Below are 56,751 nucleotides of genomic sequence, written 5' to 3' on the forward strand. Positions count from 1 at the left end.
GAGGTCCCTGCCGGAGCCGACGAGACGGGCTTCGCCTCGGCCTCGCCGGGGGAGGACGCCTGGGTCCAGGGTCCGGTCGAGGGCATCGATGAACCGCAGTCAGAAGTCCTCGGAGCCGCGGAGGACGTCGACGATCCGACCGAGCACGACCCGGCCGAGCCGATCGAGGATGATCTGGCCGAGGATGCGCCGATCGAGCACGACCCGGCCGAGCCCGAGCCGATCGAGGATGATCTGGCCGAGGATGCGCCGATCGAGCACGACCCGGCCGAGCCCGAGCCGATCGAGGATGAGCTGGCCGAGGACGCGCCGATCGAGCACGACCCGGCCGAGGCCTTCGACATAGATCCCGGCACCGGCAGGCGGTGGACCGTCGTCGACGAGAGCGCCGGATCGGAACCGTCCGCGGGCGCCGCAGACCAGGGGAGCACGCCGACCTCCGCCCCACCCCGGGCACGCCCCGCGGGCGGCGACGCCCGCGGCAAGGCGTATCCCGTGCCCGGCACGCTGGGGTCGCCCGGCGATGAGCCGGCCACGACACCGACTGCGGAGCCCACTGCCAAGGCGAGCGAGAAGAAGGGTCCGAGCCCGCTGCAGCGCACGCTCGACCTGCTCAGCCCGCACCTGCGGGCGCATCGCCCCGGCTACATCACGGGCTCGATCGCCCTCCTGCTCAGCGTGTGGCTGCTGGTCGCCCTGCCGTTCCCGCTGAAGTACGCGGTCGATGCCGCGATCGCCACGACCGGCGCGGAGATCCCCGCCATCCGCGTCGGGGGCGATCCCGCCGGCGCCCTGGCGACCAGTGTCATCGTCCTCGCGGCGCTGCTGACCCTGCAGGTCCTCACCCGCTTCGTCGGCATCGCGGCCCTGGGCCGCGTCGGCACCCGGATGGCCACTGACCTGCGCAGCCGTCTGCTCAGTCACCTCCACCGGCTCACGCCCGAGGCCGGCACCTCCGGGGAGAGGAAGTCCGGCGCCGCACCGGCCGCAACCGCCTCATCCAGCGGCTCGGAGGCCGACGGAGAATCCGCCGTCGCGCTCATCGAGGACGTCGCCCGTCTGCGCGACCTGTTCTCCCAGTCCGGGCCTCGTGTCGCCGCCGGCGTGCTGACCCTCGCGTCCCTCCTGATCGTCACGGTGATCATCGAGCCGCTCGCCGCACTCGTGCTCCTGGTCACCGGTTTGCTCTACGCGGTGCCCGCCGTGTTCGTTCTGCGCCGGGCCGGCGCCGCCGATCGCCGGGCCGCCACCGAGGAGCGCATGCTCGCCGACACGGCCGAGGAACTGGTCTCGGCCACCGGCACCATCCAGTCCTACGGGCTGGAGACCCGCTCCGAGCGTGGCCTGACCGAAGCCGGCAACCGCGCCGGTCGCGCCGTGACCGCGGCCCGTCGCTCCCAGTCGCTGCTGCAGCTGCTCGCCCAGATCGTCGCCGGGGTCGGCGTGCTGGGCACGCTGCTCCTGGCGGGGGCCCGGGTCGCCGCAGGCTCCATGTCTCCCGGAGATCTCGTCCTCGTCCTCGCCTACGTGGCGATCACGATCCTGGTGCTGCGCGAGCTGCTCCCGCACACCGGTGTTCTCCGCGACGCGACCAGCGCGGGCGAGAACCTCTCCGCACTCCTGGAGCGCCGCGCCGGCATCGCCGAGCCCCAGCGCACCCAGCCCGTCGGCCGTGTCCGGGGCGAGATCGTGTTCTCCGCGCTCGATGCGAAGGACGGGGAGGGCGGCCACCTCTTCGACACGGTCTCGCTGGTGGTGCCCGCCGGCCAGCACGTAGCCCTGCTCGACGAGGCCGGCCACGAGTCCTCGGCCCTGATCTCCTACCTCCAGCGCTTCGACCAGCCGGACACCGGGCGAGTCCTGCTGGACCGCTTCGACACCCGCACCGTCGCGCTCGCCGACCTGCGCCGGCAGATCGCCGTCGTCCAGCGCGAACCGGTGCTGTTCACCGACACCGTGCGCGAGAACATCCGCATCGGCCGGCCCGACGCCACCGACGCCGACGTGCTCGAGGCCGCGCGGAAGGCCGGCGTCGACGAGTTCGTCGCGCAGCTGCCCGACGGACTGGACACCGTGCTGTTCCGGCGCGGGGACGTCCTCACCGACGGTCAGCGCCGACGGGTCGCGATCGCCCGGGCGCTGGTGCGCGACGCCCCGGTGGTCGTGCTCGATGCCGCCGACGCGGACCTCTCCGGCCCCGAGCGCAGGCCCGTGCTGCGGGCCCTGGCCACACTCATCGAGGGCCGCACCGCGATCGTCCGCAGCCGCGACCCCGAGACCATCGCGGAGATGGACCGGGTGCTGTGGCTGGAGGCCGGAGACATCCGCGAGGACGGGGAGCCGTCGGCCCTGGCCGCCGATCCCGGCACCCGCCTGGCGACCTGGCTCAGCCGTCAGGACGACTCCGTGCGGTGAAGCGAGGGTGGGGTATCGCCGGGTATCGCCGGGCCGGCTCCTGCGGCGCCCGGGGTCGGTCTCTGTCGAGCCCGGCGCGGTGAGCGGCGACGAACCGTCGCAGGGCTCTCGACTGCGCTCAACCGGGACGCAACCTCCCGGTCACCTCGGCGCGCAACACTGAGCGGACTGTCCGAGCCCTGGCGGGTTCGTCGGCCGAACCGGTGACCTCCGGGGCAGCGCGAGAAAGCTGGTCCACGATGAAGATCTCCGTCATCGGTGTGGGGTACCTCGGGGCCGTCCACGCCGCCAGCATGGCCGAGCTCGGCCACGACGTGATCGGCCTGGACGTCGACGCCCGCCGCATCGACCTGCTCTCGGCCGGCGAGGCCCCGTTCCACGAACCGGGTTTCACCGAGATCCTCCGCCGCGGCCTCGATGCCGGGCGGCTGCGCTTCACCACCGACTACGCCGAACTGGCCGATGCGGAGGTCCACTTCCTGAGCCTGGGCACACCGCAGCGGGCCGACGGATTCGGCGCGGACCTCACCGCGCTGCACGCCGCCGCCGGCTCCCTCGCCGAGGTGCTCCCGGCCCGGGCCGGCCGGCCGACGCTGGTGGTCGGCAAATCCACCGTGCCGGCCGGCACCGCCCGCGGTCTCGCCGACCGTCTCGAACGGCTCGAGGGCGTACGGGTGATGTGGAACCCGGAGTTCCTCCGCGAGGGCTTCGCCGTCAAGGACACCCTGGATCCCGACCGACTCGTCTACGGCGTGCGTGACCCGGACGGTGCTGACACCGAGATCGCCATGCTCGACGAGGTCTACGCCGGCATCCTCGAGCGCGACGTGGAGCGCCTGGTCATGGGCTTCGAGACCGCCGAGCTGGTCAAGGTCTCCGCCAACGCGTTCCTGGCCACGAAGATCTCCTTCATCAACGCGATCGCCGAATTGTGCGAGGCCACCGGCGCCGACGTCACCGACATCTCCCGCGCCCTGGGCATGGACGACCGCATCGGCAGCAAGTTCCTGCGCGCCGGCGTCGGCTTCGGCGGCGGCTGCCTGCCCAAGGACATCCGCGCCTTCATCGCCAGCGCCGAGGACCTCGGAGCCGGCCAGGCGCTCGGCTTCCTGCGCGAGGTCGACGCCGTCAACCAGCGCCGGCGGGTGCGCGTGGTCGAGCTGGCCCGCGAAATGCTCGGCCCGGTGCGCGGCCGCCGCATCACCGTTCTCGGCGCCGCCTTCAAGCCCGACAGCGACGACGTGCGCGACTCCCCGGCGCTCGAGGTGGCCTCCCGCCTCACGTCCGCTGGTGCTCACGTCACCGTCACCGACCCCGAGGCGCTGGCCAACGCCGCGCGCCGCTTCGAGGGCATGACCACCGTGGCCGACACCACCGAGGCTCTCCGAGGTGCGGAACTGGTGCTGCTGCTGACCGAGTGGCGCGAGTACCGGGAGCTCGACCCCGTCGCCACCGCGCAGCTGGTCGCGGCCCCGCGGATCGTCGATGGCCGGGGCGTGCTGAGCCCGCGTGACTGGCGCGAGGCGGGCTGGGAGTTCCGTGCCCTGGGCCGCCCCGACGCCCCGGCCGCGGACACGGCCTCCGCCCCGGAGCTCGCCCTGTCCTGACGCGCGGGCCCCGCCACCGCGCCGCCCGCTCCCTCCCGCGTCCAAGATTGGCCAGTGCCGTCGCACAATCACCCGAAAATGCGACGTCACTGGCCAAAGTTCGGCGCCCGACCGCGGGCACGGGTGCTGCCGGGCGCGGGGCCGTGGTGCTCACCCCTCGGGGAGGGCGCCCGGCTGCTCGTGCTGGAGCCGCAGGGCCCGGCGCCGGGCGAGGACCGCGCCGGCCAGACCCATGGCCACGCCGAAGAGCAGCCAGCCGCCCAGCCACGTGAGGTCCCCGGTGGGATCGACCCAGCCGCCGCCGATGGCGCCGCGGAACGCGTCCACGGCGTGGGTCATCGGCAGGTAGGGGTGGATGACCTGGAAGAACTCCGGCAGGGTGCCGGTGGGATAGGTGCCGCCCGCCCCGGAGATCTGCAGCGCCACCAGCACCAGGGCCACGAACTTCCCGACCGGCCCGAACATCGCCCCGAAGCCGTGGTTCAACGCCACGAACACCAGGGAGGTCAGCGCCGAGAGGCCGAACATCAGCGGCAGATCGTGCATCTGGATGCCCACGCCCCAGCGCAGCGCCCCGACGGCGATCGCGGACTGGATCAGCCCCAGCAGGAACGCCGGGACCAGACCACCGGCCAGCAGCCGCAGCGGCCCCACCCCGCGTGAGGCGGCGACGCCGGAGAACGGCGGCATCATCAGGAAGATCGCCATCCCGCCGACCCACAGGCTGATCGCCAGGAACAGCGGAGCCAGGCCCTCGCCGAAACGGGAGAGCTCATGGGCGCGATCGAAGCGCATCTGGACCGGGTCCGAGGCGGTTCGGGCGAGGTCCTCGGACTCGTCCTCGCTGTAGGAGGGCACCTCGTCCTCGGAATCCTCGAGTCCGTCTCGCAGCTCGGCGGATCCGTCGGCGAGCTGCCCGGCCCCGTCGTCGAGCTGGGTGGCGCCGTCGGCCAGTTCGTCGGCGCCGTCGTCGACCTGGCGGGCACCGTCTGCGAGCTGATCGGCACCGTCCTCGAGGTCGCCCGCCCCGTCGGCGAGCTGTTCGGCACCGTTGCGCGCGTCCGTGGCTCCGTCGGCCAGCTGATCCGCGCCGGTGACGAGATCCCCGGAGCCGTCGGCGAGCTGTTCGGCGCCGGTGCGGGCGGTGCCGACGCCGTCGGTGTACTGCTCCACACCGTCGGCCAGCTCATCGGCGCCGCTGGAGGCCGTCCCGGTCGCCTCGGCCAGCTGCTCGGCCCCGGAGGATACGTCCTGGGCGCCGTTGTTCAGCCGCTGTACGTCATCGGCGCCCTGCTGGAGGGTGTCGTAGGCCGCGGGGAGCGCTTCGGCTGCGGTGCGCGCCTGCTCGGAGAGGTCATCGGCGAGGTCACCGGCATCCTGTCCCTGCTCCGGATCGCTCACGGCGTCGGCGGCCTCGGTGGCGTCGGTGCGCAGGGTCGAGAGGTCGGTGCTGAGGGTGCTGGTGCTCTCGGCCAGGGGGCCGGTGTCCTCGGTGAGGGCCGAAGTGTCCTCGGCGAGGGTCGTGGTGGTGGCTGAGAGCTCGTCGAGGTAGGTGGTGATCCGGTCGGAGGCGCCGGTCATGCCCTCGGCCGTCTCGGCCACGCCGGTGGACTGCTCAGCGGCCGTGCCGGCGGCGTCGTCCGCGGCGGTCGCGTCCTCGCTGGCCCGGCCGGCGTCCTGACGGGTCTGCTCGGAGGTGTCGGAGACGGCCGAGAGCTCCTCGCAGAACGAGGCGTCGGCGCCGGATTCCTCGCAGCGCTGGGCGAGGTCGTCCACGGACTGCGTGTACTCCTGGACGCTGTCCGAGGAGGTGGCGGCGCTGTCGGCCGCGGCAGATGTGGCCGTCTGGGTGTCGGTGACCGCAGTGTCGAGCTCGGAGACGTCGCCGGCGATGCTCGAGGCGCCGTCCTGCAGCGTGCGGGCGTCGTCAGCGCGGTCCTCCGTGTCCGTGGCGAGCCCCTGCGCGGTCTCATCGAGGCTTCCCGCGGCGTCATCTACGTTGCTCGCGCTCTCGGAGATCGTGCCGGCGTCGGTGGCGGGCCGGTCGAGATCCTCGGCGATGCCGCTGACGGTGCCGGCGGCCGTCTCCAGGTCATCGACGGCCGTGACCAGGTCATCGCTGGTGCGCTGCACGCTCTCGGGTGTCACGCCGAGCTCCTCGGCGCGCTGCTGGGCGGCGGTGATCGTGTCGCTGAGCTCCTGCGTGCCGCCGGCGACCTGCCCGGCCCCATCGGAGAGGTCCGAGGCGCCGCTGGCGAGCTGGTCGGTGCCCTCGGCGAGGTCCTCGGCCCCGGTGCGCAGGGGAGCGCCCTGCTGATCGAGCGTGGTCAGGCCGCTGTTGAGGTCCTCGGCGCCCTCATGCAGCGTGGCGGTTCCGTCGCGCAGCTGAACCGCGCCGGCCGAGAGCTGATCCAGCCCCACCACCAGGTCGAGGCTGCCCTCGTGCAGGCTGGAGGCGCCGGTGGCCAGTTCGTCGGTCCCGCCGACCAGCTCGCCGGTGCCGTCGGTGAGCTCCGTGCTGCCGGAGACCAGGTCGCCGGTGCCGTCATGGAGCTCGGAGGAGCCGTCGGCGAGCTCGCCGGCCCCGTCGGCCGCATCGACGATCCCGCCGTGGATGGTGGTGAAGCCGACGTAGATGTTGTCGAGGTAGTCCTCCAGCACGCTGGCGCGCAGCGAGTCGGTCAGGGCCGTGCCGACGGACTTCGAGAAGTTCCCGCCGACGTAGTTGATGGTGTCGTTGGTGGTCACCGTCAGCAGTGCCGGCGCCGCCTGCTCCGCGTCCCCGCCGAGCGAGGCGACGTTCGCGGAGAAGTCCTTCGGGATCTCGACGGTGGCGCCGTAGGTGCCGTCCTCCAGGCCGCGCTGCGCCTCGGCGGCGGAGACCTCCACGAAATCGAAGACGTTCTCCTCATCCATGTCCACCAGGGTGTCGGTGAACTCGCGGCCGACGTCGACCTGCGTCTCCTCGCCGCTGGGAGTGGTCGCGGTGGCCCCTTCGTCCTCGTCGACCACGGCGGCGGTGATCTGGTCGAGGTTGTTGCTGGGGTCGTGGAAGGACCACGTCATGTTCCCGGAGTAGATCACCGGGACCAGGGCGAGGCCGACGACGAACAGCGCCGCGATCGGCTTCTTCCACTCAGCCGGCAGCAGTGCGGCCGCGCCGCCGCCCGCGGCGGAGAGGCTGCGACCGACGGAGCCTGCGGCGGAGCGGACGGCGGCGCGGAGGGCATGGGCCACCGAGGAGAGGGCGGCCAGGAGAGCGCGGAGGATTCCCATCACGAACAGCACGATACATTCGTGTATCGAGCGTGTTACCGATCAGTAGCAAAGTGTGGTGAGAGGAACGACGCCTGCCTCCGGGCAGCGGCCGGATCAGCGTGCCACCGAGCCGGCGGCCCGGCCGATCAGCCCGTGATCCGGGTGTAGCGGTAGGGCTTGTACTTCGCGCTGTTCGACGACGGCGAGTACGGGTAGCCGATCGTGCGCCGCGCCGTGCCTCCCGTGCTGTATGCCTGCTCGAGGATGACCCAGCGGGTCTTCGCGGTGTTCGCCCACTTCTCGAAGATTCCCACGTGGCCATAGCTCTTGCCGTTCTCGGCGGGCGTGATCAGCAGGATGTCCCCGGCCTTCAGCTCGGACTTCGTGATGGCGCGGGTGACGCCGTAGCCGGAGCTGGGGTGCAGCGACCAGGTGGTGTACCCGGTGGGATTGTCCGAGTGGTACGTGCCCCACGCCATAGAGACGAAGGCGGAGCAGTCCTTGCGCCACATCTTCCCCGACTCCGGGCCCGCGCTCGTGGAGGACATCGAGTAGGAGCGCTTGTTGTTCACCCAGAACATCGCGCGATCGATGACCTTCGAGCGGCTGATCGACGCGTTCCAGGATCCCACGGTGATGCCGCTGGTGTCCTCGCCACCGCCGCCGTTCCCACCGCCGCCGGAGACCACGCGCGTGATCCCCATGGCGGACATCGTCAGGCCGCCGGCGCGGCCGTCGACCACCAGCCCGCCCCAGCGGCGCTGGAAGTCCTTGACCTCCGAGACGGTCACGTTTCCGTAGTCGCCGTCCTGCACGGCGCCGACGTACGCCTGGACCTGCATCACGACCTCGACGAGCTCGCCCTGGGTGATACTGCCCGCCCATCCGTCGACCACCAGGCCACGGTCGGACTGGAACTCGCGGATGGAGGCCTTGGTCATGGGGCCGACGACGCCGTCGCGCAGACCGTCGTAGTAGTAGAGGCCCCACAGCGCCTTCTGCACCCCGAGATCGGAGAGCGCGGACGCGGGAGCGGTGATCAGCAGGCCGCTGGCCATCGCGACCCCGGCGACACCGGCGGTGCGGAACACCTGTCGGCGGGAGACCAGGGAGCGGAAGCGGGCGGTGGCCGAGTGATCCGTCATCGAGTGATCCGTCATGAGGAGACTTTCGCGGCGTGGCGGCGGGGACGGCCCGGAAGATGTCGCCGGACTCCCTCGACGCTATGCATCCCCGGCAGCGCCCCGAGGCGGTGCCACATCGCGTTCATGAACCTGTCGAGGCCCGTTCAGGGACGGCTCGGCCCGGTCACGCCGGCGGGACCTCTGGGCCGGCCCGGGCTGCCCGGGGCGGGCGGCGCCCGACGGGAGATTCGGCATCAGGCCGGCAACTGCACGACCCAGGGCTCGCGGGGGAGGAACGCGGGGTCCCACCGCTCGAGCACGTCGGCGGCAGTGCGGCACCCGCTCAGGCCGAGGGACTCGCCGATCCGGCCGACGACGTCCGCGGCGCTCTCACCGCGTTCCAGCCGGTCGCGCAGCGTGACCGCACCGTCGCGCTTGGCCAGCCGCGCCCCGTCGGCGTTGACCGCCAGCGGGACGTGCGCGTACTCCGGCTCCGCACGCCCCAGCAGGTGAGCGAGATACGCCTGGCGGGGCGCCGAGCTGAGCAGGTCGTCCGCCCTCGCCACCTGATCCACCCCTGCGGCCGCGTCATCGACGACGACGGCGAGGTTGTAGGCCACCACCCCGTCGCCGCGGCGCAGCACCAGGTCATCCACAGCCCCGGTGACCTCACCCGCCCACAGGTCGCGCACCGTCCACTCGGCAACACCGGCACGCAGGCGCAGAGCAGGCTCGCGGCGCAGCTCCCGCATCCGGGCCCGGCCCGCCTCGCGCTGGGCAGGGGTGAGGTCGCGGCAGGTGCCGGGGTAGGCGCCGGGCGGGGCGTGCGGGGCGCTCGGTGCCTCGAGGATCTCCCGCCGGGTGCAGTAACACTCGAACACCTGGTCACGAGTGAGGAGCTGTGAGATCGCCTCGTCGTAGGCCGCACCGCGCTCTGACTGGCGGACCACCTCACCGTCCCAGTCCAGGCCGAGAGCCTCGAGGTCCTCCAGCTGACGCTGTTCGGAGCCCTCCCGCACCCGGTCGAGGTCCTCGATGCGCAGGTGGAAGGCCCGGCCGCTGCGGCGGGCCAGTACCCAGGCGAGGATCGCGGTGCGCAGATTGCCCAGGTGCAGGTCGCCGCTGGGGGAGGGGGCGTAGCGGCCGGCAGCGCGCGGGCTCGGGGGAGCGGGCATGGGCGTCAGTCTAGGAACCGTCGGGCTCGGCTGCGCCGACCTCCTCGGCGAGCAGTGTCTCGAGCCGCTGCAGGGTTCGGATCTGGGCGCCGTGGTAGAGCTCCACCAGGGCGTGCGCGAGGATCAGCCCGGCCGCCTCGGCCCCGTGGGGAGAGCGCTCCAGGGCGTCGGTCAGCTCCGGGTGCTTCGTGCGCGTCCGCCGGGCCGCGGGAACCATGCGGCGGGCGAGATCCTCGATCTCCGCGTCCGTGGCCTCGGCGGGAAGACGATCGAACTCGAGATCGGTCGGCTCGGGTTCGAGGACGGCCTGCCGGAAGGACTCCAGCGTCGGACCGTCGAACACGGTGGTGTACACGGCGAGCAATCCACGCTGTGACTCCGAGAGACTCGATGCCACCGCGGCGAACCCGGCCGGGGTCTCGGCGGGAGCCTGATGGGACATCAGCTCTGCAAGGTCCTTGCGTGCCCCCTGCAGACGACGGATCCTCGCCTCGAGCTCGGCGTCCAGGCTGCGGATCTCCTCGAATGATGCGGCGGCGCCCGGAGCCGAGGCGGCGATCCGCGTCAGCGGGATCCCCAGCGCACTGAGCCGACGGATCCGCACCAGCTGCACCAGATGCTGGATGCCGTACTGCTTGTAGCCGTTCGAGGCCCGCTCGGGCTCCGGCAGCACGCCGATCCGGTGATAGTGCCTCACGGTGTTCAGCGTGGTGCCTGCGATCCGCGCCAGCTGACTGGTGCTCCAGACCATGCGGACACTCCTTTCCGGTGCACCCATCATGGCGCAAGCAGACCGAAGACCACGGGCAGCAGGTACACGAGCGACAACGCCTCATAGACGGCTCCGGCCACGAGCAGTGCCAGGGCGGCGAGGGCCAGCCAGGCCATGCGCCGCAGCCCGCCGAGGTAGCCCCGCCGGTGGCTCTGCTGGCCGACCGTCGCGGGGCGCAGCCATGCCCGGCCCAGGACATAGGCACCGAGCATCATCAGCACGTACGCCTGGAACTCGATGACCATGGTCGGCACATGCGGGATCAGGGAGATCCGCGTGGCCGTGTCCACCGGAGCGAGGGTCATCCCCGTGGTCACGGCGAAGTAGGCGAAGACGGCGATCCCGGAGAAGGGGATCACCAGCGATGGGACCACGATGGTCGCCACGATGATGCGGCCGATGTTGACGGCGAGGATGGTCAGGGCGAACAGCCACGGCGAGGACAGCAGCGAGGTCACGAGGTCCGCGTCCCCACTCGCCTGCAACCCGGTGCGCTGCGACGCGGTGACCTCAGGAAACAGCATCCCGATGGCCATCCCGAGCACCAGCAGGCCGTACGCCATGACGTTGAGCAGACGATAGGCACGGCGATGCTCTCGCATGAGCGAGAGCGATTCATGGATCAGACGCACGGCGGGTGCTCCTCGGTGACCGGTGGGGGACCGACGGGGTCGCCGGTCACCACGAGGGCACACCATGTTCTCGGTACATGGTCAAGCGCGGGCGTCAAGAGGAGCCTTCGCGCACCGGCTCGTCAGGCACCCGGCCGGACGAGGAGGACGTCGCCCGGGCGATCGCCGGGGACGGGGCGGTCCGGCGCAGCGGCGCGGAAGCCCAGGCGCGCGGCCAGGGCACGGGAGGCGGCGTTGCCTGCCGCCGTCACGGCCACCACCGCGCATTCACGAGCCCCGACCACGGGGTCATCGATCACGGCGGCCATCGCCTCGGTGGCCACACCGCGACCGACCGCCCCGGGATCCAGCCGCCAGTAGGCACTGAGCAGTGCGGAGTCACCGGAGGCGGAAGCTGCTTCGGTTGCGCGGTCGCGCCCGCCGTCGGCGTCGGCCTCGAGCGTGGCGAGCCCGACCACGCCGAGCAGGCCGGCAGGCAAACCGGTCCTCCCACGCGCTCGCACCGCGAAGTACCCGAATCCGTGCCGTTGCCAGTGCTCGATCCAGCGGGAGAGCACCCAGCGCATCTGGGCGCGCGCGGTCAGCGGCTCGGTCAGGTCGTCGACGAACGCGCGGGCATCGGCGTGGAGGGAGAACAGTTCCTCGAGATCGCCCTCGCTGACCGGTGACAGCCGCAATCGAGGCGTGGAGATCTCGGCTCCGTGCGCAGCAGATCCAGCGGACTCACGCCCATCGGACGTACGCGGAGCAGGCGCAGACCCAGCGGGGACAGACGCATCGGGGACAGACGCAGCGGGACCAGGCCCAGCGGGGGCAGACGCAGCGACGGCGCGACGATCACCGTCGGAGGACGGGATCGCCGCGCCGTGCACTGAACGTTCCGCTGCCCGCGTCGGGGAGCGACGCGTCAGGGGTGAGGACTCAGGAGTCGCCGCGGTGGGTGCCGCGCTTCTCGTCGTCCTGCGCCGCATCGCTCTCGGCCGGGTCCGAGTCGACCTTGACCTCCTTGGGCTCCACGTCGGAGGGACGATCCTCGCCCTTCAGGGCCTGGGCCACGTCACCGGCGTCGGCCGAGCCGACGGTGTCGGAGACGGTGGAGGAATCGGACTCGCTGGAGGCGGAGGCCGGGTAGTGGGCGCGAGCGAAGTCCGCCGGCGGGGCCCAGGGGTCCTCGACCGGACGGGTCTTCTGCCACACCACGTAGCCCGCGGCGGCACCGGCGGCAGCCAGGCCGAGGACGAGCAGCACCTTGCCGGCGCGGCCCTTCTTCTTCGCCGCCGGGGTGGGCGCCAGAGCGGCGGCCTTGATCTCGCCCTGCCCCTTGTCGATCTCCTTGCGAGCGGCCTCGACCGCGGCGCGCAGGACGGAGTTGGTCGTCTCGGCGGTCTTGCGGGCGCGGGGGAGGTAGTCCTCCTGCACGTCACGCTTGAACTTGTCGGCACGGGGGCCGAGGTTCTGCGAGAGCTCCGAGAACTTCTCGCTCTGCTGACGGAAGCGCTCTTCGACGCCGGGACCGTACTGGTCCACCAGCCCGCTCGCCCGGAGGCGAGCCTCGCGCGCGCCCTCGGACACCACCGGACCGACGTTGGCCGCGAGCTTCTGCAGCTCCTGGACGGCCTTGTCAGCGCTCCCGGCCGTCGCCCCGGCGGCAGCCGCCGTCTTCGCGGCCTGCTTCTTGGCCTTCTTGGTTTCCCGCTTGGTGGTCAGCGCCATGAGCTTCCCCTTTCGGTCGAATCCGCCGGGTCGGGCCGACGGTGGTCCCTGGGCCGCGGCACCCCTGAGGGGATGACTCGACCCGTGTGGCACAACTCTAACGCGAGCGAGTATGAACGCACCCAGACGACCGGTCAGGATCGAACCGGCCGACCGGTCGGCGCTGGCCCCGTCCGACGCTCTGCCGTCCCTCTGCTGTGCGATGGGGACGCAGGATTCCTGCAGCAGCGTCTGTGCGAGGATGACGCCATGTTCGCAACTCTGCACACCAACCACGGGGACATCCGTCTCGAGCTGTTCCCGGACCACGCACCCAAGACCGTCGACAACTTCGTCGGCCTCGCCGAGGGCACCCGCGAGTTCACCGACCCCGAGAGCGGCGAGAAGGTCACCCGTCCGTTCTACGACGGCGTCGTCTTCCACCGCATCATCTCCGGCTTCATGATCCAGGGCGGGGACCCGATCGGCACCGGCACCGGCGGTCCCGGCTACACCTTCGACGACGAGATCTCCGAGAAGAACTTCAACGAGCCCTACGTGCTGGCCATGGCCAACGCCGGCAAGCGCATGAACGCCATCACCGGCCAGCCCGCCGGCACCAACGGCTCGCAGTTCTTCATCACCCTCGGCCCCACCCCGCACCTGCAGGGCAAGCACACCGTCTTCGGCCAGGTGGCCGACGAGGACTCCAAGAAGGTCGTCGACGAGATCGGTGCCGCCAAGACCGATATGCGCGACCGTCCCCTCGAGGACATCGTCATCAACTCGGTGACCATCGAGAAGTGAGCCCCACGGCCTCGAACTTGACCTGGGCGCAGCCCCGAGGCCACCTCGGCCCGATCCCGGCCCGGTAACCGCGGGCCGGATCGTCGCCCGATGCAGCGGCACCTCCCGGAGCAGATCTCGCACGAGACGCTCCGTGAGGTGCCGCTGTCGTATGCAGCCGGGTCCGTCGGACCCCGCCACTAGTCTCGCGTCATGACGCAGCGACACCTCGCCGGTGCCCGGATCCTCGCGCAGGGCCTCGCCGGCCCGCGCCGCTTCGACAGCCCGACGGAGGCGGCCCATGCCTTCGGCGCCCATCAGGGACAGGACCTGCCCGGCGTGATGGCGTCGCTGGCGCTGCGCACCGGCGGCGAGCTCGAGCCGGTGCTCGCCGCCTTCGACCGCGCAGAGATCGTGCGCGGCTACCCGATGCGCGGAACCGTCTTCGCCGTCGCCGCGGACACCCTCGCCTGGCTCACCCAGCTGTGTGCGGCCGGCCCGCTGCGCGCCTCGATCGGTCGCCGAGCCCAGCTGGGCCTGGACGAGAAGCATTTCCGGCGGGCCGCGGACGCGCTCGTCGAACTCGTCGCCCCGGCCTCGCAGCGCGGCGTGGGACAGGGCGTGCTGCGCACGGACGTCATGGCCGCCTGGGAGGCGGCCGGCGTGGCGACCGACGGTGGCCGCGGCTATCACCTGCTCACCTACTTCCTGGCCTCCGGGCTGGTCGCTCTCGGCCCGTGGCGCGAGCAGGAGACCGCCGTGGTGCTGGCCTCCGCGTGGCTGCCACCGCGCTCGGACCTCGAGGCGGCTTTCGGGGGCGATGAGACCGCGGCGATCGCCGAGCTCGCCCGGCGGTACTTCACCAGTCACGGCCCGGCAGGGGAGCGGGACCTGGCCTGGTGGTCGAAGCTCCCGCTGGGAAGGATCCGGTCAGCGCTGCCCCAGATCACGGACCGGCTGGAGACGGGCTGGGCCGACGGGGACGGGCGGCTGCACACCACTGCGGCCGACGCCCGCTCCGGCGGCGGCGAACAGCTGTGGTGGCGACCGGGACTGGCCGAGGACTATGCGGTGCGGGAGAAGGAGACCATGCGGGAGATGCTGCTGCCGGGGTTCGACGAACTCGTCCTGGGCTACCGGGACCGCCTGTACCTGATGGACGAGAAGCGCCACCAAGCGCTCGTGCCCGGCAACAACGGCGTCTTCAAGCGTGCCGCGATCCGCCGTGGAGAGATGCGCGGGACCTGGACCCGGAAGGGCCCTGCCGGCCGACGGAAGCTCGACCTCACCGAGCTGCACCCGATCAGCGCCTCCCAGCGAGCCCGGTACGAGAAACTCTTCGCCGCCTTCCCCTACACCTCGCCCTGAGCCGAACCTCTTGGCAGCGCGCGGCTCCGGCCCAGGTCCCCGTGGTGGAATGGACGCCATGGAACGCCCCAGCTACGGCTACAGCGCCGAGGACAACCCTGACCCGCAGGGCCAGCCGGTCTGCCCCCGCCACCCCGACCGGGTGAGCTACGTGCGCTGCAAGCGCTGCGACCGTCCGGCCTGCCCGGACTGCCAGCGACCGACATCAGTGGGGGTGCTCTGCGTCGACTGCGAACGGGAGATCTCCCGGCAGCAGGCATCGGCCCGGCCGCGCAACGCGATGGGCGGGACCATCGGGGCTCGTCGGCCCTACGTCACCTACACCGTCATGGCCCTGTGCATCCTGGCCTACGTCGGCCAGACCGTCGCGGGTGATCTCGTCTACCAGCTGGGCGTCTTCGCCCCGTTCCGTGCCCTGGTCATGCCGTGGACCTTCCTCACCGGCGGCTTCCTGCACGGCGGCATCATGCACCTGGTGCTGAACATGTGGGCCCTGTGGGTGGTGGGCCAGTACCTCGAGCAGACCATGGGCCACGTGCGGTTCGCGGCGGTCTACTTCGTCTCGGTCCTCGCCGGCCACACGGCCGTCTACCTGCTCACCGACCCGCTCAGCCAGGCCTGGTACGGCGGCACGCTCGGGGCCAGCGGCGGCGTGTTCGGGCTGTTCGCCGCGATGTTCGTCGTCAACCGGCGGATGGGAGGGCAGACCGCCCAGATCGCGGTGCTGATCGTGCTGAACCTCGTCATCACCTTCACCGTTCCCAACATCTCCTGGCAGGGTCACCTGGGCGGGCTCATCATGGGCGGCCTGGTCACCGCCGGGATGTTCGCCCTGCGTCCCAAGGCGACGCCGGGGGTGGACCGGCAGGCGCTCGCCCGGCGCTCGGCGATGGTCCACGTGGGGATCGTGGCGTGCGGGGTGCTGCTGTGCGTGGCGCTGGTCGCCGCCAAGACTGTCATGCTCCCCGCCTGACGCCTGACGCCTGACGCCTGACGCCTGACGCCTGACGCCTGAGCCTGACGCCTGACGCCTGACGCCTGACGCCTGACGCCTGACGCCTGACGCCGGCGCACTCGGGCTCGGCGCCGGACCCCGGGATCGCCCGGCACAGAGACCCCCGCGGGCGAATCACATGGCTGTGACTATCCCCAGCTGTGGACGGGGATGTGGAGAAATGGCCAACGGCGGGGGACCGAGCGAGCATCACTGTGGAAAACTCGCCGTCCGTGGTGGACGCGCGGTGTGGACGGCCGGAACGACGATCCTCCGTGCCTCCCGCAGCGCGCTGTGCCTGAACTGCTCTGGCCAGCGTCTTCGTCGCGCACGGGTCCGGTGCAACCGCATCCGGCCGTCGGGCCCCTGCTCGACTGATGATGCGCATGACCTGCGCGTTCGGTTCTCGGTCCTGCAGACGGCCACGAGCCGGCGGCTGGTGTGGACAACGCTCGTCCGCCATTCGCCTGGGGACACGCTGTACATGGGCTCGATGTGGCTCGTACCTGGTGAACTACACGTCTGTCATTCATCCACCGTTGTGGACAGTGATGTGGACAGCCGGGCTCAGCGGTCCGTGCACGAGCCGTCGGCCGCGGCAGCACGGAGTGCCATCGGGAGTTTTCCACGTGCTCTGCCCGTCAGGAAGAGCCGGTGTGGGGGCTCAGGCAGGAAGGCCTTCGCAGTGACCGGGCCACGCCGGTCGCGGACGGTCAGTGCAGTGCGCCGCCGCTGACTCGTACATCCGACGGGGAGCCCAGTGCGACCTCCGTGAGACGCACCAGGCCGGCAGCGGCCACTCCGACGTCGACCACGTCGGTCGACGGCACGTGGACGAACCCGCCGCGGATCGCGCCGGCGGCCCCGGTCCCGGTGGCCACCAGGTGCTGCAACCGATAGAAGACGTCGTTGCACACGTAGGTGCCCGCCGTCTGCGACACCGCGGCCGGGATGGCTTCGGCGGACAGTGCTGCGACCATCGCCTTGATCGGGAGATCGGTGAAGTACGCGACCGGGCCGCCGGTGATCACCGGCTCGTCGATCGGTGCCGCACCGGCGTTGTCGGGGATGCGGGCATCGCGGATGTTGATCGCCACCCGCTCCGGCGTGATTGCGGTGCGCCCGGCGGCCACGCCTGTCGCGATCACCAGCCCTGGACGGTGTTCGCGCACAGCCGCCTCGAGCAGGTCCCCGGCGCGACCGAACTCGACGGGCAGCTCGACGTCCTGGACCGCGACCCCGCGGTCACGCAGCATGGGCGCCGCCCGCCGCACCGCCTCCCACGAAGGGTTCTCGAGCTCGCCGCCGAAGGGCGCGAAGCCGGTCAGGAGTACGTCGGTGGTCATCGTCGGAGCCTATCGCCGGCACCGGGACGGCCCGTTGCGCGAGCGGTCACGCGGACACCGATGAGGCGTGACGTAGATCACATGAGCCTTAGGGGCTCAACTTTGGAATACGGCGTGGGGCACAGGTGTTGTGCGGGGTGAGAGCGCCAGGGACGGCGCGCTCCGCAGGTTCTTCGATGTACGACCGAGACACTCCAGGAGGTTCATCATGGCTCGCACGTTCTCTCCGTTCCAGGAAGTCGATCGACTCTTCACCGATCTCACCCGTACCCCCGCCTCCGTCGGCATGCCGATGGATCTCTACCGTGACGGTGACAGCTTCACGGCGGAGATCGACCTGCCGGGCGTGGACCCCTCCAGCATCGACGTGGACGTCGATGACCGCACCCTCACCGTCCGCGCCGAGCGCTCGGGCTCGACCCCGCAGAGCGAGCGCACGTGGCTGACCCGTGAGCGTCCCAGCGGCACCTTCGCCCGACAGATGACGCTGGGCAGCCGGGTCGCTCTGGATCGCATCCAGGCCGACTACGCCGACGGCGTGCTGCGCCTGACGATCCCGATGGCCGAGGAGGCCAAGCCGCGCAAGATCGCGGTGGGCCACAGCGACCGTTCGCAGGAGATCACCTCGAGCGAGAGCGGCTCGGGCCAGGACTCGAACCAGGCCCAGACCCTCGAGGGGTCGACGTCGGACCAGAAGGCGGAGCCCGTCGGCGTGTGACCGGACCGGCCGGGACCCGGGTGCGTTCAGCAGGCTGACCCTGCCGGGTCGCCGGCAGGGTCAGCGCAGCGCCCCGCCCGAGGACCCGACCAGCAGCAGCCCAGGCTGGGGTCGGTCGCCGCAGCCAGTCAGCTGGCGCGACGACCGGCCCCGGCGTCCTCATGCCTGATCCCGGCGCGGTGCCCGCTGAGCTCGACGCCTTCTCCGCCGGGCCCGACCCCTCCCCGCCGGGCCCGCTCCTCTCCGCTGGGTCCGACGCCTCTCCGCCGGTCCCGACGCCCTCTCGGCACGGCTCGCGCGTCTGCCACGGCGGCCTCGCGAGCGTGGTCGTGGAACGGGCATCCGGACGGGCTGCGGGATGCGGCCGGTGTGCCTAAAGTGGGGCGATGGAGACGCGCCCCGGCCTCGACGTGCTGTACCCGCCCCTCGGCCTGAGCATCCGCGCGGGCGACCTCACTCTGCGTCCGCTCGCCGATGCCGATCTGCCGGAGTACGCGGAGCTGATCCGTCGGCCGATCTTCGAGGATCCCGAGGTGCCCTACGCGTTCCCCTGGTACCGCGCCGAACCGGATGTGCGCGTGCGCGAGGCGGTGAAGTTCCAGTGGCGGATGCGCTCGAACGTCTCGCCCGAGGCGTGGGCCCTGAACTTCGGGATCTGGGCCGACGGGCGCCTGATCGGCTGCCAGGACGTCTCCGCCCAGCGCTTCGCCGACCGACGCACGGTCGGGACGGGCTCCTGGCTGACCCTGGACGCCCACGGCAACGGCTACGGGAAGCTCATGCGCCAGGCGATGCTGGTCCTCGCCTTCGATCACCTCGGAGCGCAGCGGGCCGAGTCCTCGGCGGGCATGGGCAACGACGCGTCCTTCGGCGTCTCCCGGGCCTGCGGGTACGTCGACAACGGGACGCACGTGTCCACCGACGGGGATCCGATCGTTCTCGAGCAGCGCTTCCTGGTCACGCCGGAGACGTTCCGGCGCCCAGAGGTGCCGGTCGAGGTGGAGGGGTTCACCGGCGAGCTGCGAGCGATGCTGGGAGCCTGAGCCGGATACTCGTCCGGCCCCTGCTCCCCGGGCTCGGGCTGCCGCGCCAGTGGCTCCCGGGTCGCGGTCCAGCGGCTCCCGGGTCGCGGTCCACGGACGCCGCTGATCCCCGCTACATCGACTCCTGCCACGCCTGGTACAGCGCCGCGAACCGGCCGCCGGCACGCACCAGCTCCTGCGGGGAGCCGTCCTCGACCACCTCGCCGCCGTGGACCACGAGCACCCGGTCCGCGATCATCACCGTGGTCAGGCGGTGGGCGATGATCAGCGAGGTGCGCTGGCCCAGCAGGCGCGTCAGGCCTTCCTGGACCATGCGCTCGGAGGGGATGTCCAGCGAGCTGGTGGCCTCGTCGAGGATCAGCACCCGCGGATCGGCGAGGAAGGCGCGGGCGAAGGAGATCAGCTGCCGCTGACCGGCCGAGACGCGCCCGCCGCGTTTGTTCACGTCGGTGTCGTACCCGTAGGGGAGGGACTCGATGAAGGAGTCGGCGCCGATCGCCTTCGCGGCCCTCTCGATCTCCTCGCGGCTCGCGCCCGGCTTGCCGAGCGCGATGTTGTCCGCGACGGTCCCGGAGAACAGGTAGGCCTCCTGGGTGACCATGACGATGTTGCGCGTGAGGTCCTTCATCGAGATGTTCCGCAGGTCCACGCCGTCGAGCTTCACGCTGCCCTCGGTCGCGTCGTAGAAGCGCGAGATGAGCTTGGCGACGGTGGACTTGCCGGCACCGGTCTGGCCCACCAGCGCGACCGTCTGCCCGGCGGGGATGTGCAGGTCCATCGGCTTCAGCACAGTCGGGCCGTCCGCGGTGTAGCGGAAGGAGACGTCCTCGAAGTCGATCTGGCCGCTCGAGCTCGGCATCGGGATGGGGTCCTGGGGCTCCTTGACGGTGGGCTGGACGGCCAGCAGGTTAGCGATCTTCTCGAGCGCGGCCACCGCGGACTGGAAGGCGTTGTAGAAGTTCGCGATCTCGTCGACCGGCTGGAAGAAGCGGCGCGAGTAGAGCACGAGCGCCACCAGCACGCCCACCTGCAGATCGCCGTTCATGACGCGGAACCCGCCCACGACCAGCACGGCCGCGATGGTCACGTTGGCCAGGAAGCGCAGCGTCGGCTGGTAGATGCCGAAGACGTTGACCGAGCGCAGCGAGGCGTCGCGGTAGTCCTGGGCGAGGTCGTCGAACTCCTGCTGATTGCGCTCCTCCTTCCGGAAGGCCTTGACTGCGCGGATGCCGGCCATGGCCTCGACGAAGTGGACGATCAGGCGTGCGGAGTGCGAACGGATCGCCCGGTACTCGATCCGCGAGCGCCGCTGGAACCACTTCGTGAGCATCACGCAGGGGACCAGCATGAGCAGCATGACGATCCCCGTCTGCCAGTCCATGACCACGATCAGCACGATCGTGAACACCATGGACAGCGAGGCGCCCACCATCACGTTCACGCCCGAGTCCAGCAGCTCGCGCAGCGCCTCCATGTCGGAGGTCTGCCGGGAGACGATCCGGCCCGAGGTGTAGGACTCGTGGAACTCGAGGTCCTGGCGCTGGGTGAAGCGGAAGACGCGGCGGCGCAGGGACAGCAGCATCTTCTGGCCGACCACGACGGATTGCCGCACGTACCCGTAGGTGAGCACCCCGCCGACGATCGCGGCGCCGAGGTGCATCGCTGCGGCCTGGAACGCCGGGATGCTGTTGCCCTCCATCAGCGCCGGCAGCGCGTTGTCGATGCCCCAGGCGATGATCGCGGGCCCGGCCACCACGGCGAGCTGGGCGATGATGACCATCAGAGCCATCAGAGCGAACTGGCCCTTCACGGGGGCGATCAGCTCGCCCAGCAGCTTGAAGGACCTCTGCCTCGAGAGCTTGTTCTCCTCGGGGGAGAGGACTCGCTGTTCGTCGTCGTTCTGGTCCTGCAGGGTCGCGGTGCTCATCGCTCCTCCTCCCGGTCGCTCTGGTCCTGGTCGGAACGGCCGGCGGCGGGGATCCCCGCCGTGACGGTCACGGCATCGGCATCGGCATCGGCATCGGCATCGGCGTCGGCGTCGGCATCGGCGCCGGTGCGGACCTGGCCCTCGTCCTGCCCCGCGCGGAGGTCAGGTGGCGCCTCGCCGTCACCGTCGGACCCGTGCTCCACGTCGGCGGAGCCCTGGAGGCCTCGCAGGTCGAGCTCCCCGGTGAGGGTCTCGATGTCCTGGTCGCGGCGCACCTCCTCCTCCTGGTTGGCGATCACCCAGCGGTAGCGGGGAGAGCTCGCCATCAGTTCGGTGTGCGTGCCCACGGCGACCACCCGGCCACGATCGAGCAGGGCGACGCGGTCGGCGAGGGCCACGGTGGAGGTGCGGTGGGCGACGATCAGCGTGGTCGTGCCCTCGAGCACCTCGCGCAGGCGGCCGGTGACGTTCTCCTCGGTCTTGGTATCCAGTGCCGAGAGCGGATCGTCCAGCAGCAGCACGGCCGGGCGGGCCGCGATCGCACGGGCGAGAGCCAGACGCTGGCGCTGGCCGCCGGAGAGGCTCATGCCCTCCTCCCCGATACGGGTGTCGACCGCGTCGGGCAGGTCGAAGGCGAAGTCGGCGTCGGCCGTGGACAGGGCGAGCTCGAGCAGCTTCTCGGACTCCTCCTCGCTCAGCGACCGATCTGCACCCAGCAGGACGTTCTCCCGCACTGACCCGGAGAACAGGGTGGCGTCCTCGAAGGCGAAGGCGGTCAGGGTGCGCAGGTCCACGAGATCCATGTCCCGGGTCTCGACCCCGTCGATCGAGATGGTGCCGGCGGTGACGTCGTACAGCCGCGGGACGAGCTGCAGCAGCGTGGACTTGCCGCTGCCGGTCACCCCGACCAGCGCCATGGTCTCGCCCGGGTCGATCTGCAGGTCCACGCCGTCCAGCACGTCGGGGACATGGCCGGGGGCGTCCTCGTAGCGGAAGTGGACACCGCGCAGCTCCACGGCGCCGCGGGCCGCCGCGTGGTCGATGGGCGTGGGGTTCTCCGGTGAGGTGATGCTGTTGAACTGATCCATCACCTCGTAGTGGCGATCCAGGGCGGTGGTGGCGCTGACGGCCTGCCCGAAGAGCATGCCGAGCATGCGCACGGGGCCCACCACCAGGGTCGCGGTCGCGAAGTAGGAGGCCAGCTGACCGGTGGAGATCGAGCCGTTCGCGGTCAGGTACAGCCCCACCAGGAGAGAGACACCGAGCGCGAGCTCGGGGAGCATGAACATGAACATGTCGAAGCGCGCGATGGCCGTCGCCTTGCGCACCTCGGTCTGGCGCAGTTCCTCCGCCTGCTCGGTGAAGCCTTCGAGGGCCGACGGCCCGCGCCCGAACGCCTTGAGCACACGGATGCCCTGGACGGACTGCTCGATGGTGGTGGCCAGGTCGCCGTTCTGATCCTGGGACAGCCGCGAGAGGATCGAGAAGTTCCGGTGGAAGCGATAGGCGATGATCGAGACCGGCACGGCGGCGAGGAAGAAGATCAGCGCGAGGATCGCCGAGGAGCGCCACAGCAGCGCCATCCCCACGATCACCGTGACGGAGCTGGCCACGGCCATGATCATGCCGAAGGCGATCCACCGGCGGATGATGTTGATGTCGGTGAGCATGCGCGAGAGCAGCTGACCGGAGCCCCACCCGTCGTGGAAGGAGACCGGCAGGTTCTGGACCTTGCGGTAGAAGTCCACGCGGATCTGCTTCTCGACAGTGGTCGAGGGGGCGACGGCGAAGGTGCGACGCAGCCAGAGGAGGCCGGCTTCGAGCACACCGAGACCGAGCACGATGGCACCGCCGGTCAGGATGGTGGCGGCGACGGCGTCGTTCTCGAGGCGGTTGACGATGTGCTCCAGGACCTGGGGGATCATCAGCGCGACGATCGAGGCGGCGAGGGCGCTGAGCAGGCCGAGATAGAGGCGGAAACGAATCGGACGGACCGTCTGCCAGAGGCGGCTCATGGTGCCGAACATGGGGAAAGGAGTCCTCAGAGGGGGAGCGGGGGTCCCGGCGGTCGGGACCGGAGTATTAGCCTAGTCAACTATTGCCGCATCCGACAGTCGTTAAGCGCATTCCGTTCAGGTGGGCCTGCATCGCCACTGGTGAGGACGTGCTGATTCGCGGCCGTTCGGTGCCGTGCGGGCGCGCCGTTTCGCGGGACGTGCCGCGTCGCCCGAGGCGTTGCTCGCCGGACGCGTTTCTCAGGTGGACGTGCCGCTATGGAGCGTCCGAGACCCGCGCGGCGCTCGTGCGCCGGGTCGAACCGCTCAGGCGTCCGGGTCCGCCGGGGTCCACTCCCCGTAGGCCGCGTCGGACAGCAGGGCGGCGGCGCCGGCGGCGACGCCGGTCACGGTGAGCACGGCGGGCCAGGCTCCGATCTTCTTCGCGAGCGGGTGGGAGAGTCCGAAGCCGAGCACGTAGGTCGCTCCCAGCGCCGCGGCGGTCGCAGGGCCGCGACGGGCCAGCCATGTCCGGCCCGCATACAGCCCGGCCGCAGCGAGGACGACGCCGCCGAGGGGGCGGAGCCCCGTCTCCCGGGCGGTGAGCCAGCCGCCGATCAGTCCGGTGGCGACGACCGGGGCCGTCGAGACCTCGCCGGCGGGCTTGAGGGTCATGCCAGTGCGCTTCCCGGTGCTCATGGCACGAGTCTACGTCCGGGCCGACGGGCGGTCGATCGCGGTATCGATACCTAGGCCGGCAGGCAACGGGGAGGGGTTCGAGGGCCGGGCTCGGGGAGGCTCGCGGCGGGTCGGAGAGCGGGCTGCTCGTGCGAAGTCGCTCTCGAGGATCAGCGTCGGCCTCGCCGCTCAGCGGACCACGGCGATGCCGTGCGCGGGCACGAACCCGGGCGCGGGCGGGCCGACGGCGTCGAGCATGTCGGCACCGCTGACGACCTCCAGCACCTCGCCCTGGACGGGTCGGTCCGCGTCGCCCAGATTCACGACGAGGGTGAGCTGCTGAGCCGCGGCGCCACCACCGGCGGCCGAGTCCTGCGCGCCCCCACCGCCTGGGCGCGGGGACAGCGTGATCTCGGCGAAGGTGTCCTCGAGGCTCTCGCGGCGCACGGTGACCTCCGCGTCGGCCAGCCACGGCTCGCGACGGCGCAGCGAGAACAGCCGCTGATGGACCTCGAGGATCCGCGGGACGGCCTCGCGGCTGAGCACGCTGAGGTGAGGTGAGGTCGCCGCGGACTCCGTGGGCGCGGAGGCGCCGACGCTGCCGGCAGCGCCCGCGATCTCGGCCGGATCGTCGGGGAACGCGGGGCGCACTGCGTCGTCCCCGCCGGCGCGGTCCTCCTTGATACCGGTGGCGCCGAACTCATCGCCTGCGTACACGGCGGGGATCCCCGGCAGCAGCGCCAGCAGCGCGTAGGCCACGGCGAGATCCCGGCCGTCGGCGACCTGGGAGGCGATGCGGGTGGTGTCGTGATTGCCGACGAAGATCAGCGGATGCTCGTCCCCGTCGGCCGCCAGGAAGTCCCGGTGGCGACCGAGGGCATGCTCGAGCTCGAAGAGGTTGTGCTCGCGCAGACTCGACCAGATCGCCTTCCACAGCTCGTACTGGGTGATCGAGTGCGCCCCGGAGGCGGCGGCGATCGCCGGGTAGTCACCGTGGATGACCTCGCCGAGGATCCAGGCGTCGGGATGGGCCGCGCGGACCCGCTCGAGGATCGGAGCCCAGGCCTCGGCACCCGCGGCGTACATGGCGTCCAGTCGCCACCCGTCGGCCCCGCGCTCGAGCCACAGCCCCATCACCCGGACGACCGCGTCCTGGACCGCGGGATCGGTGAGGTTCAGCTCGACCAGGTCGACGTTGCCCTCGAAGCCGTAGGGCTGGTCCCCGGCCCAGCGGATGCGGTCGCCCTCCGGCGTGCCGGGGCCGGCGGCGATCGCGCGCCGCGCCTCGGGGTGCAGGTGGGAGACGTGGTTGAAGACCCCGTCCAGCACCACACGGATCCCGCGTTCGCGGCAGGCGGCGACCAGGGCGTCGAAATCCGCCTCATCGCCCAGGCGCGGGTCGAGCCGTCGATGATCGAGGGTGTCGTACCCGTGGGAGACGGAGTCGAAGATCGGGTTCAGCAGCAGCACGTTCGCGCCGAGGCCGACGAGATGGTCGAGCCATCCCTGCAGCCGGCGCAGGCGGTGGACGACGTTCTCTCCCTCGGCCCCGGCGTAGGACTCGCCGACCAGGTCCTCGCGGTGCAGGGGCGCTCCGCAGAACCCCAGCGGATAGACCTGCCAGCAGATCGCGTCGCGGATCCAGGCGGGCTCGGACGGGGCGGGCGTGTTCATGCCGCCATCGTAGGCGGGGCCTTCCCGGCGAACCCAGCCCGGAAAGCCCGGACCGGTGTTCAATGGGGTCTCGAGGCGGGCCGACGCGCCCCCACCGTCAACATCCCGGGAGGGAGCACCGATGATCCGGCTGCGCACCGACTTCTTCGCCGAGTCCCTCGGTATGGGCACCTCGATGGTGGTGCTGATGCCGCAGTCCGCCGCAGGAATCGGCATGGAAGTGGCGGACCGCCGACCTGCAGGCGGCGCAGCGGCGCCGGTGCTGTACCTGCTGCACGGTCTCAGCGACGACTGCACCGTGTGGGAGCGCCGCACCGCGATCGAGCGCTACGCCGCGGACAAGGGCATCGCCGTGGTGATGCCCGAGGTGCGCCGCTCGTTCTACGTCGACGAAGCGGTGGGGGAGCAGTACTGGACCTTCGTCTCCGAGGAGCTGCCGGAGCTGGTCGCGCGGACATTCCGCGTCTCCACCGCCCGCGAGGACACCTTCGTGGCGGGGCTGTCGATGGGCGGATTCGGTGCGTTCAAGCTGGCGCTGAACCATCCGGACCATTTCGCGGCGGCCGCGAGCCTCTCCGGGGCGCTGGATCCGGCGTCGCTGTCACTCCACGGGAATCGTGGGAACCTCGCCGAGCGGGTCTGGGCCGGCCGCGATCTCGCCGGCACCGATGACGATCTGCTCGGGCTGCTCGCGGCCGCGGACGCGCAGCAGCTGCCGGCGCTGTTCCTGGACTGCGGCACCGAGGACGAGCTGGTCGGGCAGAACCGGCGTTTCATCGCCACGGCGGAGCGGCACGGCGTCGGCCTGACCTCGCGTCTTCGCCCCGGTGCGCACGCCTGGGAGTTCTGGGACCAGGGGATCCAGGACGTGCTGGACTGGTTGCCGATCCGGGGCTGAGCCTCACCCCGCGTAGAGCGCGACCGCGACCACGGCGAGATAGACGATCACCTCACCGGCGAGGTTGAGCCGGCTCGGGGGCCGCAGATTCTTGGCCTGCCGCGCAGTCGGCTCTGCGGGAGGCGAGCTGACGAGCGCGCGCCGGCAGGCGACGACCGCGCCGGTGACCGTGACCAGCGAGAGCAGCCACGGGCCCCACCACATCGACGCCGGCAGGATGCCTGCGAGCCCGAGGATGCCGATGATGCTGGCGGCACTGAGCGTCCGCAGGAAGATGCGAACCGGATGCTCGTATCGGATCCACAGCTGGACGATGGAGATGACCAGCAGCGCGAGGACCGCGACGCCGGCGATGAGGGGAAGGGAGGCCAGCACGGTGTTCACAGTTCGACCTCCCCGGTCAGGACGGCCACGGCGACGTCATCGAGCGACCGCGCGGTGTCGGTCAGGAGCACGATGCCGCGGCCCGTGGCCGGGTCCCACCCGGTGAACGCCGCGAAACCCCCGGTCATGCCGTTGTGCCAGGTCATCAGCTGCCCTGTGCCCATGTCCTCGTGGAACCAGTTCATCGAGGTCTCACTGGACTGACTCTCGGTGAACAGGACCTCGGTGGCGGCCGACGCGCCCGGCGCGGTCCCCTCGATCATGCCGGTCAGGTAGAGCGCGAGATCCTCGGCGGTCGAGCGGATGCCGCCTGCCGGGGCGACACCGTGCATGGTCCACGCCGCGTTGGGAAGCCCGGCACTGGTGTGGCCGCGCGTGGCCGTATCCCGCAGGCCCTCCGGGGTGATCGGAGCATAGGTCGAGGCCAGCGAGAGCGGTTCGAGGATCCTGTCTCCGAGCAGCGTGGCGTAGTCGGTGCCTGCGGCGCGTGCGAGCAGCTGGCCCTGCAGGGCGACGCCGAGGTTGGAGTACGCATAGGAGCCGCGGCCGTTCGGCGTGATGCCCAGCGCGTCGGCGATCACCTCATCGCCGTCCCGCGCGGGGTAGGGATCCTGGCGCAGGAGCGTGCCGGTGAACCTGCCGGTCCACCAGCTCGGGGCGAGCGACGGGATGCCGGAGGTGTGAGTGGCGAGCTCGGCGAGCCTGACATCGGCGATCGCGCTCTCCTCGGCCTCGTCCCCGAGCACGTCGGCGACCGTGCTCTGCACAGTGACCTCCCCACGTTCGACGGCTGAGGCCAGCAGCGCACCGGTGAACGTCTTGGTCACCGAGCCGACCTCGAACTCGTCGGTCGCTTCGGCCCCGAAGCCCCCGAAGCGGGTGGTGCCGCTGCCGTCGAGATAGGCGATCGCGACGCGGCGATGGCCACTCAGGTGGGGCTGCAGGGCGGCGGTCACCTGCTCGTCACCGGTCGGATCCCCGAGGCGGGCAGGGCGCGGACCGGACAGCGCGGTGATGGCGAGGACGCCGGCCACAGCCGGGATGCCGGCTGCGAGCACCGTGCGCCGCGAGAAGGACGTGCCCGTCCGGGAGGGCGCGTCGGGATCGGAACCGGAATCGATGTCGGCGTCGGTGCCGATGTCGGCTTCGGGGTCGGCTTCGGTGCGGTCGGGATGCTGGTCGGTCATGGTCAGCCCTTCTCAGCAGCGGAGATGATGGTCAGCAGCGGGACCACCCGTGAGGCGGGGATCGTCCAGGTGCCGCGTCGGGGAGAGGTCGCCCATCCGGCGTTCTGCAGCGCGGACAGATGGTGGTACGCGACGCCGGTCGAGCCGAGCTCCAGCTCGTCGACGATCTGGGCGACGGTGCGTTCGCCGTCGATCAGCCGGCGCAGGATCGCCAGCCGCAGCGGATGGCCCAGCGCGGCCACGGTCTCTGCGTGCTCGGCCCAGTCCGTCTCGAGCAGGAACTCCGTCGGCCGTCCCCATTGGTACTCGAGATGACCGAGGCCGACGTCGACCGTCCCCGTGTAGACGACCGCTCCCGGCGACTCGACCTGCGCCTTCAGGGCGTTCAGCGCCCACCACGGGCTGCCCGCGGGCTCCGGCGTCGAGGTCGCCTGGTCCGATGGCTGCGCGACGGCCGAGCGCGTGTCCGCGACCGGGGCCGGGCGCGTCGAGGAGTGTGCCCGGTCCTTCTCGAGCTCCGCGACCCGCTGCTCGAGGCGTCTCAGGCGAGCGGTGATCTCGCCGGTGCTGCCCTCGTCATCCATCGCTCAGGTCCCCCTCGACGTCGGGGCCTCGCACGGTCGCGTCAGATCACCGTCGGACCGCGGTCGTGCCGGGTCGTTGCCGTGCTGGATCTCGGACGTGCGGAAGCCAATTCCTACGCAATTACGGAATAACAGAGTAGCAGCGGGGTGCGTGCTGTGCACAGGGGCGGGAGAGGTGTACGAGCCGGCATGCTCGGGTCGACCGCGAATGCGGCACGATGAGGGGTGCACCGTCGGGCCGGTGGACCTCACCGGCCCGCGCCCCTCGAGCCTTCGGGAGAGTCTTATGGCCGTCTTCGCCGTGCAGTACACCTACACCGACGATGCCGAGAAGGTGCAGGCCGTGCGGCCGGAGCACCGCGAGTACCTGCGGGAGCTGCACGCCGCGGGGACGCTGCTGCTGGCCGGACCGCTCGGCGGGACCCCGGGCGGTCTGCTGATCGTGCGCGCCGGCTCCGAGGAGGAGGCACTGGCCGCGGTGGACGGCGATCCGTTCGTCCGCGACGGTGTGGTCATCGACCGCAGCGCGCGCGAGTGGACCGTCTCGATCGGGGAGCTCCCCGGCGCCTGAGCGTCTGAAGCGTCAGGGCGCCGTCACGCCCCTGTCGCTCCCGCGTCGAGCTCGCCGTCGTCCTCGCCGGCAGCTCGACGTCGGCCCGCGGCCTGCATGTCCAGCAGGTCGCCGACGGTCGCGGTGGCTTTGACGTCCTGGCCGACGATCACCAGGGGAAGGGCGTCCTCGCCGCCGTGTTCGTCCAGCAGGGCGCGGGCCTCCGGGTCACGGTAGGCGTTGACCCAGAGCACGTCCTCGCGGGGTGTGCGGATCGCCGTCTGCATGCGGGCCGACAGCGGGTTCCCGGGGGCCCACAGGATGATGGAGACGTCGTCGGCGCGCCGCTGCAGCGCCGTGGCCAGCGGAGTGTGCGGGCCCGATCGCAGCGGGGAGGTCCAGAACGCCATGAACAGGGCGAACAGCGCGAGGGCGATGGCGGCGATGAGCTGGTCGGCGACGACCAGGGCGGCGGCGACCGCGAGACCTCCCACGGCCAGCAGGCCCGGTCGCAGCCAGGCTCGCGCCGGGGGCCGGCCTGCTCGGCGATCTCGGCGTGCGGAGGCGTCGCGGCTGGTCATGGCACCAGAGTACGCAGGGACTTTCGGGATGGACTGAACGTCGGGTGGCGGTTCAGATCAGCGCTGCGGTGCTGGAGCGCTTGTTGGTCTCGGCGACCAGGGCGTCGCGCACGGCGCTGACGGCCGGGATCGACTGGGCGCCGCGACGGTTGATCAGGCCGATCATCCGCGTATCCAGATCCGGCAGCGCCCGCACCACCACGTCCTGCGTCGGGGCCGCCTCCAGTGCCGTCTCCGGCATCAGGGCGACCCCGCCACCGTGCATGATCAGCCGTTGGACCACGGTCGAGTCGTCGCTGGAGTGGCGCACCTTCGGTACGAATCCTGCCCGACGGGCGCTGGAGAGCATGTTCGCCCGGCACCGCTCGCAGCCGGCGATCCACGGGTCCTCGGAGAGGTCGGCCAGGGTCAGGTCGGGGTCCTCGGCGCGCGGGTGGTCGCGGGGGAGGACGGCCATCACGCGGTCCTCCATCAGCGGGGTCCACTCCAGGGTGCCCTCGGCATCGATGTCGCTGCAGGGGTAGCGGAACACCAGCGCCAGGTCGAGGTCGCCCTCGCGCAGCGCGGCGACGGCGTCCGGGGGCTCGAGCTCGTCGAAGGTGACGTCCAGATCCGGCGCGGTCTCCTGGAGGTGCGCCAGCACCGGCGGCAGCAGCACCGCGGCGGCCGACGGGAAGGTCCCGAACTTCACCGTGCCGCGACGCAGTGCGGTGATGTCGGCGAGCTCCTCCTCCGCGGCGTGCAGCTGGGCCGCGATCGCCTCGGCGTGTGCGGACAGACGTCGGCCCGCCTCCGTGGGCGTGATCCCGGAGGAGGAGCGCAGCAGCAGCTGGGTGCCGACCTCCTTCTCCAGGGCGGCGAGGTGCTGGGAGACCGCGGGCTGGGTCCATCCCAGCTCACGGGCGCCGGCGCCGATCGAGCCGTTGCGCACCACGGTGCGGAAGATGAGCAGCCGTCGAGGGTCCATGCTTCCATGGTAGGCACTCGTCGCAAGCAGTGCTTATGACTTTGTGTGATGTGCGCGGACGGTGCTCGCGACGGCAGCGGTCTCGCCGGCCCCGAGGAGGCCCGAGACCTGATCTCGACCCTGCAGGAGCTCACGCGCAGCATGCGTGCGCTCACCGCCCCCGATTCTCCCGGCGAACCCGCCGGGGCCACCCGCCGGCCCGGCTCGGCGACAGCGAAGGAGACATCATGAAGGCCCTCTACACCGCAGAGGCTCTCTCGACCGGCACGGGCCGTGACGGTCACGTCCGCACGCTCGAGGGCACGGTCGATCTCGACATGGCGACTCCCACCGAGATGGGCGGTTCGGGCAACGGGGCCAACCCCGAGCAGCTGTTCGCCGCCGGCTACGCCGCCTGCTTCCACTCGGCCCTGAACCTGGTGGCAGGCAAGGCCAAGGCCGACGTCAGCGACTCCACCGTCGGCGGCCGCGTCCAGATCGGCCCGGACGACAAGGGCGGGTTCCAGCTCGCCGTCCAGCTCGAGGTCGTCATCCCGAACCTTCCCCACGACCAGGCGCAGGAGCTCGCCGACGCCGCCCACCAGGTGTGCCCGTACTCCAACGCCACCCGCGGGAACATCGAGGTCACGGTCACCGTCTCGGACGACTGAGCAGCGCTCGTCGTCGTCCATCGCCTCGTGGTGCGAGGAATCCGCGTCGTCCGGAGCCGCCACACAGGACAATGAGCGCGGGCGCCCGGAATCGCACGGGTCGAAGGGAGGGTGGTGGATCGTGGCCGGCTCGCACGACGGCCCGGGGCCCTCGGTGCTCGAGGTCCGGTACGGGACCGCCCGACCGCGGCGCACGAGCCTGTGGATCATCGCCCTCGGGGCGCTGCTCGGGGCGGGTTCCTCGGTCCTGCTCGAACTCGGCCTGGGCGCGATGTGCGGCGTGCTCGTGTGGGCCGGTGCCCTGATGCTCGCTGATCGCCGTCTCGCTCGCGCTCGGTTCTTCCTCCCGGCGGCAGCGGTCGCCTATGCGGCAGCGCTGATGTGGCCGTTGCTGCCGGCGATCGTCTCCAGCCCTGAGTCCGTGCTGTCGGTGTTCACGTGGGTCTATGCACTGGCGTACTCGTGGGTCAACGGGCTGCTGCTGGGCGCGGCCACGCTCGTCGTCATCCTCCTCTGGTTCGTCCGGCACGGTCGCCTTCGGTGAACCGGGCCGGGGGCACGTGGTCAGCCTGATAGTCGCGGGTGGATCGCCGCATGTCACCGTTCCGGCGGGGGGAGCGATGCTTGCCTGAACTTGAGCGTGGCCGGGTCAGTCCAATGCCGGTCAGCGGCGCGCGCGCAGCAGATGGCGTGTGGAGTGGGCGACGAACGAGCCGTCGCGGCGGATGATCCGGTCCATGGCGGTGAGTCGCTCGCGGTAACGGTCGACGTCGAAGTCGGGCACCCACCACACGCATTTGCGCAGGATCCACACCACGGCACCGACGTCGAAGAACTCCATCCGCAGTCGCGCGGTGCGCAGCTCGGTCACCTCGAGCCCGGCGGCCTCCGCAGCCGCGGCCTCATCGTCGGGATGCCTGCTGCGGCGCTGCTGATCTGTGGTCGGCCCGATGAAGTGCTCGATGAGCTCGAACGCCGACTCGGGGCCGACATGCTGGGCCAGGTACTCGCCGCCCGGCGTGAGCACACGGGCAATCTCGTCCCAGGCCGGGCGGACCGGGTGCCGTGAGGTGACCAGGTCCGCTGCGGCCGCGGGCAGGGGTATCGGTCCTTCGGGTGCAGTCTCGTGGACGTGGACCGCTCGCGGCTCCAGCAGGGCACGGGCCGCGGCGGCGTTGGGCGGCCACGATTCAGTGGCATGCTGGGTCGTTGCCAGCCGTGGACACCGTGCCAGAACTTCGCCGCCGCCGGTGTCGAGGTCGATCGCCGTGCCGGCCGAGGCCACCGCTTGGGCGAGCTGTTGTACGTAGCGCCAGGGCGGCCGCTCCTCGGTGGCTCTCCCGTCGAGGTAGTCGAAACCCCAACCGCCCACATCGGCGGCGGCGGCCTCAACGATGAGCTGTTCGGCGGGGCGCATGGAGTCATGATGCCTCACGGCCCCGCCATGCTGGGGCCATGGGGGCGCAGTGCACGAGGGCCGACGGGGGAGGGGAGTTCTCCCCATCGCGGGTCGGGCGGATCCGACATACCGTTCATGACGTCCACAACAGCGCCGGCGCACGACGAGAGCTCGAGGCCCGGCACGACCTCATGGAGGAACCCGTGACCCGCTCGATCTTCACCCGCAGCGCCGCCGCCGGCGCGCTCGCCCTGTTCGCCCTGTCCGCCTGCGGCGGCTCTCCCGAGGAGGCTGCCGAGGGGGACGCCCCCGCCGTCGAGGAGGAGGCTCCCGCGGCGGAGGTCGACGCCTCCGACGGCGGCGGCGAGGCCGACGAGAGCGAGCCCAAGGCCGACGAGGCCGACGAGAGCGAGGCCGAGGAGGGCGAGGCCGACGAGGACACCGGCTCCGCCCCGGCCGGCGAGTCCGTCGAGGTGCCGATCGACGAGACCTTCACCGATGAGGAGACCGGAGACGAGATCACCGTCATCTCCGCCATGCGCGACATGCCCTCCGAGCACGACTCGATCTACATCGAGGAGGGCGGCGAGGTCCTCTACCTGCAGATCGAGGTCACGCCCGGCGAGGAGTTCGGCGGCGTCGTCTCCATGCGTGACTTCTTCATCCAGTACGGGGACGAGGAGGAGAACGCGAAGAGCTCCCTGGGCGAGGAGATCTCCGAGGCCGGCTACACCGAGTTCGAGAGGGCCCCGCGCCGCGATGGTGCCACGGAGCCGGCGTGGATCGGCTTCACGGTCGAGGGTGAGCGCCAGGAGTCCTACACCGCCGCATACGTGCGACCGGAGACGGAGATCCTCGGCGAGGACGAGACCATCCCGGAGTTCCGCCACGAGTTCGAGATCCCCGCGCCCTGAGCCGGTCTCATCCGCTCGTCGGGCGCGGGATGCTCACGCCGATCTCCACGGTGCCGGCCTCCCGGTCCTGGGCGGCAGCCACGCTGCCGCCCAGGTGCTCGGCCAGCACCTGCACGATCGATAGGCCCAGCCCGCTGGTGCGCCCGGAGCGGGAGCGGTCCGCCGTGTAGAAGCGTTCGAACAGCCGCTCGGCATCGATCTCGGTGCCGGGCGGGACGCCGTTGCGAACGCGGATCTCGAGGCCATCACCAGCGCCGAGCACCTGGACCTGGACCCGGAGCAGCTCCCGGCCGTGCTGGACAGCGTTGCGGACGAGATTCTGCACGATCCGGGTCAGCTTCTCCCGATCTGTCTCGACCACCAGAGCAGCCGGCGGATCGTAGTCGACCTCCATGCCCGCGCCCTCGATCTCGGCCGTCATCCCCAGCAGGCACTCGGCGATCAGGACGCCGACGTCGACGGGCTCGAGGTCCAGCGCCGGCTCCGCATCGAGCAGGTACGCGTACTCGTAGAGCCGGTCCACGAGCGTGCCCAGCTCCGCGGTCTGCCGCTGGGCCACGGCCAGCTGCGCCCGCTGCTCCTCGTCGAGAGTGCTGCGCTCCAGCAGCTGAAGATAGCCCCGCACCGTGGTGAGCGGAGTGCGCAGGTCGTGGGAGATGTCCGCGATGAACGAGCGGATCCTGCGCTCCTCGACGCGGGTGCGGGTCGAGGCGGCCTGCGCCTGGCGCACTGTCTCGTTGACCTGGGCAGCCAGTGACTCCAGCTGCGGCACCACCAGGGAGAGCGTCACGGAGCTGTGCGCACCCTCGCCCCGCTGCCGCTCCAGCTGCCGGCGCACCGCGCGGATCTGCCGCAGCACGATCACCAGGTATGCGGCGGTGAGAAACCACAGCACACCGAGGATCACGGCGAGGGCAATCACGGCACTCCCGGGCGGTGAGGCTGGCTGGACAGGACGTCGCTGGGGCGGGCGCCAGCTTATGCGCACCGTGACGGCGCCCGGGGGAGGAACGGTGGCCCGTGCGCAAGCCCCCGGGCACCCGGTTGCCTCGGGGTCGCGGGCGCGCGGCCCCGTATGCACTCACTTCACGTCGGCCCTCCGGAAGATCAGCCAGGTCACCGCGCCCATCAGGGCGATGAACACGATCGACACCGCCACCGCGGCGAGCATCTCTGCGCCGCTGGAATCCGGTCCCGGCGAGTGCTCGGCGGAGAATGGCGTGAGTCGCACCAGGGCGTCCAGCCCGTCGACGTCGGCCGCGGTGGACGCCAGCAGATCCGCGACGAAGGACCACACGAATCCCGCCGCCATCACCACCAGTGGACGCTGCAGCCAGATCGCCAGCGGCAGGCACACCGCGAGCTTCGCGGCCGTGAGGATCGCGCTGGTCAGCGTGATGGCGATGACGCTCGAGAGGGCCTCTGAGGTGAGCTCGCCGCTCTCGGTCAGCGCCAGCGAGAACGCCGTCGGGATGGCCGGAGCGAACTCCGCCCCGGTGGCTCGGCCGACGAGGACGGCCAGGCCGTAGGGGAGAGACAGCGAGGCCACCAGCAACGCCGCGATGACGGTCTTGGAGGCGACGAACGCTCCGCGCCCGGAGGCCAGCAGGGCGTTGTGCACGGACTTCGTCTCGAACGGCTGGGAGATGGTGATCCCGTACAGCAGCGGGCCGAGCAGGGAGATCAGCAGGATGTCGCTGAGTCCCTGCACGCCGTTGGCGGAGGCCGCTCCCAGGTCGCCGACGGCGAGCTGATGCTGCAGCCACGTGTAGAGGGCGGCGGCGATGGCGGCCGCCACCAGGCACAGGGCCGCGGTCGGGCTGTGGCGTAGGACGTAGAGGTCCGCGCGCAGCTGATTTGTCATGACCGGTCTCCTCCGATGACGGACAGGAAGAAGGATTCGAGGCTCTCGCCCTCGCGGGCGAGCCGGGTGAGCCACACATCGGCCGACACCAGCGTGCGAAGCACCTGCTCCGCCTGCTCGGCGTGGTGGGGCAGGCGCACCGTGCGATCGGGCATCACGCGCGGATCGGCTTCCGGGAACTCGCGCTCGAGCACCGTGACCAGGCGTTCGGTGTCCTCCGCGGCGAGTTCCAGGTACTGCTGGGTCTGCGCCTCGAGCTCGTCGAGGGTGAGAGTCATCCGCACCTCGCCGGCCTCGACGATGATGTAGTCGCTCGCGGTCTGGAACAGCTCGGGCAGGTTGTGGCTGGAGATCAGCACGGTGATCCCGCGCTCGGTGGCCAGATCGCGCACGAGACGTCGCACCTCGACGACTCCGAGGGGATCCAGCCCGTTGACCGGCTCGTCCAGCACCAGCAGCTCCGGATCGGCGATCAGGGCAAGAGCGATCCCCAGGCGCTGCCGCATGCCGAGCGAGAAATCTTTGACCCTCTTGCGGCCGGTCTCGCCGAGGCCGACGAGTTCGAGCAGCTCGCCTTCGCGGTCACCGCCGGGGACGCCGCGCATCAGGCGGTGCAGGTGCATGTTCTGCCGCGCCGTCATGCCGCCGTGGAGGCTGGGAGCCTCGATGAGGGTGCCGATCCGGGCGAGGTCCTCCTGCTGCGGGGTGTCCTGGCCCGAGCCGAACAGCTCGATGGCTCCGCTGGTGGGGATGCTCAGCCCGGAGACCAGGCGCATCAGCGTGGTCTTGCCGGCGCCGTTGCGGCCGATCAGTCCGTAGATCCGGCCCCGCTGCAGTCGAAGATTCATCGACTGCACGGCGGCGTGATTGCCGTAGCGCTTGGTGAGATCCCGGGTGACCAGGACGTCCTCACTCATGGGTCCTCCTCTCGCTCGATGGCTCGACGTTACGGAGCATGTGTCGGGCGGGCGTGAGGATCCGGCCCGGAAAGGTCAGGAATCCGTGAAGATCCCTCGCTCAGGGGCCGGGCAGCGCTCGCAGCCGGTACCCGAGGCCCCAGACCGTCTCGATCGGGTCCAGTTCCGGGGCGATCTCGCGCAGCTTCGTGCGCAGGTTGGAGACGTGGGTCTTCACGGCAGCGTCGTCGCCGACGAACGGCTCCTCCCAGACGCCCTCGTAGATCCGGGGCCGGGAGAAGACCTGGCCGGGCTGCTGCATCAGCAGCTGCAGGATCCGCAGCTCGGTAGCGGTCAGGGTGACGTCGGCGCCGTCGAGGGTGACACGCGCGGTGGCTGGATCGAGAGCGAGCGGGCCGTAGGTGAGGACGCTGGGGGTCTCGGCCGCTGGGGCGGTCCGGCGCAGCAGCACCTCGATGCGGGCGGTGAGCTCGGTGAGATCGAAGGGTTTGGTCACGTAGTCGTCCGCTCCGAGCCGCAGCATGTCCACCTTGGTGAACACGGCGTCCTTCGCCGAGAGCACCAGCACCGGCAGATCGCCGGCGCGACGGATCTCTGCCAGCAGCACCGAGCCGTCGACATGGGGGAGCATCAGGTCGAGGACCACCAGATCGGGTGGGGGTGCGGGGGCTCGTGCGGGTGCGGGGGCTGGTGCGGGGGCTGGTGCGGGTGCGCTCGCCGGGAGCCCTCCGGTCGACGGTCCGGTCAGTCCCAATGCCCTGCGAGCGGCGAGACCGTCGCGGACGCCGCTGACCTCGTGACCTTCTGCGCTGAGCGTCTCGACCAGCAGGGCATGGACGTCCGGGGAGTCCTCGACGACGAGGATGCGGGCCATGGTCGTCCTCCGATGAGCGTGGATGAGAGGGTTGGGCGCCGGTCGTCAGCCTATTTCCCCCTCTGACCCGACGCCTATGGCCGGCCGGATCCGCGACCTGGTGGGTATTCGGCGCCGATTCCCACCAGGTCACGGATCTGGCGAGACCGTGCCTCGCCGTGCGGCGCTCGACGGGGCGGTGTCGGCGGGTGCCCGTGGCCTCAGCCACCGAGTTCGAGCACGCGGATGGCGAGCTGGACCCGGTTGGTGACCTGCAGCTTGTGGTACAGCCTGCCCAGGTGGGTCTTGACCGTCGCCACGCTCATGAACAGCTGCTCGCCGATCTCGGGATTCGCGAGGCCCTGGGCGACCAGCCGGGCCACGTCCCATTCGCGCTCGGTGATGCCGTCGGGCGGTGACGCGGCCGCGGAGGTGTCGGGCGGGGGCGCGGCCGCGGAGGTGACGCCCTCCGGCGAGCCGTCGGCGCCGGGAGGCGCGGGGTGTGCGGCGCCGCCGAGCCCGTCCCGCCCCGACTGATCCGCCTCGTCCCCCGCCCTCGAGGCGCTGCCCTCGTGCGAGGCCAGGCGCACCAGACGCGCGAGCACGTCGGGGGAGAAGCGGGGACGGTCGTCGGCCGCCTCGAGCACTGCCTGGACCACGTCCTCCGGCGGGGAGTCCTTGAGCAGGAAGGAGACGGCCCCGGCCCGCAGCGCCTGCAGCAGGAACTCGTCGGTGTCGAACGCGGTCAGCATCACCACCCGGGCCGGGGAATCCTCCGAGCGCAGGACGCGCAGGGCCTCGAGCCCGGTCATGCGGGGCATGCGGATGTCCATCAGCACCACGTCCGGCTCCAGGGCGCGCGCCTGGTCCAGGGCGGCCTGCCCGTCGGCCGCTTCCCCGATCACCTCGATGCCGTGCGCGCCGTCGATCATCAGGCGCAGTCCGGTGCGCATCAGGGCCTCGTCGTCCACCAGCAGCACCCGCACGGGCTCGCCGCCGCTGCCGATCCTGCCGCCGCCCTCGCCATCCGCGTCGCTCACCATGGCATCCATGCTTCCACCTCGAAGGTGTCCTGGCCGCGGCGGCGACAGGAGTCCCCGCCCAGCAGCCGCGCCTGCTCCTGCACGCCGATGAGACCGTGGCCGGTGGAGACGGGGGCCGGGTCACCGGCGGTCGGAAGCGGATTGGAGGCGGTGAGCAGCACCCGATCATCGGCCGCGGCGAGCGTGATGCGCAGCGGCATCCCCGGGGCGTGCTTGGCCGCGTTCGTGGTGACCTCGGCCAGGATCCGGGCGAGGGTGACCACCAGGCTGCGCTCGCGCTCGGCCAGCTCCTCCGGCCTGATGCCTTTCCAGGTCAGCTCCACATCCTGGCCCTGTTCGCGGCAGCGCTCGACGATGTCGCTCAGTGTCGGCGCCGAGGCCAGCGGAGCATCGCCCTCAGTGGTGCGCAGGGTCATCAGCACCGTGCGCAGCTCCCGGTTGGCCTGCTGCGCCGCATCCCGCACGGTCCGCGCGGTGCGCCGCAGCTCCTCGGGCGGGAGATCCTCGCGGTAGGACATCGCGCCGGCGTGCATGGCGATCGCCGCCAGGTGATGGGAGATGCTGTCGTGCATGTCGCGGGCGAGGGCGCCGCGTTCCTCGGCCCGCACCCGGGCGGCGTCGGCGTCGCGCTCACGCATCAGCGCCGCGGCCTCGCGCTCCGCAGCGGCCCGCGCGCGCTCGGCGGTCTCCCGCTCGCGATCGGCGGAGGCGGCCCGCTCCCGCAACGACGCCACCAGTTCATGACGGGTGCCGACGACGCGACCCGCCAGCAGCGGCACCATCGCGGCCATGGCCATCACTGCCAGCGTGATCAGGATGAACACGTCCTCGCGGTCGCCCCGGATCGCGGCGTCCGCCAGCATCGATGCGGTGGAGGCCACGACCACCAGCACCACCGCGGCGATGTCCAGCGGTGGCCTGCGCCGCAGCCCCACCCGGTACAGGGCGATCCCCGCCGCGGGCAGCGACCACACGCTGAGCCCAGCTGCCGTGGCGATGACCAGGTGGATCACGCTGTGGGCGCGCCCGGGGCGCAGGAAGCGCAGCGGTCCGATCGAGATCGTCATGGCGGAGCCGATCAGAAAATCTATGCCGGTCAGCGCCAGCAGTCCGCCGGGAGGGTCACCGCCGAATTCCTCCAGCGTGATCCCGAAGACGATGAGGAAGAGCAGCAGCCCCAGCAGGACGCTGCCGAGGGACTGCGCGAGCGCGATGGCCCATTCGCGCATGCTCCGCGCCGGGGGCGTCGGCGCGGCGTGGGGCATGGCGGCGGTCATGGACACAGCGTAGGGAGCCGAATGCGGCCGACGGATCGACCGCGCGGCCGATACCGCTCACGCCCCCTCAGCCGTGCGACGGAGAGGCAGGCCGAGCCCAGCGGCGGATGCCTCCGGCAGGACGCCCGCGCGAGGATCGGATCATGACCGAGATCGCAGGAGCCCGGCCGAGTCCCGTCGCGGAGCACTCCCGGCCCGCCGTCCCCGACCCATCACCCGTGCCGTCGGCCGCGTCCGACCCGGCCGTGTCCGAGCAGGTGGCCTTCCACCGGCTCCCGCGGGTGGTCCGGCATCGGCGCTACTGGTGGCGACCGCTGCTCGCTCTGCTGGTCACCGCCGCGTCGTTCGCGGCGATGGGGCTGCTGCTCGCGGTGCCCGTGGTCGCCGTCTCGCTGATCTGGCCGGGCGCGGCTCCCAGCGAGATGATCTCGGATCCGCTGAACCCGATGGACCAGGTGCTGGGTCTGGGCGCGCTCGCCCTGCTGATCCCGGCAGTGCTGCTGGGGACACGGGTGGCCTACGGGCGCTTCGGCATCGCCCACTCGGTGCTGGGGCGCTTCCGCTGGGGACTGCTGGGCCGGGCGGCGCTCGTCGTGGTGCCGGTCTACCTCCTGACCGGCACGGCGGCGAACCTCGTCCTGAACCGGGACGGGATCGCTCTGCCCCCGCCGACCGCGGGCGTGCTGGCGGCGTGGCTGCTCGCGCTGGTGCTGGCCCCGCTGCAGTCCGCGGGGGAGGAGTACGCCTTCCGGGTGCTGCCGCTGCAGGTTCTGGGGACCTGGTTGCGGTGGCCCGTCATCGGGATCCTCGCTCCCGTGCCGCTGTTCGTGCTCGGGCACGGTTACACAGGGCTGGGGCGGGTCGAGATCGCGCTGTTCGCCGTCGTCATGGGGCTGCTCGCCTGGAAGACGGGCGGCATCGAGATCCCGGTGCTGTTGCATGTCGCCAACAACTGGACGCTGTTCGTCATCGCCCCGATGATCCCGGGATTCACGGAGCAGGGCGAGGTGAGCCTGCCCTCGATGCTCCTCAGCGCCGTGCCGATGCTCGTGCTGGCCGCAGCGCTGTGGTGGTGGTTCTCGCGGCGCGAGGGCCTCGGGCTGTGGCAGCCGCAGCGGGTGGCGCTCGGCCACGGCGCTCTGCCCGCACGCCTCACTCGGCCCGCACGCGACTCGGTGAACCGTGGCCAGTCGCATCCCGCTGCAGACGGAGGAGCGGTCTAGTCTGGTCCGGGCAGTTCGCCCCGCGACGGTGAGAGCTCAGAGCCGGCACGGTGTGCTCCATGGGAGGGGAGGCCCCGGATCCCGCTGCTCGCGCAGCCCGGAAGCCGGCTGCCTCCGCTCTCAGCCGGCCCGTTCTACAGTGGTGACGCCATGTGCCGCCCCCTCATCCCCGCCTCCGACCGGTCCCTCGCCGCATGAGTGCGCCCCCGCCCCCGCGCCCTGTTCCGTACCACCGGCTGGCGACTCTGCGCTCGACCTGGTCCCTGCCCGTCAAACCGCTGCTGACGCTCGCGACGGCGTTCGTCGTCTACGTGGCACTGGCCTCGGTGCTGCTGGTGCTGACGATCCTGGTGCTCGCCCTCGCGCCCGGCGTGAACATCGCCCTCGGAGTGACCAGCGGCGACCCCACCAGCCCGCTCGATGTGGGCCTCGCCCTCGCGATGGGCGCGCTGTGGCTGCCGGCCGGCCTGGCCGGCGTACGCATCGGCGGCTGGCGTCCGCCCGGGCCGACCTGGTCGGTGGCGGCCCGCTTCCGCCGTGAGCTGCTGCGGCCGACGGGCATCGTGGCAGGGCTGGGCGGCCTGGCGGTCGTGGCGGCCGCCGCGCTGGCGGGTGCGCTCGCCGGCTCCGCAGGCGGCCTCGTGGAGGCGACCTCTCCCGGAGCCTCGGGGGCCGACGGAGGAGCCGGGCCGCTCCAGCTCCTCGTACTCACGCTGATCGTGCTGGTGCTGGTCCCGCTGCAGGCCGTGGGACTGGAGCTGACGATTCGCGGTGTGCTGCTCCAGGCTCTCGGCACCTGGATACGCACGCCCGTCGTCCCCGTCCTGGTGGTCGGAGCCCTCTCCCTGGTCGGCCGCGAGCTGACCGTCCCGGTCGCGATCCCGGCCGTCGCCCTCGCCGCGTGCGCCGCCGTCCTGGCCTGGAAGACCGGCGGCCTCGAGGTGCCGATCGCGCTGGCCGTGGCCGTCACCGTCGGCGCCCTGTTGGTCTCCGCGTTCGCAGCGGGGACGGGCGGCGGCGCCGGGGCCGCCGCGCTCGGTACCGCCGCAGCCGCTCCCGGCACCTCCGCCGCCACCCTCGCCGTGGCCGATAGTGCCGCCCTGGCCGGTGGGACCTCGTCCGCGATCGCGCTGGTGCTGGTCACCGTTCTCGTCATGGCGCTGGTCAGCCGGCGCGAGCAGCTCGCTCTGCTCGAGCCCGTCGGCCGTGACGCCTCGGACCCTGCGCCGGATCCCGTCCCCTTCTGAGCCTGCCGCCCGCCTTCTCGAGCAGCCGGACGGTGATGGACACCACCGGGATTCTCACGTAGGAATATCGGGGCCGTGCAGCTGCCCGGCCCATCCCCACGGAGAAGGAACAAGGACGATGACGCCCGACACCCACATCTCACGCCGCACCCTGGTCGCCACGGGAACGCTCGGAGCCGCCCTCGCCGGCGGCCTCGGCCTCGCCGCGGCCCCGGCGCACGCCGCCCGCGGTTACACCAACCCCGTGATCGCCACCAACCAGCCGGACCCCGGCGTGCTCGAGGTCGCGGGTCGCTACTACCTCTACTCGACCGCCGGGGCGATGGGGAACATGCCGGTGCTGCGCTCCAAGGACCTGGTGGACTGGGAGCCCCTGGGCGACGGGCAGCCCGAGATCGCTGCCTGGGCCAACCCGGGCCGGCACTGGGCGCCCGAGGTGCTCGACGTCGGCGGGAAGTTCCACGCCTACTACACCGCCTGGGAGCGCGCCACGGACCGGCAGGCGATCGGCGTCGCCGTCGCCGACTCGCCGGAGGGTCCGTTCGTCGACTCCGACGAAGCGCCGCTGCTGTCCACGCCGGAGGAGGGCGGCTGCATCGACGCCTCCCCGTTCCGCGACGAGGACGGCTCGCTGTGGCTGCTGTGGAAGAACGACGGCAACGCCGCCGACCAGGACTCGTTCCTGTTCGCCCAGCGCCTGGCCGAGGACGGCCGGAGCCTCGTGGGTGAGCGCACCCAGATCCTCGAGCGCGACCAGGCCTGGGAGATCTACACGATCGAGGGCCCCTCGGTCATCACCCACGAGGGCCGCTACTACCTCTTCTACTCCGCCGGGGAGTACTGGAACGAGACCTACGGCGTGGGCGTCGCGGTCGCCGACGCGATCGACGGCCCCTGGATCAAGATCACCGACGCCCCGGTGCTCTCGGCCAACGAGGTCGCCGCCGGCCCGGGCCACGGCATGCCGGTGCGCACCCGCGACGGCCTCTGGTACGTCTACCACGCCTGGCAGCCCGAGCACATCGGCGAGGACCCGGGCCGGCTGACCTGGATCTCCCCAGTCACCATCGAGAACGGGACGGTGAGCATCGACGGCCCGACGATCGAGAACCGCACGCGCCCCGGCGTGGGACGCCCGCGGGTGTGAGCGCGACCGAGCTCTGCTGACCGCCGCAGCGCGCTCCGCGGACAGCAGCCGCGAGCCATGCTGACGGGAGCAGCGCGCTGTGCCGGCGGAGCAGGGCGATCGGGGCCGGGCGCGGTCGCGGAACGGAACATCCGGCCGCCGCCCGGCCGCGGCGTCGTAAGGTCACGAGCATGAACCCTGCCGACGCCGCCAGCTCCGTTCCTGCCCGCACCGACCCCGCCATCCCCGATCAGCTGCTGCTGCTCCCGCTGCGCCAGAGGATCATCGAGCGCGACCTGGGAGTACGCGCGCTCCACCTGCACCGCGCGGGCCACGAGGAGCTCGGTCACCGCTTCAGTGACGACACCGTCGAGAACGTCTACTCGATCTCCAAGACTGTCACCGCGCTCGCGATCGGCATCGCCGAGGAGGAGGGCTTGCTGGGCGTCGAGGACAGGCTCGTCGATCACCTTCCCGCGCCTGCCGCCGGCTACGGCGCCGGGATCGAGCAGGTGCGACTGAGCCACCTGCTCACCATGACCTCCGGGTCCCCGATCCTCGCCTTCGTCGACGAGCAGCGCGAGCACGAGGACCTCGCCGCCCTGTTCCTCTCCACCGACCTCACCGCGGCAGCGGGGGAGAAGTGGGAGTACTCCAACGGCTCGATCTTCCTGCTCTCGCGGGTGATCAGCGAACGCACCGGGCGCTCCCTGCGCGACTGGCTGATGCCGCGCCTGTTCGAGCCGCTGGGGATCCTCAACCCCCAGTGGCACACCACCCGGGACGGGTACAGCTGGGGCGCGACCGGCCTGCACCTGAGGAGCGGCCAGCTGGCCCGGATCGGCCGGCTGCTGCTGCAGCGCGGCGAGTACGACGGTCGCCAGCTCGTGCCGGCCGCCTGGGTCGATGCCCTCCACGCCGAGGACACCTGGGTGCCCACCGGGGAAGCCGAACCCGAGAGCGCGCAGTACGGCCGCGCGGTCTGGCGCTGCACGCCCGAGGGATCCTGGCGGGCCGACGGGGCCTACGGCCAGCTGATCGTGGTGCTGCCTGAACAGGACGCCGTCCTGACCGTCACCTCGCGGCTCGAGGGCCGCGGGGCGGCCGAGATCCTCCGCGCCGTGTGGGAGGAGCTGCTGCCGCTGCTGTGAGCGGTCCCAGGCTCTGCGGTGGGCCGGGGTAGCGTTGGCCCATGGACTGGACCGCGCTCGCGAACCTCGCCCTGGTGCTGCTCTTCGTACTGGTCGGAGGGCTGTTCGCCGGCACCGAGATGGCGATCGTCAACCTCCGCGAGTCGCAGATCAGGCAGCTCGAGCAGGGCGGCGCCGGCGGCGAGCGCACCGCGAAGCTGGTGCGCGACCCGAACCTGTTCCTCTCGGCGGTCCAGATCGGGGTGACCGTCGCCGGGTTCTTCTCCTCCGCCTACGGCGCCTCCACCATCGCGCCGTCCCTGGTCCCGATGCTCACCGGCGCGGGCCTGTCCGAGACCACCGCCTCCACAGTGGCCCTGATCGGGATGACGCTGGTCATCGCCTTCCTCTCGCTCGTGCTCGGCGAGCTGGTGCCCAAGCGCCTGGCGATGCAGAACGCCCTGGCCATGACCCGGATCGTCGGCCCTCCCCTGAGCGTGTTCGGCCGCCTGATGAAGCCCGTGATCTGGCTGCTGTCGGTCTCGACCAACCTGGTCGTGCGGGCCGTCGGCGGTGATCCCCACGCGGATCGCGAGGCCGTCTCCGCCGAGGAGATCCGCTCCATGGTGCGCAACTCCGATGCCCTCGCCGAGGCCGAGTCCCGGGTGCTGGCCGACGTGTTCGACGCCTCCGAGCGCACCGTCGTCGAGGTGATGCGACCGCGCCACCAGGTCCACTTCCTTCCCGGTGACGCGACCGTGGCCGGGGCCCGCGAGGTGATCCGGGAGACCGGCGTCTCGCGCTACCCCGTGATCGGGGAGGACGTCGATGACGTGGTCGGGTTCGCCCATGTGCGGGACCTGCTGCTGGTCGAGGACCCGGCCACCACGCGGCTGGCGGAGATCGCCCGGCCCATCGAGCACATCCCCGGCACCGTCGAGGTGCTGGCGGCGCTGAACCGGATGCGCGCCCAGGCCGAGCAGATCGCGGTGGTGGTCGATGAGTACGGAGGCACCGACGGCATCGTCACCCTGGAGGACCTGCTCGAGGAGCTGGTGGGCGAGATCTACGACGAGTTCGACCGGGAGGGCCGCCCCACCGCCGGCGAGCTCGAGGGGACGATCCAGGCCGACGGTCGGATCGACGGCGGCCTGATCCTGCAGGAGTTCGAGGCGGCCACCGGCATCACCCTGCCCGATACCGGCGGCTACGAGACCGTCGGCGGATTCGTCATGGCGCGCCTGGGGCGGATCCCCGAGGCCGGCGACACGATCGAGATCGACGGCGGCCGCCTGGAGGTGCTCGAGGTCGACGAGAGGCGCGTCCAGACCGTCCAGCTCACCCACGTCGCCGCTCCGGAGCCGGGTGAGCGCCCGGCTTCGTGAGATCCGTGAGGTGACGGGAACTCGGTCGCCTTTCCCACCGGTTCACGGATCCCGCGGGGACCGTGGCATTCAGGGGCTTCGCGGCGGCCGCGCACATAGTGGGGTTCGTGGGCTTCGCGGGGAGCGCGGGGCGCGCCGTGGGGGAACGAGGACGAGGGCGAGCCCCGGTGGGGCCCGCCCTCGCGTGTGCGACTGAGCCCGAACGCGTCGTGCGCTCCGAGGTGATCAGTCGGTAACGGTGAAGCGCACGGACTCCGTGAAGGAGTTCCCGTTGCGGTCCGTCGCGGTGATCTCGGCGGTGTGGGTACCGGCCGCGAGGTCCTCGCTGAGCTGGTGGCGCCACAGGTGGGCGCTCGAGGTGGTCACGTTGCCGCTGCTGCGCAGGTTCTGCGTGGCCGCGACGGTGTCGGAGTACTCGAAGCCCTCCGCCAGCGCCTCACCCTCGGCGGGCTGGGTGTGCTCCGCCGGGCTGGCGGAGCCGCCGTCGATCGAGACCTCGACCGTCGCCTCGGTCGAGCCGCCGAAGAAGTCGGCGGTCAGCCAGGTGCCCCCGGTGAGGTCCTCGCGCGTGACCGTGTTCGGATCGCCCAGCTCGGGCATCTCGCCGGCCTTGTCGTCGTCCTGCCACGCCTGCGCCTGCTCGGCCCAGTCGCGCCAGGTCGGCGAGTTCACGCCCAGGGTCAGCTGCTCGTCGTCGTCCTCACCGCGCACCGTGTAGCGGGCGCTGAGGTCAGCGCCGTCCAGTCCGAGGGTCATGATGCCGGGGCGCGCGCCGTCGTTCATGTACGCGTACGGAAGGCCGTTCTCGTCCAGGCCGCCGGAGTACCAGTCCCCCGAGACGGCCCCGGCGATCAGGGCCTGGTGCGGGAGCTCGTCGATGCCGTCCTCGGCCCACTCGGCGCGCTGGTCGCCGGGGAGGTTGTTCTCCAGCGTGTGGGTGTGGCCGCCGACGGTGGTGACGTCGCGGCCCTCGAGCACGTCGTACAGATCCGTGGCGTTGTCGATGATCACGCCGTTGCGGTCCAGGACCGGAGCATGCGTGGCCAGCACGATCTTCTTGTCCTCCGGCACGTTCTCGAGATCCTTCGCGAGCCAGTCGAGCTGCTCCTGGTCGATCTTCTCGAGGTATTTCGCGTCGGTCTCGGTGTTGGGGTACTCGATGCTGTCGAGCACCACGAAGTGCGCCTCGCCCACGTCGTAGGAGAAGTAGGCCGGGCCGATGTGCTGGCGGAAGGTGTCGTTGCTGTGGCTCGACTCGGTGGCATCGAAGTCGAGGTCGTGGTTGCCCATCGCGGCGCGGATGGGGCCGTTGACGTCGGCGTAGATGTCCTTCAGCTCCGGGTACAGGCTGAGGTCGTCGCCGACGTTGTCGCCCAGCATGAGCAAGCCGCAGCCGCCGTAGTCGTGGCGCTCGGTGAGGTCCTTGACGCCGCCGTCGCGGGCGTAGCCCATCTGAGTGAGGTCGTAGGCCTGGGTGTCGGCGGCGATCGGGCAGCTCTGCTGCGAGCCCTTGGTCGCCTTGGACTTGCCCATCGGGAAGTTGACCGCCTCGGGCAGCTCGCCCGTGGGCTCCAGCCCGCCGTACTTCAGCTCCGTGGAGCCCTCGGGCAGGTGGTTGTAGCTGAACTGCGCGAAGTTGTGCTCGTCCACGGGCACCTGCCACCCGGCGGGCTGGGTGACGAACACGGTCATGTTCTCGTACACCGGCAGCTCATAGCTGCCGTCCTTCGCGGTGGTGACGACCTCGCGGCCGTTGGAGACGGTGACCCCGGCGATGCCCTTCTCGCCACGGTCCTGGGTGGAGTCCTTGTCCTTGTCATCGAAGACGACGCCCTGGAGGGTCTCAGGATCGGCGGCCTGCCCGCGGACGACCTCGACCTCACCCTGGTAAGCGTCGGAGGGGGCGTCACTGCCGGCGGGGTCGGCATTCGCCGCGGTGGGGACGATGCTCGCGCACAGCACTGCCGAGGCACCGAGGGCGAGGGTGGAGGCGAGACGGCGGCGAGCGCGGCTGGAGCGGGCCGCGCGGGTCGAGCCGGGCGCGGAGGAGGAGGCTGCGCCGGAGATGGAGGAGGGGGAGGTGGCGGATGCGTGGGGCGCGGAGGAGGGGGATGCGGGGGAGGGGTGTGTCATGAGGAGCTTTCTCGCGTGAGTGGTCGGCTTCCGCCGTATGACGCTAGGGAGCCCAGGTGACATCGCGGCGGCTTCGACGTGACGAGGAGTTCAATCGCTGCCCGCAACCGGACATCGTGGGCACAGGGCCGGCGCGCTCACCCCTCGGCGCCGCCACCGCGCTTCCCGTGCCACCGCGCCTCCCCGCCGCCACTATGCCCCCGTCGTCACCGCGCCCCCGCCGCCACCATGTATCCCCGCCGCCAGCGCCCGCCCTTCGCGAGATCTGTGAACCGGTTGGTATCCGGCCCTCAAAGCAACCGAGTCACGGATCTCGCGCGGGGCGAGGCGACGTGAAGGGAGTGTCGTCGCGGGGCGGGGCGGCGTGAGGGGGGTGTCGTCGCGGGGCGAGGCGACGCGCGTGGGGGAGCGTCATCTCGCGCAGGGCGAGCCGCCGCGCGCCGGGACCCGGCGTGCCCCGGTAGGCTCGGAGTAGACGCACCCTGCGCCGGGACCGCGGTCCCGGCGCCCCGCTACCCGGGAGGGAATCCGATGGCTCGCACCAGCTTTGCCCAGCTCCTCGTCACCCAGCTCCGCGACCTCGGCGTCGAGCGCATCTACGGGGTCGTCGGCGATTCGCTGAACCCGATCGTGGACGCCGTGCGCACCACCGAGGGCATCGAGTGGATCCACGTGCGCAACGAGGAGGCCGGGGCCTTCGCCGCCGGCGCCGAAGCACGCCTGACCGGGAAGCTCGCCGTGTGCGCCGGCTCCTGCGGTCCCGGCAACACGCATATGATCCAGGGCCTGTACGACGCCCACCGCGACGGGGCCCCGGTGCTCGCGATCGCCTCGCACATCCCCAGCGGCAGCATCGGCACCGGCTTCTTCCAGGAGACCCACCCCGAGGCCCTGTTCCAGGAATGCTCGCACTTCTGCGAACTGGTCAACTCCGGCGACCACGGCACCACCATGCTGCACATCGCCGTCCAGACCGCGATCGCGAAGCAGGGCGTCTCCGTGCTCGTGCTCCCCGGCGACATCGCCGACCAAGAGGTCGACGACGGCCCGTGGACCCGGGACCTCGCCACCGACATGGGCCGTGTCCAGCCCGCCCCCGGCCCCGTCGGCCGCCTCGCCGAGCTGATCGACGAGGCCGGCACCGTCACCCTGTTCACCGGTGCCGGCGTGCGCGGCGCCCGCGAGGAGGTGCTCGAACTCGCCGACCGGGTCAAGGCGCCGATCGGCCACGCCTTCGGCGGCAAGGAGTGGATGCAGTACGACAACCCCTATGACGTGGGCATGAGCGGACTGCTCGGCTACGGGGCCTGCTACGAGGCCATGCACGAGGCCGACCTGGTGATCCTGCTGGGCACCGACTTCCCCTACACCGAGTTCCTTCCCGGCCACGGCAGCTCGAAGAACCCCCCGAAGATCGTCCAGATCGACGCCGACGCCTCCCGGCTGGGCCGCCGCATCCCGCTGGACCTCGCCGTCCACGGCGACGTCGCCCTGACGCTGCAGGCCGTGATGCCGCTGCTGACCAGCTCGAAGAGCCATCGCTTCCTCCACCGCATGCTGAAGAGTCATCACAAGGCTCTGACCGGTGTGGTCTCCGCGTACACCAAGAACGTCGAGCGGATGAAGCCCATCCATCCGGAGTTCGTCGCCGCCACCCTCGACGACCTCGCCGCCGACGATGCCGTCTTCACCGTCGACACCGGCATGTGCAACGTGTGGGGCGCCCGCTACATCACCCCCAACGGCAGGCGCCGCGTGTTCGGCTCCTGGCACCACGGCACCATGGCCAACGCCCTCCCGCAGGCCATCGGCGCCTCCCTCGCGTACCCGGACCGGCAGGTCATCTCCATGAGCGGCGACGGCGGGCTCGGCATGCTCATGGGCGAGCTGCTCACCGTGAAGCTGCACCAGCTGAACACCAAGATCCTCGTGTTCAACAACTCCAGCCTCGGCATGGTCAAGCTGGAGATGCTGGTCGAGGGCCTCCCGGACCACGGCACCGACCACGAGGACGTCGACTACGCCGCGATCGCCCACGGCGTCGGCATCCCCTCGGTGCGCATCACCGACCCCAAGAAGCTGCGCAAAGACCTGGAGAAGGCGCTGGCGACCGACGGGCCGATGCTGATCGACGTGGTCACCGACCCCGACGCCCTCTCGATGCCGCCGAAGGTCACCGCCCAGCAGATCCGCGGCTTCGCCACCGCGAGCACCAAGATCGTGCTCGGCGGCGGCGTGGGCCGCATGATCGACATGGCGGCCAGCAACGTGCGCAACCTGCCGCGCTGAGGCGGGAGATCATGACCCTCATCCATCCGCGCAGCCTGGAGCGCTGGCAGGAGTGGCGCGGCAGCCGGAGCCGGACCGACGCCGCGCGAGCTGCCGTGGCCGGCCTGGTGCGCTCCGCGCGACCGGGGAAGGCGGCCCGGACAGCACGGGAGAGCACCGGCGCGGCCGCGACCTCGCTGGTGCTGCACTCCCGCTCGGGCGAGGGCAGCGGCCGGATCCTGGTCGGCGTCGACTCCGCCACGGCCACCGCCCGCGACGCTCTGCTCACCGCCCTGCCCTACCTCCACGTTCCCGTGGACGTGCTGGCACCGGCGTCGATCGAGCTGCCCGAGCTCGCCGACACCGACTGGGAGCGCGAGAACCTCCCCGCGGCGCGCGCCGGTCTCGAGGGCCGCGGCATCACCTCGGCCATCACGCTGGGATGGCACCTGCCCGTGGGCCGGCTGGTCCACGAGTGGGCGCTGGAGGCCGACGTCCCCAGTGCCGTCGTCCAGCACACCGCCGTGACCCCGTACACGCCGCCGCTCCCACCGCAGACCACCCTGCTGGCGTGGAGCGACGCCGACGCCGAGTTCCACCGCTCCGGCCGCGACGACCTCGAGGTGCGCACCGTCGGCTCCCAATGGCTGTGGCAGGCCGCGCACGACGTGGCCGGTCCCGCCGGGACGGGCCACGCGATCGCCGGGACCGGCCCTGCCCCCGATGAGGCCGGCACAGTCGCGGGCGAGAGCGACCGCAGTGATGAGCGCCCCGTGTTCCTCGGCCAGCTCGACGCCCTCGAGCTGCCCCGCCGGATCACCGCCGGCGCCGCGTACTCCGTCTGCCGCTCCGCCGGTGCCTCGTACCGGCCCGGGCCGGGCGAGAGGGACCCCGTCGCCCGCGGCGTCCACACCGTGCTGCGCCGCCGCGGCATCGATCTCGAGGACCCGGCCGCGACGGTGGCGGAACTGTGCCGTCCGGTCGTCTCGGTGTTCTCCCCCGAGGTGCTCGAGGCTGCGGTGCGGGGCCTGCCCGCCTGGGTCCACGCCCCGCGCGCCCCGTCGTGGGTGCACGAGTACTGGGAGCGGTACGGGATGCGCCGCGCCGGCGGCCCCGCGACCCCCGCGCCGCCGGTAGCGGCCGACGAACCCGCTCGCCTGATCGCCCAGATTCTCGAGGGCGGTGCGTGAGCATTCTGGGCCTGGACGGCCGGCTGCAGCATTACGCCTGGGGATCGACGACGGCGCTGCCGGAGTTCCTGGGCCGCGAGGCGGACGGCACCCCGTGGGCCGAGGCCTGGTTCGGCGCGCATCCGCTGGCTCCCGCGACGATCCCCGGCGGCGGGCGCCTGGACGAGGTGATCGCCGCGGACGGCCCGGCCCTGCTGGGGGAGGACGTCGGCCGCGCCTTCGGCGGCCACCTGCCGTTCCTGCTGAAGGTGATCGCCCCCGAGCGGCCGCTGTCCCTGCAGGTCCATCCCACGCGCGAGCACGCCGCGGAATCCTTCGCCGCGGAGAACGCCGCCGGGCTCGCCCTGGACTCCCCGCGCCGCACCTACCGCGACGCGAACCATAAACCGGAGATGCTCGTCGCCCTGACCCGCTTCACCGCGCTGTGCGGATTCCGCACCCCGCGCCGGGCTGCCGCGATCCTCGAGGGGCTGGGCACCGACCTCACCGATCGGCTGCACGGGCTGCTGGTCGGCAGCCCGACGGCCCACGGCATGCGCGCCGCCTTCCGCACCCTGGTCTCCGCGTCCATGCGCCCGACGGCGGAGGAGGTCGCCGAGGTGGTCGCTGCCTGCCGGGAGCGGTCGGCGGCTGGCAGCTCGCCCTCACCCCGGATCGACCGGTTCGTCTCGCTGCTGGCCGAGCACCACCCGGGCGACCCCGGCGTCGTCGCCGCGCTGCTGCTGAACCCGGTGACGCTGGAGCCCGGGGAGGCGATGTTCGTCCCTCCCGGGGCGCTGCACGCCTACCTCCACGGCATGGGCCTGGAGGTCATGGCCGCCAGCGACAACGTGCTGCGAGCCGGACTGACCCCGAAGAAGGTGGACGCCGACGAGGTCCTCCAGTGCGTCTCCGTCACCGCCGCGCCCCCGCTGCGCGTCGCCCCCGAGCGGCAGAACGCCACGTCGATCGCCTACTACGCGCCCGTCGACGACTTCGAGCTCGCCCTCACCGAGCTCTCGGACCCTACCGGTCCGCCGCAGCCGTGCCATCCGATCCCCGGGACCGGGCCGAGGATCGTGCTCGGGCTCGAGGGGGAGGTCCTGCTGGGCACGCGCGGCGGCACGCACCTGCTGCCCGCGGGCGGCGCCGCATTCGTCCCGGCGGCCGACGGGCCCCTGCGGGCCGGTGGCAGGGGCAGGTTCGCGCAGGCCAGCGTGCCCTGACGCTCAGGTCGCTCGGTCCTGCGGCGCCGGCAGCTGCGCGTCGTCCGTGGCCTCCGGCAGCTCTCCGTCCTCCGGGGCGGCGGGCAGCTCCCCGTCCTCCTGGGCGAGGCGGAGCTGTTCGCGGATCTCGTCGACGAACTCGATCACCGCGGTGCCGCCGGTGACGGGGCCACCCGCGAGCAGCCCGTCGGCCCCCAGCAGCACCGCGCAGGGAGCGGTGCGTCCCCCGAGCGCCTCCCGGGCACTGAACTGCGGGTCGTAGAGCACGTGCTCGCCCACGCGCTGGGTGGTGCGCTCGCGCAGCTGCTCCACGGGCCGCGAGAAGGCGACCTTGACCTGCATGTAGGCGGAGAGGTCGCGATGCCAGCCGGCCACCTGGTCGATCACGCGCTCACACGGGCCGCACCCCTCGGAGACGAACACCAGCAGTACCGCCTGCCGGGCGCTGAGCCGGCGCAGGGTGAACAGCTCCCCGGAGCGCTCCTGGAGCACGCCCGCGGGAATCGCCGCGCGCTCATAGTCCAGCAGCTCGTCCTGCTCGACCTCCTCGCCGCCGGAGGCCGACGGGCTCTGCCCGGCCTTCTCGCTGGCGGGGACCGACCGGGTCTTTCCTGTCTCCGGCTCGAGGCCGCCGAGGGCCAGCCCCGTCAGCACCACGGCCGTCGCGACCGCGAGCACCCAGGCCAGCAGCGCCAGGGGGTGATACACGAGGATCCGGGTGAGGTCGCCGGCGGCGGCCAACGCCACCGTGAGCAGTCCCAGCACGCTCAGCAGCACGTTGCGGTACAGCGTGCCGCGGGAGACCGTCGGCGAGCCCAGGGTGCCGAAGCACGAGCACTCCACCGCCTCGTCGACGGTGAGCGCCCGCGCGATGATCACCAGATACGTCACCATCAGCACGGCGATCAGCCCGGCCACCACCGTCTGCAGCGGCACGACCGGCACCCACAGGCCCAGAGCCAGCACGATCTCCGCGACCGGCAGCACCGTGGCGATGACCGGGTGCCACGAGCGGGCGGGCAGGCGCAGCGAGACCATCGCGTCGGCGGTGATGTCGCGCTGACCGAGCTTGGCCAGCCCGGAGACCAGCAGCGTCATGGTCAGCAGGATCGGCGCGGTGACCAGGACAGTCATCGCCGCGCTCCGTGGTGGGGCGAGAGGCGACGGCGGGCGGCTCGGGAGCGGGGGTCGGGCATTCTTCGAGAATATCCCCGAACTCCTATCGTGGACCCATGCCGACCCACGATCCCGCCGCGGACATCACGGCCCTGCGCGAGTCCTTCGACGCCGGCACCACCCGCCGGGTCGAGGCCCGCCTGGCCCAGCTGGAGGCCCTGCGCCGCGGACTGCGCGCCGAGCACCGCCGCCTGACCAGCGCTCTCGCCGAGGACCTCGGCAAATCCCGCACCGAGAGCGTGATCACCGAGCTCGGGGTCCTGACCCAGGAGATCGCGCACGTGCGCCGGCACCTGCGCTCCTGGCTGCGCCCCGAACGGTTCCCGCTGGGGCCGCTGCAGGCGCCCTCCCGGGCCGAGCTGCACCGCGAACCGCTCGGGCTGGTGCTGGTCATCGCGCCCTGGAACTATCCGCTGAACCTGGCCCTGGCCCCGCTGATCGGCGCGATCGCCGGCGGGAACACCACGATCCTGACCCCCAGCGAGCTCGCCCCGGCCACCTCATCGGCGATCGCGCACCTCGTGCGCACGCATCTGGATCCGGCCTGGGTGCGGGTGGTCGAGGGCGGGGCCGACGAGACCTCCGCCCTGCTCGAACAGCGCGTCGACCTCATCTTCTACACCGGCGGCAGCACCGTCGGCCGGATCGTCGCCCGCGCCGCCGCGGAGCACCTGACGCCGACCGTCCTCGAACTGGGCGGGAAGTCCCCGGTCTTCGTCGACGACGGGGTGGATCTGGCACGGACCGCGCGCCGCATCGTGTGGGGGAAGTTCACCAACACCGGCCAGACGTGCGTGGCCCCTGACTACCTGATGGCCACCCCGCGCACGGCGACGAAGCTGGTCCCGCACCTGCGGCGGGCCGTGCGGGAGATGTACGGCGCCCGGCCCGAGCGCTCCCCGGACTACGGACGCATGATCTCCACCGACCACTTCGACCGTGTGCTGCGCCTGATCGACGACGACAAGGTCGCCCTCGGCGGCACCGCCGGCGCCGACCGCGCGAGCCGCTACCTCCCGCCGACGATCATGACCGGTGTGGAGCAGGGCGATGCGGTGATGGGGGAGGAGATCTTCGGCCCCGTGCTGCCGATCCTCCCCGTCGAGGGCCCGGACGAGGCGATCGCCCGGATCCGCGCCGGCGAGAAGCCGCTGACCGCCTACGTGTTCACCGGTCGCCGGGAGGTCGAGGAACGCTTCACTGCGGAGACCTCCTCGGGCTCCCTGGCGCTGGGGATGACCCTCGCCCACGTCGGCTCACCCACCATGCCGTTCGGCGGGATCGGCGCCTCGGGCTCCGGTGCGTACCACGGGCGGGCCGGCCTGGAGACCTTCACCCACGCCAAACCGGTGGTCCGCAAACCCCTGCGGCCGGACACCCTGCGCCTGGTCTACCCGCCCTATCGCGGCCTCAAGCGGAGACTGCTGGGGCGCGTGCTTCGCTGACCCGGGTGGAGTGCCTCGCGGCCCGGGCGACGCGGGAGCCCAGGTTCTCGTCCACAGTCCAGCGCTCGTTCAGGGCGCATCGGGCCGCGCGAGGCTATCGTCGTCGAAGGCCTCTGCAGGCCGATGGACCGAAGGAGCGTGCGCGCCATGACCCAACCGCCTCCAGGACTGCCGTCGTTCCCCGGCACCCAGCCGCCGGGAGGAATGCCGCCGGGCAGCCCGCCCTCGGGTGGACCGCCGCACGGTGGCATCCCCTCGGGGCCCGGGTCACCCGGCCCCTTCGGAGCGTCCCCGAACCCCGGGCCCTCCGGCCGGAGCCGGCCCGAGGACCCGAACCTCATCAACGGTGCGACCACGCACGGGGTACTCGGTCGCAGACGGATCCGGCACCCGTGGGAGCTGCCTCTCCTGGCCGTCGGCATCGGACTGACGGTTCTGACCTATGCCGGGTGGATCGCCCTCATGGTCTCGACCGTCGTGCTGCAGGTCCTGGAGGGTGAGGCGACGGTCAGCGAGCTGTGGCGGTATGTGGGGTTCATCCCCTTCGCCCTCCAGCTCGTGGCGATCCTCCCGCTGTTCCCGATCCTGGCCTGGTGGGCGCGTGCGGTGATGTACGCGCGGATGCGGGCCACGGCCGTGCGCATGAGCCCTACCCAGTTCCCCGAGGGGTATCGGATGGTGGTCGAGGCCGCCCAGCAGTACGGCATGCGCCGGGTCCCCGATGCCTACGTGCTGATGGGCAACGGAGTCGTCAACGCCTTCGCCGCGGGCCACGGCTTCCGTCGCTTCGTGGTGATCCACTCGGACATGTTCGAGGTCGGCGGAGAGAACCGTGACCGGGAGGCACTGCGCTTCGTCATCGGGCACGAGGTGGGCCACCTCGCCGCCGGCCACGTCTCCTACTTCCGACTGGTCTTCGTCAACGTGCTGCGGATGATCCCGATCCTGGGCTCCGCGTTCTCCCGAGCCCAGGAGTACACGGCCGACAACTTCGGCTACAGCTTCGCGCCGGAGGGTGCACCGGGCGTGATCGGTGTCCTCTCGGGCGGCAAATACCTCAATGCCGAGGTCAACGTCAACGAGGTCGCCGATCGCGCCGCGACCGATCCCAGCTTCTTCGTCCACTGGGTCAACTGGCTGTCCTCCCACCCGGTGATCACGTGGCGAGCCCACGCTCTGCGTGATCGCTCCAAGCCCGGGTCCCTGTGGACCCGACCGGGCGGTGCGCTGTTCCGTTCGCCGCTGCCTCCGGGACACGTGTGGTCCTCGAAGTTCCCCACCCCCGGGGACGCCATGGCCATGCTCGAGGCCGCGGATCGGACCCGGCCGGCCGGGACCGGCGACCAGTTCGGCCGCTTCCCCGGCGCGGACTACTCCTCACGTCCCCCGCTGCGATCCCTGCAGGTCTCTGCGCCGCTGCTGTCGGATCGCACCGACTACGTGATCCCACCGGGACCCTACCGCGACGACGCCGACGGCACGGAGCCCGACGCCGGCGCGGATCCCTTCGGGCGCACAGGGCCGAGAGGGCCGACGGGATGGACGGGGTAGGAGCTGCCCGGCAGACCTTCCTCCCACCACGAGCGGCGGGCGGCGGCTGAACGGACGCTGGAGGGAGTGCCTATCCTGCTGATGTGACTCCCGACCCCAACGCACCGGCCCAGACGGTGCGCCGCAAGCCCCTCCTCGCGGTGCTCCTGGCGCCGCTGTTCATGGCACTGGTGGCCGTGAGCGTCATCAACGTCGCCCTCACCGCCATCGGTGAGAGCCTCGAGGCCGATACGGGCGGGCTGCAGTGGGTGATCTCCGGGTACGCGCTGGCGTTCGGGATGCTGCTGGTGCCCGCCGGCCGCGCCGGGGACGCCACAGGCAGGCGCCGGATGCTGATCGTCGGCATCGCCGTGTTCACGATCGGCTCCCTGCTCAGCGGCTTCGCCCCGTCGGTCGAGGTG

The 56,751-nt window shown here is 71.6% G+C and carries 49 protein-coding genes (2 of these 49 cut by a window edge); 23 read left to right on the forward strand and 26 right to left on the reverse strand.

The window, feature by feature from the left end; translation table 11 throughout:
- Together ACFQS2_RS01905 and ACFQS2_RS01910 are read left to right on the forward strand one after the other, a co-directional pair.
- Positions 1–2,415, forward strand: partial view of an ABC transporter transmembrane domain-containing protein gene (locus ACFQS2_RS01905; protein ID WP_377792532.1) — the 3' portion only. 546 nt of this gene lie to the left of the window's left edge; only the last 2,415 of its 2,961 coding nucleotides appear in the window; its start codon lies beyond the left edge, outside the window; its stop codon occupies positions 2,413–2,415.
- Between the two features lie 239 nt (positions 2,416–2,654).
- Complete coding sequence (locus ACFQS2_RS01910; RefSeq protein ID WP_377792533.1) at positions 2,655–4,022, forward strand: UDP-glucose dehydrogenase family protein; 1,368 nt, start codon at positions 2,655–2,657, stop codon at positions 4,020–4,022.
- A 150-nt stretch (positions 4,023–4,172) separates the two neighbouring features.
- On the opposite strand, the gene ACFQS2_RS01915 is transcribed toward ACFQS2_RS01910, so the two are convergent.
- The 7 genes from ACFQS2_RS01915 to ACFQS2_RS01945 form a co-directional block, all read right to left on the reverse strand.
- The gene (locus ACFQS2_RS01915) at positions 4,173–7,298 is read right to left on the reverse strand and encodes a YhgE/Pip family protein (protein WP_377792627.1); all 3,126 of its coding nucleotides are present in this window, start codon (positions 7,296–7,298) and stop codon (positions 4,173–4,175) included.
- 128 nt (positions 7,299–7,426) lie between these two features.
- Complete coding sequence (locus ACFQS2_RS01920) at positions 7,427–8,425, reverse strand: peptidoglycan-binding protein (protein WP_377792534.1); 999 nt, start codon at positions 8,423–8,425, stop codon at positions 7,427–7,429.
- 233 nt (positions 8,426–8,658) lie between these two features.
- Positions 8,659–9,579 carry a tRNA glutamyl-Q(34) synthetase GluQRS gene (gene gluQRS / locus ACFQS2_RS01925; protein WP_377792535.1) on the reverse strand — a complete coding sequence of 307 codons (921 nt, stop codon included), beginning with the start codon at positions 9,577–9,579 and terminating at the stop codon, positions 8,659–8,661.
- Positions 9,580–9,589: 10 nt separating this feature from the next.
- Positions 9,590–10,330, reverse strand: coding sequence for a MerR family transcriptional regulator (locus tag ACFQS2_RS01930; protein ID WP_377792536.1), 741 nt, complete (start codon positions 10,328–10,330; stop codon positions 9,590–9,592).
- 26 nt (positions 10,331–10,356) lie between these two features.
- A complete protein-coding gene (locus ACFQS2_RS01935) occupies positions 10,357–10,983 on the reverse strand; it encodes a hypothetical protein (RefSeq protein ID WP_377792537.1) in 627 nt (208 codons plus the stop codon).
- Between the two features lie 122 nt (positions 10,984–11,105).
- Positions 11,106–11,660 (reverse strand): GNAT family N-acetyltransferase, encoded by a 555-nt coding sequence (locus ACFQS2_RS01940; protein ID WP_377792538.1) that lies wholly within the window; start codon positions 11,658–11,660, stop codon positions 11,106–11,108.
- A 244-nt stretch (positions 11,661–11,904) separates the two neighbouring features.
- Complete coding sequence (locus tag ACFQS2_RS01945; RefSeq protein ID WP_377792539.1) at positions 11,905–12,696, reverse strand: hypothetical protein; 792 nt, start codon at positions 12,694–12,696, stop codon at positions 11,905–11,907.
- Between the two features lie 249 nt (positions 12,697–12,945).
- Here ACFQS2_RS01945 and ACFQS2_RS01950 point away from each other — a divergent pair, with 249 nt between their 5' ends.
- The 3 genes from ACFQS2_RS01950 to ACFQS2_RS01960 all read left to right on the forward strand — a co-directional run bounded on the left by ACFQS2_RS01950 (position 12,946) and on the right by ACFQS2_RS01960 (position 15,802).
- A complete protein-coding gene (locus ACFQS2_RS01950; protein WP_377018694.1) occupies positions 12,946–13,482 on the forward strand; it encodes a peptidylprolyl isomerase in 537 nt (178 codons plus the stop codon).
- Positions 13,483–13,674: 192 nt separating this feature from the next.
- Positions 13,675–14,829: a DNA glycosylase AlkZ-like family protein gene (locus ACFQS2_RS01955; protein ID WP_377792540.1), complete on the forward strand. Its 1,155-nt coding sequence runs from the start codon at positions 13,675–13,677 to the stop codon at positions 14,827–14,829.
- A gap of 58 nt (positions 14,830–14,887) precedes the next feature.
- Entirely contained in the window at positions 14,888–15,802 is a 915-nt protein-coding gene (locus tag ACFQS2_RS01960; RefSeq protein WP_377018697.1) for a rhomboid family intramembrane serine protease, read from the forward strand.
- A 734-nt stretch (positions 15,803–16,536) separates the two neighbouring features.
- Here ACFQS2_RS01960 and pcp read toward each other — a convergent pair.
- Positions 16,537–17,169 (reverse strand): pyroglutamyl-peptidase I, encoded by a 633-nt coding sequence (pcp, locus tag ACFQS2_RS01965; RefSeq protein ID WP_377792541.1) that lies wholly within the window; start codon positions 17,167–17,169, stop codon positions 16,537–16,539.
- Positions 17,170–17,377: 208 nt separating this feature from the next.
- On the opposite strand from pcp, the gene ACFQS2_RS01970 reads away from it, so the two are divergent.
- Both ACFQS2_RS01970 and ACFQS2_RS01975 read left to right on the forward strand, forming a co-directional pair.
- Positions 17,378–17,887 carry an Hsp20/alpha crystallin family protein gene (locus ACFQS2_RS01970; RefSeq protein WP_377018699.1) on the forward strand — a complete coding sequence of 170 codons (510 nt, stop codon included), beginning with the start codon at positions 17,378–17,380 and terminating at the stop codon, positions 17,885–17,887.
- 386 nt (positions 17,888–18,273) lie between these two features.
- The gene (locus tag ACFQS2_RS01975; RefSeq protein ID WP_377792542.1) at positions 18,274–18,930 is read left to right on the forward strand and encodes a GNAT family N-acetyltransferase; all 657 of its coding nucleotides are present in this window, start codon (positions 18,274–18,276) and stop codon (positions 18,928–18,930) included.
- A 112-nt stretch (positions 18,931–19,042) separates the two neighbouring features.
- Here ACFQS2_RS01975 and ACFQS2_RS01980 read toward each other — a convergent pair whose 3' ends face one another.
- The 4 genes from ACFQS2_RS01980 to ACFQS2_RS01995 form a co-directional block, all read right to left on the reverse strand.
- Positions 19,043–20,857 carry an ABC transporter ATP-binding protein gene (locus ACFQS2_RS01980; protein ID WP_377792543.1) on the reverse strand — a complete coding sequence of 605 codons (1,815 nt, stop codon included), beginning with the start codon at positions 20,855–20,857 and terminating at the stop codon, positions 19,043–19,045.
- Positions 20,854–22,884 carry an ABC transporter ATP-binding protein gene (locus ACFQS2_RS01985; protein WP_377792544.1) on the reverse strand — a complete coding sequence of 677 codons (2,031 nt, stop codon included), beginning with the start codon at positions 22,882–22,884 and terminating at the stop codon, positions 20,854–20,856. Before ACFQS2_RS01985 ends, ACFQS2_RS01980 begins: the two co-directional genes overlap by 4 nt.
- 294 nt (positions 22,885–23,178) lie before the next feature.
- Positions 23,179–23,550 carry a hypothetical protein gene (locus ACFQS2_RS01990; RefSeq protein ID WP_377792545.1) on the reverse strand — a complete coding sequence of 124 codons (372 nt, stop codon included), beginning with the start codon at positions 23,548–23,550 and terminating at the stop codon, positions 23,179–23,181.
- A gap of 168 nt (positions 23,551–23,718) precedes the next feature.
- Positions 23,719–25,203, reverse strand: a complete 1,485-nt coding sequence (locus tag ACFQS2_RS01995) for an alpha-amylase family glycosyl hydrolase (RefSeq protein ID WP_377792546.1) — start codon at positions 25,201–25,203, stop codon at positions 23,719–23,721.
- A gap of 121 nt (positions 25,204–25,324) precedes the next feature.
- Between ACFQS2_RS01995 and ACFQS2_RS02000 the strand changes: the two genes are divergently transcribed.
- Positions 25,325–26,101 (forward strand): alpha/beta hydrolase, encoded by a 777-nt coding sequence (locus ACFQS2_RS02000; protein ID WP_377018708.1) that lies wholly within the window; start codon positions 25,325–25,327, stop codon positions 26,099–26,101.
- 3 nt (positions 26,102–26,104) lie between these two features.
- On the opposite strand, the gene ACFQS2_RS02005 is transcribed toward ACFQS2_RS02000, so the two are convergent.
- The 3 genes from ACFQS2_RS02005 to ACFQS2_RS02015 are packed head-to-tail and all read right to left on the reverse strand — an operon-like array spanning position 26,105 to position 28,256.
- On the reverse strand, positions 26,105–26,485 hold the full coding sequence (locus tag ACFQS2_RS02005; protein WP_377792547.1) for a hypothetical protein: 381 nt from the start codon (positions 26,483–26,485) through the stop codon (positions 26,105–26,107).
- A complete protein-coding gene (locus ACFQS2_RS02010; protein ID WP_377792548.1) occupies positions 26,482–27,672 on the reverse strand; it encodes a serine hydrolase domain-containing protein in 1,191 nt (396 codons plus the stop codon). The genes ACFQS2_RS02005 and ACFQS2_RS02010 overlap by 4 nt, the downstream gene beginning before the upstream one ends.
- Before the next feature lie 2 nt (positions 27,673–27,674).
- On the reverse strand, positions 27,675–28,256 hold the full coding sequence (locus ACFQS2_RS02015; protein ID WP_377792549.1) for an ArsR/SmtB family transcription factor: 582 nt from the start codon (positions 28,254–28,256) through the stop codon (positions 27,675–27,677).
- A gap of 286 nt (positions 28,257–28,542) precedes the next feature.
- Between ACFQS2_RS02015 and ACFQS2_RS02020 the strand changes: the two genes are divergently transcribed.
- Complete coding sequence (locus ACFQS2_RS02020) at positions 28,543–28,827, forward strand: YciI family protein (RefSeq protein WP_377792550.1); 285 nt, start codon at positions 28,543–28,545, stop codon at positions 28,825–28,827.
- Positions 28,828–28,850: 23 nt separating this feature from the next.
- Here ACFQS2_RS02020 and ACFQS2_RS02025 read toward each other — a convergent pair whose 3' ends face one another.
- Entirely contained in the window at positions 28,851–29,387 is a 537-nt protein-coding gene (locus ACFQS2_RS02025; protein WP_377792551.1) for a hypothetical protein, read from the reverse strand.
- Positions 29,388–29,439: 52 nt separating this feature from the next.
- Positions 29,440–30,354, reverse strand: a complete 915-nt coding sequence (locus ACFQS2_RS02030; RefSeq protein ID WP_377018717.1) for a LysR family transcriptional regulator — start codon at positions 30,352–30,354, stop codon at positions 29,440–29,442.
- Between the two features lie 227 nt (positions 30,355–30,581).
- On the opposite strand from ACFQS2_RS02030, the gene ACFQS2_RS02035 reads away from it, so the two are divergent.
- Entirely contained in the window at positions 30,582–31,004 is a 423-nt protein-coding gene (locus ACFQS2_RS02035; protein ID WP_377792552.1) for an organic hydroperoxide resistance protein, read from the forward strand.
- A gap of 121 nt (positions 31,005–31,125) precedes the next feature.
- On the forward strand, positions 31,126–31,548 hold the full coding sequence (locus tag ACFQS2_RS02040) for a hypothetical protein (RefSeq protein WP_377792553.1): 423 nt from the start codon (positions 31,126–31,128) through the stop codon (positions 31,546–31,548).
- A gap of 120 nt (positions 31,549–31,668) precedes the next feature.
- On the opposite strand, the gene ACFQS2_RS02045 is transcribed toward ACFQS2_RS02040, so the two are convergent.
- The gene (locus ACFQS2_RS02045; protein ID WP_377792554.1) at positions 31,669–32,421 is read right to left on the reverse strand and encodes a methyltransferase domain-containing protein; all 753 of its coding nucleotides are present in this window, start codon (positions 32,419–32,421) and stop codon (positions 31,669–31,671) included.
- Positions 32,422–32,606: 185 nt separating this feature from the next.
- Here ACFQS2_RS02045 and ACFQS2_RS02050 point away from each other — a divergent pair, with 185 nt between their 5' ends.
- A complete protein-coding gene (locus ACFQS2_RS02050) occupies positions 32,607–33,317 on the forward strand; it encodes a hypothetical protein (protein WP_377792555.1) in 711 nt (236 codons plus the stop codon).
- A 7-nt stretch (positions 33,318–33,324) separates the two neighbouring features.
- Here the strand turns inward: ACFQS2_RS02050 and ACFQS2_RS02055 are convergent, their stop codons facing one another.
- The 6 genes from ACFQS2_RS02055 to ACFQS2_RS02080 form a co-directional block, all read right to left on the reverse strand.
- Positions 33,325–34,239, reverse strand: coding sequence for a sensor histidine kinase (locus tag ACFQS2_RS02055; protein ID WP_377792556.1), 915 nt, complete (start codon positions 34,237–34,239; stop codon positions 33,325–33,327).
- 159 nt (positions 34,240–34,398) lie between these two features.
- Positions 34,399–35,181 (reverse strand): hypothetical protein, encoded by a 783-nt coding sequence (locus ACFQS2_RS02060; RefSeq protein ID WP_377792557.1) that lies wholly within the window; start codon positions 35,179–35,181, stop codon positions 34,399–34,401.
- The gene (locus ACFQS2_RS02065) at positions 35,178–36,098 is read right to left on the reverse strand and encodes an ABC transporter ATP-binding protein (protein WP_377792558.1); all 921 of its coding nucleotides are present in this window, start codon (positions 36,096–36,098) and stop codon (positions 35,178–35,180) included. Before ACFQS2_RS02065 ends, ACFQS2_RS02060 begins: the two co-directional genes overlap by 4 nt.
- A gap of 100 nt (positions 36,099–36,198) precedes the next feature.
- Positions 36,199–36,972 carry a response regulator transcription factor gene (locus ACFQS2_RS02070; RefSeq protein ID WP_377792559.1) on the reverse strand — a complete coding sequence of 258 codons (774 nt, stop codon included), beginning with the start codon at positions 36,970–36,972 and terminating at the stop codon, positions 36,199–36,201.
- 200 nt (positions 36,973–37,172) lie between these two features.
- Positions 37,173–38,003, reverse strand: coding sequence for a response regulator (locus tag ACFQS2_RS02075; RefSeq protein ID WP_377792560.1), 831 nt, complete (start codon positions 38,001–38,003; stop codon positions 37,173–37,175).
- A complete protein-coding gene (locus ACFQS2_RS02080) occupies positions 37,988–39,271 on the reverse strand; it encodes a sensor histidine kinase (RefSeq protein ID WP_377792561.1) in 1,284 nt (427 codons plus the stop codon). Before ACFQS2_RS02080 ends, ACFQS2_RS02075 begins: the two co-directional genes overlap by 16 nt.
- A gap of 143 nt (positions 39,272–39,414) precedes the next feature.
- Here ACFQS2_RS02080 and ACFQS2_RS02085 point away from each other — a divergent pair, with 143 nt between their 5' ends.
- The 5 genes from ACFQS2_RS02085 (at position 39,415) to ACFQS2_RS02105 (ending at position 45,382) form a co-directional block, all read left to right on the forward strand.
- Complete coding sequence (locus tag ACFQS2_RS02085) at positions 39,415–40,494, forward strand: CPBP family intramembrane glutamic endopeptidase (protein ID WP_377792562.1); 1,080 nt, start codon at positions 39,415–39,417, stop codon at positions 40,492–40,494.
- 194 nt (positions 40,495–40,688) lie between these two features.
- Positions 40,689–41,741 (forward strand): CAAX protease, encoded by a 1,053-nt coding sequence (locus ACFQS2_RS02090; protein ID WP_377792563.1) that lies wholly within the window; start codon positions 40,689–40,691, stop codon positions 41,739–41,741.
- A 118-nt stretch (positions 41,742–41,859) separates the two neighbouring features.
- Entirely contained in the window at positions 41,860–42,888 is a 1,029-nt protein-coding gene (locus ACFQS2_RS02095) for a glycoside hydrolase family 43 protein (protein ID WP_377792564.1), read from the forward strand.
- A gap of 170 nt (positions 42,889–43,058) precedes the next feature.
- Positions 43,059–44,018, forward strand: coding sequence for a serine hydrolase domain-containing protein (locus tag ACFQS2_RS02100; protein ID WP_377792565.1), 960 nt, complete (start codon positions 43,059–43,061; stop codon positions 44,016–44,018).
- 41 nt (positions 44,019–44,059) lie between these two features.
- Positions 44,060–45,382 (forward strand): hemolysin family protein, encoded by a 1,323-nt coding sequence (locus ACFQS2_RS02105; RefSeq protein ID WP_377792566.1) that lies wholly within the window; start codon positions 44,060–44,062, stop codon positions 45,380–45,382.
- Positions 45,383–45,607: 225 nt separating this feature from the next.
- Here ACFQS2_RS02105 and ACFQS2_RS02110 read toward each other — a convergent pair whose 3' ends face one another.
- Positions 45,608–47,515, reverse strand: coding sequence for a calcineurin-like phosphoesterase C-terminal domain-containing protein (locus tag ACFQS2_RS02110; RefSeq protein ID WP_377792567.1), 1,908 nt, complete (start codon positions 47,513–47,515; stop codon positions 45,608–45,610).
- A 531-nt stretch (positions 47,516–48,046) separates the two neighbouring features.
- Here ACFQS2_RS02110 and ACFQS2_RS02115 point away from each other — a divergent pair.
- The 3 genes from ACFQS2_RS02115 to manA are packed head-to-tail and all read left to right on the forward strand — an operon-like array spanning position 48,047 to position 52,178.
- Positions 48,047–49,804, forward strand: a complete 1,758-nt coding sequence (locus ACFQS2_RS02115; RefSeq protein WP_377792568.1) for a pyruvate dehydrogenase — start codon at positions 48,047–48,049, stop codon at positions 49,802–49,804.
- Between the two features lie 11 nt (positions 49,805–49,815).
- Positions 49,816–50,973 carry a hypothetical protein gene (locus tag ACFQS2_RS02120; RefSeq protein WP_377792569.1) on the forward strand — a complete coding sequence of 386 codons (1,158 nt, stop codon included), beginning with the start codon at positions 49,816–49,818 and terminating at the stop codon, positions 50,971–50,973.
- Between the two features lie 2 nt (positions 50,974–50,975).
- Positions 50,976–52,178 carry a mannose-6-phosphate isomerase, class I gene (gene manA, locus ACFQS2_RS02125; RefSeq protein WP_377792628.1) on the forward strand — a complete coding sequence of 401 codons (1,203 nt, stop codon included), beginning with the start codon at positions 50,976–50,978 and terminating at the stop codon, positions 52,176–52,178.
- A gap of 3 nt (positions 52,179–52,181) precedes the next feature.
- Here manA and ACFQS2_RS02130 read toward each other — a convergent pair whose 3' ends face one another.
- A complete protein-coding gene (locus tag ACFQS2_RS02130) occupies positions 52,182–53,312 on the reverse strand; it encodes a TlpA family protein disulfide reductase (RefSeq protein ID WP_377792570.1) in 1,131 nt (376 codons plus the stop codon).
- A gap of 98 nt (positions 53,313–53,410) precedes the next feature.
- On the opposite strand from ACFQS2_RS02130, the gene ACFQS2_RS02135 reads away from it, so the two are divergent.
- The 3 genes from ACFQS2_RS02135 to ACFQS2_RS02145 all read left to right on the forward strand — a co-directional run.
- On the forward strand, positions 53,411–54,799 hold the full coding sequence (locus ACFQS2_RS02135) for an aldehyde dehydrogenase family protein (protein WP_377792571.1): 1,389 nt from the start codon (positions 53,411–53,413) through the stop codon (positions 54,797–54,799).
- 147 nt (positions 54,800–54,946) lie between these two features.
- Complete coding sequence (locus ACFQS2_RS02140) at positions 54,947–56,350, forward strand: M48 family metallopeptidase (RefSeq protein ID WP_377792572.1); 1,404 nt, start codon at positions 54,947–54,949, stop codon at positions 56,348–56,350.
- Positions 56,351–56,433: 83 nt separating this feature from the next.
- A protein-coding gene (locus ACFQS2_RS02145; protein WP_377018741.1) for an MFS transporter crosses the window boundary here: on the forward strand, positions 56,434–56,751 show its beginning. The gene runs 1,113 nt beyond the window's last position; the window shows 318 of its 1,431 coding nt (coding positions 1–318); its start codon is at positions 56,434–56,436; its stop codon lies beyond the right edge, outside the window.

The organism is Brachybacterium sp. GCM10030267 (genome assembly GCF_042666875.1).
In the GTDB taxonomy this organism is placed as follows: Bacteria; Actinomycetota; Actinomycetes; order Actinomycetales; family Dermabacteraceae; genus Brachybacterium.

Coding starts and splice junctions, on each gene's coding strand:
- ACFQS2_RS02000 (WP_377018708.1), top strand. CDS start 25,325: ATGATCCGGCTGCGCACCGACTTCTTCGCCGAGTCCCTCGGTATGGGC.
- ACFQS2_RS01945 (WP_377792539.1), bottom strand. CDS start 12,696: ATGGCGCTGACCACCAAGCGGGAAACCAAGAAGGCCAAGAAGCAGGCC.
- ACFQS2_RS02060 (WP_377792557.1), bottom strand. CDS start 35,181: ATGACAAATCAGCTGCGCGCGGACCTCTACGTCCTACGCCACAGCCCG.
- ACFQS2_RS01980 (WP_377792543.1), bottom strand. CDS start 20,857: ATGAGCACCGCGACCCTGCAGGACCAGAACGACGACGAACAGCGAGTC.
- ACFQS2_RS01920 (WP_377792534.1), bottom strand. CDS start 8,425: ATGACGGATCACTCGGCCACCGCCCGCTTCCGCTCCCTGGTCTCCCGC.
- ACFQS2_RS02065 (WP_377792558.1), bottom strand. CDS start 36,098: ATGAGTGAGGACGTCCTGGTCACCCGGGATCTCACCAAGCGCTACGGC.
- ACFQS2_RS02095 (WP_377792564.1), top strand. CDS start 41,860: ATGACGCCCGACACCCACATCTCACGCCGCACCCTGGTCGCCACGGGA.
- ACFQS2_RS02105 (WP_377792566.1), top strand. CDS start 44,060: ATGGACTGGACCGCGCTCGCGAACCTCGCCCTGGTGCTGCTCTTCGTA.
- ACFQS2_RS02135 (WP_377792571.1), top strand. CDS start 53,411: ATGCCGACCCACGATCCCGCCGCGGACATCACGGCCCTGCGCGAGTCC.
- ACFQS2_RS02070 (WP_377792559.1), bottom strand. CDS start 36,972: ATGGCCCGCATCCTCGTCGTCGAGGACTCCCCGGACGTCCATGCCCTG.
- ACFQS2_RS02025 (WP_377792551.1), bottom strand. CDS start 29,387: ATGACCAGCCGCGACGCCTCCGCACGCCGAGATCGCCGAGCAGGCCGG.
- pcp (WP_377792541.1), bottom strand. CDS start 17,169: ATGACCACCGACGTACTCCTGACCGGCTTCGCGCCCTTCGGCGGCGAG.
- ACFQS2_RS01990 (WP_377792545.1), bottom strand. CDS start 23,550: ATGAGCACCGGGAAGCGCACTGGCATGACCCTCAAGCCCGCCGGCGAG.
- ACFQS2_RS01930 (WP_377792536.1), bottom strand. CDS start 10,330: ATGGTCTGGAGCACCAGTCAGCTGGCGCGGATCGCAGGCACCACGCTG.
- ACFQS2_RS01950 (WP_377018694.1), top strand. CDS start 12,946: ATGTTCGCAACTCTGCACACCAACCACGGGGACATCCGTCTCGAGCTG.
- ACFQS2_RS02130 (WP_377792570.1), bottom strand. CDS start 53,312: ATGACTGTCCTGGTCACCGCGCCGATCCTGCTGACCATGACGCTGCTG.
- ACFQS2_RS02045 (WP_377792554.1), bottom strand. CDS start 32,421: ATGCGCCCCGCCGAACAGCTCATCGTTGAGGCCGCCGCCGCCGATGTG.
- ACFQS2_RS02015 (WP_377792549.1), bottom strand. CDS start 28,256: ATGGATGACGAGGGCAGCACCGGCGAGATCACCGCTCGCCTGAGACGC.
- ACFQS2_RS02085 (WP_377792562.1), top strand. CDS start 39,415: ATGACCGAGATCGCAGGAGCCCGGCCGAGTCCCGTCGCGGAGCACTCC.
- ACFQS2_RS02010 (WP_377792548.1), bottom strand. CDS start 27,672: ATGACCGACCAGCATCCCGACCGCACCGAAGCCGACCCCGAAGCCGAC.
- ACFQS2_RS02075 (WP_377792560.1), bottom strand. CDS start 38,003: ATGGATGCCATGGTGAGCGACGCGGATGGCGAGGGCGGCGGCAGGATC.
- ACFQS2_RS02080 (WP_377792561.1), bottom strand. CDS start 39,271: ATGACCGCCGCCATGCCCCACGCCGCGCCGACGCCCCCGGCGCGGAGC.
- gluQRS (WP_377792535.1), bottom strand. CDS start 9,579: ATGCCCGCTCCCCCGAGCCCGCGCGCTGCCGGCCGCTACGCCCCCTCC.
- ACFQS2_RS02090 (WP_377792563.1), top strand. CDS start 40,689: ATGAGTGCGCCCCCGCCCCCGCGCCCTGTTCCGTACCACCGGCTGGCG.
- ACFQS2_RS02030 (WP_377018717.1), bottom strand. CDS start 30,354: ATGGACCCTCGACGGCTGCTCATCTTCCGCACCGTGGTGCGCAACGGC.
- ACFQS2_RS01910 (WP_377792533.1), top strand. CDS start 2,655: ATGAAGATCTCCGTCATCGGTGTGGGGTACCTCGGGGCCGTCCACGCC.
- ACFQS2_RS02115 (WP_377792568.1), top strand. CDS start 48,047: ATGGCTCGCACCAGCTTTGCCCAGCTCCTCGTCACCCAGCTCCGCGAC.
- ACFQS2_RS02020 (WP_377792550.1), top strand. CDS start 28,543: ATGGCCGTCTTCGCCGTGCAGTACACCTACACCGACGATGCCGAGAAG.
- ACFQS2_RS01915 (WP_377792627.1), bottom strand. CDS start 7,298: ATGGGAATCCTCCGCGCTCTCCTGGCCGCCCTCTCCTCGGTGGCCCAT.
- ACFQS2_RS02100 (WP_377792565.1), top strand. CDS start 43,059: ATGAACCCTGCCGACGCCGCCAGCTCCGTTCCTGCCCGCACCGACCCC.
- ACFQS2_RS01970 (WP_377018699.1), top strand. CDS start 17,378: ATGGCTCGCACGTTCTCTCCGTTCCAGGAAGTCGATCGACTCTTCACC.
- ACFQS2_RS02140 (WP_377792572.1), top strand. CDS start 54,947: ATGACCCAACCGCCTCCAGGACTGCCGTCGTTCCCCGGCACCCAGCCG.
- ACFQS2_RS02110 (WP_377792567.1), bottom strand. CDS start 47,515: ATGACACACCCCTCCCCCGCATCCCCCTCCTCCGCGCCCCACGCATCC.
- ACFQS2_RS01955 (WP_377792540.1), top strand. CDS start 13,675: ATGACGCAGCGACACCTCGCCGGTGCCCGGATCCTCGCGCAGGGCCTC.
- ACFQS2_RS01995 (WP_377792546.1), bottom strand. CDS start 25,203: ATGAACACGCCCGCCCCGTCCGAGCCCGCCTGGATCCGCGACGCGATC.
- ACFQS2_RS02035 (WP_377792552.1), top strand. CDS start 30,582: ATGAAGGCCCTCTACACCGCAGAGGCTCTCTCGACCGGCACGGGCCGT.
- ACFQS2_RS02120 (WP_377792569.1), top strand. CDS start 49,816: ATGACCCTCATCCATCCGCGCAGCCTGGAGCGCTGGCAGGAGTGGCGC.
- ACFQS2_RS01960 (WP_377018697.1), top strand. CDS start 14,888: ATGGAACGCCCCAGCTACGGCTACAGCGCCGAGGACAACCCTGACCCG.
- ACFQS2_RS01985 (WP_377792544.1), bottom strand. CDS start 22,884: ATGTTCGGCACCATGAGCCGCCTCTGGCAGACGGTCCGTCCGATTCGT.
- ACFQS2_RS01975 (WP_377792542.1), top strand. CDS start 18,274: ATGGAGACGCGCCCCGGCCTCGACGTGCTGTACCCGCCCCTCGGCCTG.